General features: G+C 70.2%; 56 protein-coding genes and 2 pseudogenes (1 of these 58 running past the window's edge). 33 read left to right on the plus strand and 25 right to left on the minus strand.

Annotation, left to right across the window (positions count from 1 at the left end; all coding sequences use genetic code 11):
- The 3 genes and pseudogenes from ACFPZ3_RS15955 to ACFPZ3_RS15965 all read left to right on the plus strand — a co-directional run.
- Positions 1-313: pseudogene (locus tag ACFPZ3_RS15955) on the plus strand (hypothetical protein); the annotation flags it as partial.
- Positions 313-1,041 (plus strand): hypothetical protein, encoded by a 729-nt coding sequence (locus ACFPZ3_RS15960; protein WP_379514879.1) that lies wholly within the window; start codon positions 313-315, stop codon positions 1,039-1,041. The pseudogene ACFPZ3_RS15955 and the gene ACFPZ3_RS15960, both read left to right, overlap by 1 nt.
- Positions 1,042-1,195: 154 nt before the next feature.
- Positions 1,196-2,584, plus strand: a complete 1,389-nt coding sequence (locus ACFPZ3_RS15965) for a glycoside hydrolase family 16 protein (RefSeq protein ID WP_379514880.1) — start codon at positions 1,196-1,198, stop codon at positions 2,582-2,584.
- A 25-nt stretch (positions 2,585-2,609) separates the two neighbouring features.
- Here ACFPZ3_RS15965 and ACFPZ3_RS15970 read toward each other — a convergent pair whose 3' ends face one another.
- Positions 2,610-3,788 carry a hypothetical protein gene (locus ACFPZ3_RS15970; RefSeq protein ID WP_379514881.1) on the minus strand — a complete coding sequence of 393 codons (1,179 nt, stop codon included), beginning with the start codon at positions 3,786-3,788 and terminating at the stop codon, positions 2,610-2,612.
- A gap of 92 nt (positions 3,789-3,880) precedes the next feature.
- Here ACFPZ3_RS15970 and ACFPZ3_RS15975 point away from each other — a divergent pair, with 92 nt between their 5' ends.
- Complete coding sequence (locus tag ACFPZ3_RS15975) at positions 3,881-4,822, plus strand: isopenicillin N synthase family dioxygenase (protein WP_379514882.1); 942 nt, start codon at positions 3,881-3,883, stop codon at positions 4,820-4,822.
- Between the two features lie 7 nt (positions 4,823-4,829).
- On the opposite strand, the gene ACFPZ3_RS15980 is transcribed toward ACFPZ3_RS15975, so the two are convergent.
- Positions 4,830-7,352 (minus strand): GH1 family beta-glucosidase, encoded by a 2,523-nt coding sequence (locus ACFPZ3_RS15980; RefSeq protein ID WP_379514883.1) that lies wholly within the window; start codon positions 7,350-7,352, stop codon positions 4,830-4,832.
- Between ACFPZ3_RS15980 and ACFPZ3_RS15985 the strand changes: the two genes are divergently transcribed.
- The 3 genes from ACFPZ3_RS15985 (at position 7,272) to rocD (ending at position 9,901) form a co-directional block, all read left to right on the plus strand.
- Positions 7,272-7,757, plus strand: a complete 486-nt coding sequence (locus tag ACFPZ3_RS15985) for an Lrp/AsnC family transcriptional regulator (RefSeq protein ID WP_379514884.1) — start codon at positions 7,272-7,274, stop codon at positions 7,755-7,757. The genes ACFPZ3_RS15980 and ACFPZ3_RS15985 overlap by 81 nt on opposite strands.
- 126 nt (positions 7,758-7,883) lie before the next feature.
- Positions 7,884-8,687, plus strand: a complete 804-nt coding sequence (gene ddaH / locus ACFPZ3_RS15990) for a dimethylargininase (protein WP_379514885.1) — start codon at positions 7,884-7,886, stop codon at positions 8,685-8,687.
- Positions 8,684-9,901, plus strand: a complete 1,218-nt coding sequence (gene rocD, locus ACFPZ3_RS15995; RefSeq protein ID WP_379514886.1) for an ornithine--oxo-acid transaminase — start codon at positions 8,684-8,686, stop codon at positions 9,899-9,901. The genes ddaH (ACFPZ3_RS15990) and rocD overlap by 4 nt, the downstream gene beginning before the upstream one ends.
- Positions 9,902-10,191: 290 nt before the next feature.
- Here the strand turns inward: rocD and ACFPZ3_RS16000 are convergent, their stop codons facing one another.
- Entirely contained in the window at positions 10,192-11,739 is a 1,548-nt protein-coding gene (locus tag ACFPZ3_RS16000; RefSeq protein WP_465263555.1) for an alkaline phosphatase D family protein, read from the minus strand.
- 215 nt (positions 11,740-11,954) lie between these two features.
- Between ACFPZ3_RS16000 and ACFPZ3_RS16005 the strand changes: the two genes are divergently transcribed.
- Positions 11,955-13,232 carry a Glu/Leu/Phe/Val family dehydrogenase gene (locus ACFPZ3_RS16005; RefSeq protein WP_379514888.1) on the plus strand — a complete coding sequence of 426 codons (1,278 nt, stop codon included), beginning with the start codon at positions 11,955-11,957 and terminating at the stop codon, positions 13,230-13,232.
- 73 nt (positions 13,233-13,305) lie between these two features.
- On the plus strand, positions 13,306-13,509 hold the full coding sequence (locus tag ACFPZ3_RS16010) for a hypothetical protein (RefSeq protein ID WP_379514889.1): 204 nt from the start codon (positions 13,306-13,308) through the stop codon (positions 13,507-13,509).
- A gap of 66 nt (positions 13,510-13,575) precedes the next feature.
- On the opposite strand, the gene ACFPZ3_RS16015 is transcribed toward ACFPZ3_RS16010, so the two are convergent.
- A complete protein-coding gene (locus ACFPZ3_RS16015) occupies positions 13,576-14,022 on the minus strand; it encodes a MarR family winged helix-turn-helix transcriptional regulator (protein ID WP_379514890.1) in 447 nt (148 codons plus the stop codon).
- Positions 14,023-14,070: 48 nt separating this feature from the next.
- Between ACFPZ3_RS16015 and ACFPZ3_RS16020 the strand changes: the two genes are divergently transcribed.
- The 4 genes from ACFPZ3_RS16020 to ACFPZ3_RS16035 are packed head-to-tail and all read left to right on the plus strand — an operon-like array spanning position 14,071 to position 18,456.
- Positions 14,071-15,150 (plus strand): substrate-binding domain-containing protein, encoded by a 1,080-nt coding sequence (locus ACFPZ3_RS16020; RefSeq protein WP_379514891.1) that lies wholly within the window; start codon positions 14,071-14,073, stop codon positions 15,148-15,150.
- 52 nt (positions 15,151-15,202) lie between these two features.
- Positions 15,203-16,570, plus strand: coding sequence for an APC family permease (locus tag ACFPZ3_RS16025; RefSeq protein WP_379514892.1), 1,368 nt, complete (start codon positions 15,203-15,205; stop codon positions 16,568-16,570).
- Complete coding sequence (locus ACFPZ3_RS16030; protein WP_379514893.1) at positions 16,567-17,571, plus strand: acetamidase/formamidase family protein; 1,005 nt, start codon at positions 16,567-16,569, stop codon at positions 17,569-17,571. Before ACFPZ3_RS16025 ends, ACFPZ3_RS16030 begins: the two co-directional genes overlap by 4 nt.
- 57 nt (positions 17,572-17,628) lie before the next feature.
- Complete coding sequence (locus ACFPZ3_RS16035; RefSeq protein ID WP_379514894.1) at positions 17,629-18,456, plus strand: trypsin-like serine peptidase; 828 nt, start codon at positions 17,629-17,631, stop codon at positions 18,454-18,456.
- A 128-nt stretch (positions 18,457-18,584) separates the two neighbouring features.
- Here the strand turns inward: ACFPZ3_RS16035 and ACFPZ3_RS16040 are convergent, their stop codons facing one another.
- The 3 genes from ACFPZ3_RS16040 to ACFPZ3_RS16050 are packed head-to-tail and all read right to left on the minus strand — an operon-like array spanning position 18,585 to position 20,736.
- Positions 18,585-19,472 carry a Gfo/Idh/MocA family protein gene (locus ACFPZ3_RS16040; RefSeq protein ID WP_379514895.1) on the minus strand — a complete coding sequence of 296 codons (888 nt, stop codon included), beginning with the start codon at positions 19,470-19,472 and terminating at the stop codon, positions 18,585-18,587.
- Entirely contained in the window at positions 19,469-20,380 is a 912-nt protein-coding gene (locus ACFPZ3_RS16045; protein WP_379514896.1) for an NAD-dependent epimerase/dehydratase family protein, read from the minus strand. The genes ACFPZ3_RS16040 and ACFPZ3_RS16045 overlap by 4 nt, the downstream gene beginning before the upstream one ends.
- A gap of 2 nt (positions 20,381-20,382) precedes the next feature.
- Positions 20,383-20,736: a YrdB family protein gene (locus tag ACFPZ3_RS16050; RefSeq protein ID WP_379514897.1), complete on the minus strand. Its 354-nt coding sequence runs from the start codon at positions 20,734-20,736 to the stop codon at positions 20,383-20,385.
- 114 nt (positions 20,737-20,850) lie between these two features.
- Between ACFPZ3_RS16050 and ACFPZ3_RS16055 the strand changes: the two genes are divergently transcribed.
- The 3 genes from ACFPZ3_RS16055 to ACFPZ3_RS16065 are packed head-to-tail and all read left to right on the plus strand — an operon-like array spanning position 20,851 to position 22,775.
- A complete protein-coding gene (locus ACFPZ3_RS16055; protein ID WP_379514898.1) occupies positions 20,851-21,543 on the plus strand; it encodes a TetR/AcrR family transcriptional regulator in 693 nt (230 codons plus the stop codon).
- Positions 21,544-21,567: 24 nt separating this feature from the next.
- The gene (locus ACFPZ3_RS16060; RefSeq protein WP_379514899.1) at positions 21,568-21,891 is read left to right on the plus strand and encodes a PadR family transcriptional regulator; all 324 of its coding nucleotides are present in this window, start codon (positions 21,568-21,570) and stop codon (positions 21,889-21,891) included.
- Complete coding sequence (locus tag ACFPZ3_RS16065; protein WP_379514900.1) at positions 21,876-22,775, plus strand: hypothetical protein; 900 nt, start codon at positions 21,876-21,878, stop codon at positions 22,773-22,775. Before ACFPZ3_RS16060 ends, ACFPZ3_RS16065 begins: the two co-directional genes overlap by 16 nt.
- A gap of 179 nt (positions 22,776-22,954) precedes the next feature.
- Here ACFPZ3_RS16065 and ACFPZ3_RS16070 read toward each other — a convergent pair whose 3' ends face one another.
- The 5 genes from ACFPZ3_RS16070 to ddaH (ACFPZ3_RS16090) form a co-directional block, all read right to left on the minus strand.
- Positions 22,955-23,545, minus strand: coding sequence for a TetR/AcrR family transcriptional regulator (locus ACFPZ3_RS16070; RefSeq protein WP_379514901.1), 591 nt, complete (start codon positions 23,543-23,545; stop codon positions 22,955-22,957).
- 10 nt (positions 23,546-23,555) lie between these two features.
- Positions 23,556-25,952: a PEP/pyruvate-binding domain-containing protein gene (locus ACFPZ3_RS16075; protein ID WP_379514902.1), complete on the minus strand. Its 2,397-nt coding sequence runs from the start codon at positions 25,950-25,952 to the stop codon at positions 23,556-23,558.
- Positions 25,949-27,325, minus strand: coding sequence for an MDR family MFS transporter (locus ACFPZ3_RS16080; protein WP_379514903.1), 1,377 nt, complete (start codon positions 27,323-27,325; stop codon positions 25,949-25,951). The genes ACFPZ3_RS16075 and ACFPZ3_RS16080 overlap by 4 nt, the downstream gene beginning before the upstream one ends.
- A 131-nt stretch (positions 27,326-27,456) precedes the next feature.
- Positions 27,457-29,163 carry a 2-isopropylmalate synthase gene (leuA, locus tag ACFPZ3_RS16085; RefSeq protein WP_379514904.1) on the minus strand — a complete coding sequence of 569 codons (1,707 nt, stop codon included), beginning with the start codon at positions 29,161-29,163 and terminating at the stop codon, positions 27,457-27,459.
- Positions 29,164-29,344: 181 nt separating this feature from the next.
- Positions 29,345-30,091 (minus strand): dimethylargininase, encoded by a 747-nt coding sequence (gene ddaH / locus ACFPZ3_RS16090; RefSeq protein WP_379514905.1) that lies wholly within the window; start codon positions 30,089-30,091, stop codon positions 29,345-29,347.
- 38 nt (positions 30,092-30,129) lie between these two features.
- Here ddaH (ACFPZ3_RS16090) and ACFPZ3_RS16095 point away from each other — a divergent pair, with 38 nt between their 5' ends.
- From ACFPZ3_RS16095 to ACFPZ3_RS16120, 6 genes are all read left to right on the plus strand, one after another.
- Entirely contained in the window at positions 30,130-30,375 is a 246-nt protein-coding gene (locus ACFPZ3_RS16095) for a DUF2630 family protein (RefSeq protein ID WP_379514906.1), read from the plus strand.
- Between the two features lie 45 nt (positions 30,376-30,420).
- Positions 30,421-31,392 (plus strand): GNAT family N-acetyltransferase, encoded by a 972-nt coding sequence (locus ACFPZ3_RS16100; protein ID WP_379514907.1) that lies wholly within the window; start codon positions 30,421-30,423, stop codon positions 31,390-31,392.
- Positions 31,393-31,426: 34 nt separating this feature from the next.
- Complete coding sequence (locus ACFPZ3_RS16105) at positions 31,427-33,568, plus strand: glycoside hydrolase family 6 protein (RefSeq protein WP_379514908.1); 2,142 nt, start codon at positions 31,427-31,429, stop codon at positions 33,566-33,568.
- A 122-nt stretch (positions 33,569-33,690) separates the two neighbouring features.
- Positions 33,691-35,004 (plus strand): MFS transporter, encoded by a 1,314-nt coding sequence (locus ACFPZ3_RS16110; RefSeq protein WP_379514909.1) that lies wholly within the window; start codon positions 33,691-33,693, stop codon positions 35,002-35,004.
- 9 nt (positions 35,005-35,013) lie between these two features.
- On the plus strand, positions 35,014-35,679 hold the full coding sequence (locus ACFPZ3_RS16115; protein WP_379514910.1) for a response regulator transcription factor: 666 nt from the start codon (positions 35,014-35,016) through the stop codon (positions 35,677-35,679).
- Positions 35,676-37,001 carry a sensor histidine kinase gene (locus ACFPZ3_RS16120; RefSeq protein WP_379514911.1) on the plus strand — a complete coding sequence of 442 codons (1,326 nt, stop codon included), beginning with the start codon at positions 35,676-35,678 and terminating at the stop codon, positions 36,999-37,001. The genes ACFPZ3_RS16115 and ACFPZ3_RS16120 overlap by 4 nt, the downstream gene beginning before the upstream one ends.
- Positions 37,002-37,013: 12 nt before the next feature.
- Here the strand turns inward: ACFPZ3_RS16120 and ACFPZ3_RS16125 are convergent, their stop codons facing one another.
- Positions 37,014-37,919, minus strand: coding sequence for a TAXI family TRAP transporter solute-binding subunit (locus ACFPZ3_RS16125; RefSeq protein WP_379514912.1), 906 nt, complete (start codon positions 37,917-37,919; stop codon positions 37,014-37,016).
- A 253-nt stretch (positions 37,920-38,172) separates the two neighbouring features.
- Between ACFPZ3_RS16125 and ACFPZ3_RS16130 the strand changes: the two genes are divergently transcribed.
- From ACFPZ3_RS16130 to ACFPZ3_RS16145, 4 genes are all read left to right on the plus strand, one after another.
- Complete coding sequence (locus ACFPZ3_RS16130; RefSeq protein WP_379514913.1) at positions 38,173-38,646, plus strand: hypothetical protein; 474 nt, start codon at positions 38,173-38,175, stop codon at positions 38,644-38,646.
- Positions 38,643-38,828, plus strand: a complete 186-nt coding sequence (locus ACFPZ3_RS16135) for a hypothetical protein (protein ID WP_379514914.1) — start codon at positions 38,643-38,645, stop codon at positions 38,826-38,828. Before ACFPZ3_RS16130 ends, ACFPZ3_RS16135 begins: the two co-directional genes overlap by 4 nt.
- A gap of 156 nt (positions 38,829-38,984) precedes the next feature.
- Positions 38,985-39,710 carry a Mut7-C RNAse domain-containing protein gene (locus ACFPZ3_RS16140; RefSeq protein ID WP_379514915.1) on the plus strand — a complete coding sequence of 242 codons (726 nt, stop codon included), beginning with the start codon at positions 38,985-38,987 and terminating at the stop codon, positions 39,708-39,710.
- A 374-nt stretch (positions 39,711-40,084) separates the two neighbouring features.
- On the plus strand, positions 40,085-40,552 hold the full coding sequence (locus ACFPZ3_RS16145; protein WP_379514916.1) for a hypothetical protein: 468 nt from the start codon (positions 40,085-40,087) through the stop codon (positions 40,550-40,552).
- Positions 40,553-40,674: 122 nt separating this feature from the next.
- Here the strand turns inward: ACFPZ3_RS16145 and urtE are convergent, their stop codons facing one another.
- From urtE to urtA, 5 genes are read right to left on the minus strand one after another with little or no spacing between them, the layout of a single operon-like run.
- On the minus strand, positions 40,675-41,364 hold the full coding sequence (urtE, locus tag ACFPZ3_RS16150; RefSeq protein WP_379514917.1) for an urea ABC transporter ATP-binding subunit UrtE: 690 nt from the start codon (positions 41,362-41,364) through the stop codon (positions 40,675-40,677).
- Positions 41,342-42,091, minus strand: a complete 750-nt coding sequence (urtD, locus tag ACFPZ3_RS16155; RefSeq protein WP_379514918.1) for an urea ABC transporter ATP-binding protein UrtD — start codon at positions 42,089-42,091, stop codon at positions 41,342-41,344. The genes urtE and urtD overlap by 23 nt, the downstream gene beginning before the upstream one ends.
- Positions 42,075-43,097, minus strand: a complete 1,023-nt coding sequence (gene urtC, locus ACFPZ3_RS16160; RefSeq protein ID WP_379514919.1) for an urea ABC transporter permease subunit UrtC — start codon at positions 43,095-43,097, stop codon at positions 42,075-42,077. The genes urtD and urtC overlap by 17 nt, the downstream gene beginning before the upstream one ends.
- A gap of 25 nt (positions 43,098-43,122) precedes the next feature.
- The gene (gene urtB, locus ACFPZ3_RS16165) at positions 43,123-43,971 is read right to left on the minus strand and encodes an urea ABC transporter permease subunit UrtB (RefSeq protein ID WP_379514920.1); all 849 of its coding nucleotides are present in this window, start codon (positions 43,969-43,971) and stop codon (positions 43,123-43,125) included.
- A complete protein-coding gene (gene urtA / locus ACFPZ3_RS16170; RefSeq protein WP_379514921.1) occupies positions 43,971-45,179 on the minus strand; it encodes an urea ABC transporter substrate-binding protein in 1,209 nt (402 codons plus the stop codon). Before urtA ends, urtB begins: the two co-directional genes overlap by 1 nt.
- 198 nt (positions 45,180-45,377) lie before the next feature.
- On the opposite strand from urtA, the gene ACFPZ3_RS16175 reads away from it, so the two are divergent.
- Genes ACFPZ3_RS16175 through ACFPZ3_RS16205 form a run of 7 tightly spaced genes read left to right on the plus strand, consistent with a single transcriptional unit; the run spans position 45,378 to position 50,370 of the window.
- Positions 45,378-45,680, plus strand: coding sequence for an urease subunit gamma (locus ACFPZ3_RS16175; protein WP_379514922.1), 303 nt, complete (start codon positions 45,378-45,380; stop codon positions 45,678-45,680).
- Positions 45,677-45,988, plus strand: coding sequence for an urease subunit beta (locus ACFPZ3_RS16180; RefSeq protein ID WP_379514923.1), 312 nt, complete (start codon positions 45,677-45,679; stop codon positions 45,986-45,988). Before ACFPZ3_RS16175 ends, ACFPZ3_RS16180 begins: the two co-directional genes overlap by 4 nt.
- Positions 45,981-47,687: an urease subunit alpha gene (locus tag ACFPZ3_RS16185; RefSeq protein WP_379514924.1), complete on the plus strand. Its 1,707-nt coding sequence runs from the start codon at positions 45,981-45,983 to the stop codon at positions 47,685-47,687. Before ACFPZ3_RS16180 ends, ACFPZ3_RS16185 begins: the two co-directional genes overlap by 8 nt.
- Positions 47,687-48,433 carry an urease accessory protein UreF gene (locus tag ACFPZ3_RS16190; protein WP_379514925.1) on the plus strand — a complete coding sequence of 249 codons (747 nt, stop codon included), beginning with the start codon at positions 47,687-47,689 and terminating at the stop codon, positions 48,431-48,433. Before ACFPZ3_RS16185 ends, ACFPZ3_RS16190 begins: the two co-directional genes overlap by 1 nt.
- Positions 48,434-48,450: 17 nt before the next feature.
- Entirely contained in the window at positions 48,451-49,125 is a 675-nt protein-coding gene (ureG, locus tag ACFPZ3_RS16195; protein WP_379514926.1) for an urease accessory protein UreG, read from the plus strand.
- The gene (locus tag ACFPZ3_RS16200) at positions 49,125-49,880 is read left to right on the plus strand and encodes an urease accessory protein UreD (protein WP_379514927.1); all 756 of its coding nucleotides are present in this window, start codon (positions 49,125-49,127) and stop codon (positions 49,878-49,880) included. The genes ureG and ACFPZ3_RS16200 overlap by 1 nt, the downstream gene beginning before the upstream one ends.
- Before the next feature lie 4 nt (positions 49,881-49,884).
- Entirely contained in the window at positions 49,885-50,370 is a 486-nt protein-coding gene (locus tag ACFPZ3_RS16205) for a hypothetical protein (protein WP_379514928.1), read from the plus strand.
- On the opposite strand, the gene era is transcribed toward ACFPZ3_RS16205, so the two are convergent.
- The 7 genes and pseudogenes from era to ACFPZ3_RS16240 all read right to left on the minus strand — a co-directional run.
- Positions 50,361-51,269 carry a GTPase Era gene (gene era / locus ACFPZ3_RS16210; RefSeq protein WP_379514929.1) on the minus strand — a complete coding sequence of 303 codons (909 nt, stop codon included), beginning with the start codon at positions 51,267-51,269 and terminating at the stop codon, positions 50,361-50,363. The genes ACFPZ3_RS16205 and era overlap by 10 nt on opposite strands.
- Positions 51,270-51,287: 18 nt before the next feature.
- The gene (locus tag ACFPZ3_RS16215) at positions 51,288-51,770 is read right to left on the minus strand and encodes an NUDIX domain-containing protein (RefSeq protein ID WP_379514930.1); all 483 of its coding nucleotides are present in this window, start codon (positions 51,768-51,770) and stop codon (positions 51,288-51,290) included.
- 1 nt (position 51,771) lies between these two features.
- The gene (locus tag ACFPZ3_RS16220; protein ID WP_379514931.1) at positions 51,772-52,092 is read right to left on the minus strand and encodes a cytidine deaminase; all 321 of its coding nucleotides are present in this window, start codon (positions 52,090-52,092) and stop codon (positions 51,772-51,774) included.
- Positions 52,093-52,102: 10 nt separating this feature from the next.
- Complete coding sequence (locus ACFPZ3_RS16225; RefSeq protein WP_379514932.1) at positions 52,103-52,735, minus strand: hypothetical protein; 633 nt, start codon at positions 52,733-52,735, stop codon at positions 52,103-52,105.
- A 452-nt stretch (positions 52,736-53,187) separates the two neighbouring features.
- A complete protein-coding gene (locus ACFPZ3_RS16230) occupies positions 53,188-54,483 on the minus strand; it encodes a hemolysin family protein (RefSeq protein ID WP_379514933.1) in 1,296 nt (431 codons plus the stop codon).
- Positions 54,480-54,956 (minus strand): rRNA maturation RNase YbeY, encoded by a 477-nt coding sequence (gene ybeY / locus ACFPZ3_RS16235; RefSeq protein ID WP_379514934.1) that lies wholly within the window; start codon positions 54,954-54,956, stop codon positions 54,480-54,482. Before ybeY ends, ACFPZ3_RS16230 begins: the two co-directional genes overlap by 4 nt.
- Positions 54,953-55,232 (minus strand): annotated as a pseudogene (locus ACFPZ3_RS16240) (PhoH family protein) (its annotated part continues 56 nt past the right edge of the window); the annotation flags it as partial. The gene ybeY and the pseudogene ACFPZ3_RS16240, both read right to left, overlap by 4 nt.

The raw sequence follows: 55,232 nt of genomic DNA on the forward strand, positions 1-55,232 counted from the left end.
CACCGTCACGATGATCGAGGGCGCCGGCCACTACCCGCACACCAGCTATGACCGCAACCCGTCGCCCCACCCGCACACCCACTCCCACCCCGACCCCAACCCCAACTCCGACCCGGCATTCGACCCCGACCCGCACACCAGCTATGACCGCAACCCGTCGCCCCACCCGCGCCCCGGTTCCGGCCCCGACCCGGACCCCAGCTCCGACCGCAACCCGGCGCCTGACCCAGACCCCGGGTCCGGTTCCGGTCCCGGTCCCGGTCGGCGTGTCTGGGGTGGCACGCGGCGGAATGGACCTGAGGGTGGGGTCTGATGGGGTGGTCGCGGTCGGCGCGCCCCCAGGTCGCGGTGCTGGCGGCGCTGGGGATGATCGCGGCGGGTGCGTTATCGGCGTGCGGGACCGAGGCCAGGGCCGTGTGCGGCGTGATCGTGGACTCCACCAGCTACGCCGCCCCCGCCACCTCCAGGAACGACGTCACCTCCAAGCTCCCGCCCTTCGCCCAGGGCTGCGACTGGCTCGGCTTCGCGGCGGTCACGGGAAGCTCGGAGAGCAGCACCTGCCGCCAGGACCCGGTCCCCCTCGCCGCCACCCAGGCCGAGAACCCCAACGACAACCCGGTCGTCGAGGACCGCGTCAGGGAGCACCGCATCGCGGAGGTGCTGCCGAGGGCGCTCAAGCTGTTCGACTGCCCGGAGGAGGGCCAGGGCTCGGACGTGCTGGGCGCCCTGCGCTACCTGGTCAAGCAGCTCGGCGCGCAGCGGCAGCCGGACAAGGCGCACCAGATCATCGTGTTCAGCGACCTGATCAACAACCGGGGCGACCTCAACATCAACCAACTGGACCTGAGCGAGGGCGCGCGCCGGCAGAAGATCCAGGAGTTGCGGGACGCGCGGCTGCTGCCGGACCTGACCGGGTACGCGGTGGTCGTGCACGGCTTCCTGCGGGAGAAGACGTCGAGCCCGGACCGGTTCCCCCTGCTGGAGGGTTTCTGGCGGGAGGCGTTCGAGGCGGCGGGCACGGCCTCGGTGGATCTGCTGTAAGCCGGTTCGAGAGCGCTCTCTCAATCGGACCAGCGGCGATTTCACCACTCTCTCCACCGCGCCGTGCGCAATATTGACAGCGGGTAAGACGCTGTGTTCACATCTCTGAGAGAGCGCTCTCTCTCGCGTCTCCGCACCCCCCCATGGAGCGATGATGACAACAGCAAACAGGCGCAGACGCCGCTTGGCGGCCGTGGCCGTGGCACTCGCGGCCCTCAGCGGCCTGCTCGTGCAGGTGGCCGTCGGCGCCTCGGCCTCCGTGCCGGCCACCCCGACGGGCTGGTCGCTGGTCTGGTCGGACGACTTCAACGGATCGGCCAACACCCTGCCCTCATCGAACAACTGGATCATCGACACCGGGCACGCGTACCCGGGAGGACCGGGCAACTGGGGCACCGGCGAGATCCAGAACTACACCTCCAGCACCTCCAACCTCAGCCTCGACGGCTCCGGCAACCTGCGCATCACGCCCCTGCGCAGTTCCTCGGGCGAGTGGACCTCGGCGCGCGTCGAGACCAGGCGGGCCGACTTCAAGCCGGCCGACGGGCGCATCCTGCGCATCGAGAGCCGCATCCAGATGCCGAACGTGACCGGCAACGCCGCCCTCGGCTACTGGCCGGCGTTCTGGGCGCTCGGAGCGCCGTACCGGGGGAACTACTGGAACTGGCCTGGCATCGGCGAGTTCGACATCATGGAGAACGTCAACGGGATCAACTCCGTCTGGGGCGTGCTGCACTGCGGCGTCAACCCGGGCGGGCCGTGCAACGAGACCACCGGCCTCGCCGCCAACCGGGCGTGCCCGGGATCGACGTGCCAGGCGGCCTACCACACCTACCGGTTCGAGTGGGACCGCAGCGTGAGCCCGAACCAGTTGCGCTGGTCCGTGGACGGCCAGCAGTTCCACAGCGTGAACCAGTCGCAGTTCGACGCCACGACCTGGAGCAACATGACGGGGCACGCGGGCTACTTCCTGCTGCTCAACGTGGCCATGGGCGGGGCGTTCCCCGACGCGCTGGCCGGCCAGACGCCGACCGCGGCCACCGTGCCAGGGCGGCCGATGATGGTCGACTACGTGGCGGTGTGGCAGAGCGGTGGCGGCGGCACCGACCCGACCAACCCGCCCGGCGGCGTGGACGCCCGCTCGACCATCCAGGCCGAGCGCTACCAGGCCCAGTCGGGCACCATCGTCGAGACCACCACGGACTCAGGCGGCGGGCAGAACGTCGGGGCCATCACCAACGGCGACTGGCTGCGCTACGACGGGGTCGACTTCGGCACGACGGCCGCGACGCAGTTCAGGGCACGGGTGGCATCGGGAGCGGGGGCGGCGGTGAGCGGGCTGATCCAGGTCAGGCTGGACAGCCCCACGGCCACGCCCATCGGTGACTTCGCGCTGGGCAACACGGGCGGCTGGCAGAGCTGGCGTACGGTGCCGGCGAACGTCTCCGGGGTGACGGGCACGCACACGGTGTACCTGACCTTCTCCTCCGGCCAGCCCGCCGACTTCGTCAACGTCAACTGGATCACCTTCTCCACCACGTAAAGGGGCCTGGCCGTGCCACCCGCCGTCACGAGCGGGTGGCACGGCGGCGGAGCACGATGCGTTCGGCCCAGCTCGCCGCCTCCGGGTCCCGCAGCCCCTCCACCACTCCCCCGAGGTAGGCCGTCGCCAGGCTGTCGAACCCGCTGTCGAGCTGCCGCAGCCGGCTGGCCCGACGCCGCTCCACCCCCTGGAGGTACTGCGCGATGCTCTCCGCGTAGGCCGCGTCGTGCTGGTAGGCCGCCTGGGCGTCCGCGCACACCCGGGCCTCGGCGTCGCGTTTGGCGCGCAGCTCCCACAGGCGGCGGTCGTTCGGGTTGTGCATGCGGCGGCCCAGGTCGGCGGCGATGAGGGCAGTGGCCACCAGGAGGGCCAGCAGCAGGATCATGGTGGGGAGTTGACCGACCCCTTCCGAGGTGGGGCCGATCTCCTCGCCGTCCACGATCAGGGGCTTGACCAGGGCGTCCCGGCGCAGCACGGCCACGGCGACGATGAGGCCGAGCCACACGGTCGCCGCGCCGATCAGCAACCAGCGGCCCTTGGCCGAGCTGCCGTGCTCCTGCCAGGAACGGAACGCCCGCCCGTACATGTGCGGCGCCACCAGCATGATCAGAGCCGCGCCCGCGGCCAGGAGCGCGGTCATCGCGACGCTGTCGCCCCAGCTCAGGATGACCTGATAGAGGATCGGGACCTCGACGATCAGCAGGAGCAGCAGCAGGAGAGCGGCGGGGAGCCAGCGCCGGATGACCGGCCAGTGGCTGCCCGAGATGGCGATGGAGCTGGGACGGCCGTCGCCGGGCCGCCTGCTCGGCTGCTCCAGCTCGCTCACCCGGCGCTGGCTGTCCTCCAGGGCCTTCCTGGTCTGCCCGAACGTGCGCTGCGACTCCGCCAGGCTGATCTTCTGGCCCTCGAACTCGGCCCGCGCCCGCTGGATCTCCTGCTCCGTACGCTCCTCGATCTTGGCCAGTTCCTCCAGCCGCTCGTCCTCCAGCTCATGGAAGCGGGGCACGCTGCCGGTCTGGAGGGTGAGCGTGTCGAGCTGGCCTTCGGCGGCGTGGGCGCGGCCGAGCTCGCGTTCCTCGCCGCGGCGCCGCGGCCAGTCGGGCAGGCGGTAGAGATCCCCGTCGTACGCCACCACGGGCGTGATCCGGGCGACCTGGTCACCGGGATCGGCGGGCGCTGCCTTCACGGGACGTTTGAAGCGCATGAAGCCTCCCCAGCGGGGTTCTGCCTTCGATGCTAAATCCCGGAGGCGGGATGGCCATGGTGGTGTGCGCGAATTGGGGAACAATGGTGCGGGTGAGCGAATTGCCGGTGATCGATGTGTCGCCACTCCTCACCGATACCTCTGCGAAGCGGGCGGTGGCCGAGGCGATCGGGGCGGCCTGCCGGGACAGCGGCTTCTTCTACGTCTCCGGCCACGGCGTGCCACCCGCGCTCGTCGAACGGCTCGACTCGGCGAGCAGGCGGTTCTTCGCGCTGCCCGAGCAGGTCAAGGGCGAGATCTCGATGGAGCGGGGCGGGCGGGCCTGGCGCGGCTTCTTCCCCGTCGGGGACGAGCTCACCTCCGGGCGGCCGGATCTGAAGGAGGGCGTCTACTTCGGCGCCGAGGAACCACCCGGCCCGCTGCCGCTGCACGGCCCGAACCTGTTCCCCGCCGAGGTGCCCGAGCTGCGCGGGGCCGTGCTGGAATATCTGGACAGGATGACCGGCGTCGGGCAGGCGGTCATGAGCGGGATCGCGCTGAGCCTGGGTCTCGACGAGGACTACTTCCGGGCCGGATACACGGCCGACCCCACCATCCTTTTCCGGATATTTCACTATCCGCCCGGTCCGGCCGACGACCCCGACGCCTGGGGAGTCGGAGAGCACACCGACTACGGCCTGCTCACCCTGCTCCTCCAGGACGCCAACGGCGGGTTGCAGGTGCGGACGAGCGGAGGGTGGATCGAGGCGCCCCCGGTGGAGGGCACGTTCGTGTGCAACATCGGCGACATGCTCGACAAGCTCACCGGCGGCCGCTACCGCTCCACGCCGCACCGCGTACGCAACCGCAGCGGCAACGAGCGCCTGAGCTTCCCGTTCTTCTTCGACCCCGGCTGGAGCAGCGAGGTCCCGCCCCTCCCCTACGCCCCTGGCCGCCGCTGGGACGGCCAGGTGGACTTCACCGGCACCTACGGCGACTACCTGCTGGCCAAGGTCTCCAAGGTCTTCCCCGGTCTCTTCAGGAATCAGTTGTAGGCCGCTCCTAGGACGACTCGCGGATGACGAGGCGGGCCGGGAGGACGACGGAGGTGGTGTGGCCGCCCTCCAGGCGGGACAGGAGCAGCCGGGCCAGGGCCAGGGCCTGGTCGGCGACCGGGACGCGGACGGTGGTCAGGGCGGGAGTGGTGGCCGAGGCGGCGTCCACGTCGTCGAAGCCCACCACGGCCAGGTCGGAGGGCACCCGCTTACCGAGTTCGCGCGCCGCCTGGAGCACCCCGATGGCGAGTTGGTCGGTGGCGGCGAAGACGGCGTCCGGCGACGGGTCGTCGGCCAGGAGCCGCCGGGCGGCCGAAGCACCGGAGGCGCGGCTCAGGTCGTCGGCCAGGGCCAGGTGGGGGCGCAGGCCGGCGCGCTGGAGTGCCGCCCGGTGGCCGGCCAGCCGATCCTGCACGGTGACCAGGTCCGTGGGCCCGCAGACCATGCCGATCCGGCGGCGCCCACGGGAGAGCAGGTGCTCGGTGGCGGCCGAAGCGCCCCCGGCGTTGTCCACGTCCACGTACGGCACCAGCGACGCGATCGCCGGCTTGCCCAGCAGCACGACGGGCGCCCCGGTGCGCGAGAGCCGTTCTGCCAGGGTGTCGGCCCGGTCGGGCGGCAGCAGCACGACCCCGTCCACCAGCCGGGCCTCCACGTGCGCGACGATGCGCCGGTGGCTCTCGGCGGTGTCGGCCAGCATGAGCGTGATCTGCTTGCCCGCCCCCTCCAGCAGGCTGGTGACGTACTGGACCACGGCGGCCGTCAGCGTGTCCCCGCCCTGCCGGGGCACGGACAGGACCAGGGCGATCGCGTTCGTCCGCCGGGTGACGAGGCTGCGCGCGGCCAGGTTGGGCACGTAGCCGAGCTCGTTGACCGCCCGCATCACCGCGGCCCTGACCTCGGGGCTGACCGACGACTCGCCGTTGACGACGCGCGAGACCGTGGCCCTGGACACCCCGGTGCGGGCGGCCACGGTCTCCAGGGTGGGCCGCTTGGGGCGGGTCTCGGTCAGGCCGTTGCGGCGGATGACGTCGCGATACCAGAACGCGCTGTCCTTCGGCCGCCGCCGCTGGGTCGCGAAATCGACGTGCACGAGGCCGAACTTGCGCTGGTAGCCATCGGCCCATTCGAGATTGTCCAGCAGGGTCCAGACGAGATATCCGCGCACCCGGGCGCCGTTCTCGATGGCCGTCCGCAGGGCGCGTAGATGCTCCTCGACGAAGGAGATGCGATCGACGTCGTGAATGCCGTCGCCGGTCACCACGTCCACGAAGTCGGCGCCATTCTCGGTGACCATCAGATCGAGGTCGGGATATTCCCGGGAAATGCGGCCGAGGAGCAGGGAGAGGCAGTTGGGAACGATCGGCCAGCCCATGGCGGTGACGGCGGTGGGAATGGTGCAGAACAGGATCCCCTCGCTGCCGGGCCAGGTGAGGTCGGCGGGCTCGCTGGGCTGGGCCTGCACGACCAGCGGGGTGTAGTAATTGACGCCGAGCAGGTCGAGGGGCTGGGCGATGACGTCCAGGTCGCCGTCCTGTATGTGGTCGAGACCGCCGTGGCGCTCGATGAGAGGAAGCAGTTCGGCGGGGTAGGCGCCGCGCAACATCGGCTCCAGGAACTGCCGGTTGGCCAGCGCGTCGATCCTGGCCACGGCCTCGGCGTCCTCTTCGGACAGCGGCCGGTCGAAGTCGCTGACCTGGGCGGGCGTCATGACGGGCGAGATGTTGAGCACCGCGCCGACCTTGGCGGCCCCGGCCGAGCGCAGCGCCTGGACGGACAGGCCATGGGCGAGCAGCATGTGGTGGGCGCTGCGGAAGGCGTCGCCGGCCGACTTCCTGCCGGGCGCGTGAACGCCTGAGCCGTAGCCGAGGAACGCCGCCACCCACGGCTCGTTCAGCGTGAACCACGTGTCCACCCGGTCCCCGAGCCGGTCGTGCACGGCGGCGGCGTAATCGGCGAAATGGTGGGCCGTGTCGCGGGAGGGCCAGCCGCCGCGATCCTCGAGCGCCTGCGGCAGGTCCCAGTGGTAAAGGGTGGCGTAGGGGGTGATGCCCGCGCCGGCCAATTCGTCGAGCAGTCGGTCGTAGAAGTCGAGCCCGGCCGCGTTCGGTTTGCCGTGCCCGTCGGGGAAAACGCGCGCCCAGCTCACCGAGAACCGGTAGGCGGCCATTCCCAGGTCTTTCATCAGCCGCACGTCTTCGGGATATCGGTGGTAATGGTCGCACGCCTCCGCCCGATCGGCGGAGAATCCATCCCAAATGGACGGCCCACGGCCGTCCGAGGACGTGGCCCCCTCGATCTGGAAAGCCGACGTCGACACTCCCCACACGAAACCCTCGGGGAAACTGGCGGTACTCATTTTGCGTATACCCTCCGATATTGGCACCGCGCCCAGTCTCCCGCGTGCCCCTCGTCGCGCGCCAGCCTGGCCAGGCGGTATACAGAGCGCGTGGAACTGGACCGGCTCGATCGTGACATCATCGCGGCACTCGTCGACGACGCCCGCCAGACCTACGCCGTGATCGGCCATCGGGTGGGGCTGAGCGCGTCGGCGGTCAAGCGGCGGGTGGATCGGTTGCGCGAGACGGGCGCCATCACCGGATTCAGCGCGCGGGTGGCGCCCCGGGCGCTCGGCTGGACGACCGAGGCGTACGTGGAGCTGTTCTGCCAGGGCAAGACCAAGCCGTCGGACATCGCGCTGGCCGTCTCAAGGTTCCCCGAGGTGGTGGCGGCGGCCACGATCACCGGCGAGGCGGACGCGCTGCTGCACATCAGGGCCACGGACGTGCGCCATGTGGAGCGGGTGATCGAGCGCATCGCGGCGCAGTCGTTCGTGGTGCGGACCAAGAGCTCCATCGTGCTGTCGAGGCTGGTGGACACACCTCCGGGCGCCGCCGTCCCGGAAGCGCGCAACGGATCGCCTGCCCCGTCCTGAGAGACGCAACAGATTCGCGTGAACACGCAATGTCAACCCCTTGGCTTGCACAATCGCTGATTCCTAGGCTGGCCTCATCTCCCTCAAGGGGGATTTCCCCAGCTCAAGTACAGGATGGAGCGCTGCATGCCCAAACACTTCCTCATGTGCCGCCCGGACTACTTCGCGGTCGAGTACGCGATCAATCCGTGGATGCATCCCGAGATCGGGGCGAGCCGGGACATCGCGGTCCGGCAGTGGGAGACCCTGAAGGCGGCGTACGAGGAGCTCGGGCACAAGGTGAGCCTGATCGATCCGATCGACGGGCTGCCCGACATGGTGTTCGCCGCGAACGGCGCGCTCCTCGCCGGCGGCCGGGTCTACGGCGCCCGGTTCGCCTACCCCGAGCGCGGGCCCGAGGGGCCCGCCTACCTGCGCTGGTTCGCCGAGCGCGGCTACGAGACGCTCGAACCCGCCCACGTCAACGAGGGCGAGGGGGACTTCCTCACGCTCGACCGGGTCATCCTGGCCGGAACGGGCTTCCGCACGGACGTGGCCGCCCACCAGGAGGCGCAGGAATACCTGGGCCGTCCAGTGGTCTCGCTGACGCTGGTGGACCCGCGTTTCTACCACCTCGACACGGCGATGTTCCCGCTCGACGGGAGCAACATCGCCTACTACCCCGGCGCGTTCTCACCCGGCAGCCTCGCGGTGCTGCGCCGCATGTTCCCCGACGCGGTGCTCGCCACCGCCGAGGACGCCGAAGTGCTCGGGCTCAACGCGGTCAGCGACGGCACGAACGTGGTCATCAACGCCGAGGCGTCCAACCTTCAACTGGAGCTCAAGCGTCGGCGGTATGAAGTGATCCCGATCGACCTGTCGGAGCTGCGTAAAGCAGGTGGGGGCCCCAAGTGCTGCACACTGGAGATCAGGGGGGAGAACTCATCATGATCACCAGCGCTGAGCTGATCGAAGTGAGCGAGCGCCGAGGCGCGCACAACTACCATCCACTGCCCGTGGTGATCCACGAGGCGCACGGGGCCTGGGTCACCGACGTCGAGGGCAAGCGGTATCTGGACTTCCTGTCCGGCTACTCCTCGCTCAACTTCGGTCACGGCCATCCGAAGATCATCGAGGCCGCGAGGGAGCAGCTCGAACGGCTGACCCTGACCAGCCGCGCCTTCTACCACGACCAGTTCGCGCAGTTCTGCACCGGACTCGGCGACCTCACGGGCAAGGACCTGGTCCTGCCCATGAACACCGGCGCCGAGGCCGTCGAGACCGCCATCAAGGTGGCGCGCAAGTGGGGTTACGAGGTCAAGGGCGTCGAGCCGGAGCAGGCCAACATCATCGTGATGGAGGGCAACTTCCACGGCCGCACCACCACGATCGTCAGCTTCTCCACCGACCCGGAGGCGCGCGACAACTTCGGCCCGTACACACCCGGCTTCCGGATCGTCCCGTACGGCTCCACCGACGCGATCAGGGCGGCCGTCGACGCGAACACCGTCGCCGTGCTGGTCGAGCCGATCCAGGGCGAGGCGGGGGTCCTGGTGCCGCCGGACGGCTACCTGGGCGAGGTGCGGCAGCTCTGCACGGCCGAGGGCATCCTGATGATCGCCGACGAGGTGCAGTCGGGCCTGGGGCGCACGGGGCAGACGTTCGCGTGCGACTACGAGGGCATCGTGCCGGACATCTATGTGCTGGGCAAGGCGCTCGGGGGCGGCGTCGTGCCGGTCTCGGCGATCGCCGCGAACCGGGACGTGCTCGGGATCATCCACCCGGGGCAGCACGGGTCCACGTTCGGGGGCAACCCGCTGGCGTGCGCGGTGGCCAACGCGGTCATCGACCTGCTGAACACGGGCGAGATCCAGGCCAGGGCCACCAAGCTGGGCGAGGTGCTGCACGCGCGGCTGCGCGACATGGTCGGCAAGGGCGGCGTGGTCCAGGTGCGCGGGCGCGGACTCTGGGCGGGCGTCGACATCCATCCCGACCTGGGGACGGGGCGCGAGTTCTCGAAGGCGCTGCTGAAGCGGGGTGTCCTCGCCAAGGACACGCACGGCTCCACGCTTCGTCTCGCCCCGCCGATCGTGATCTCCGAGGAGGATCTCCTCTGGGCGATCGACCAACTCGCCGACGCCATCTACGAGCTACAGAACCGATAACGTACGGCTCCGCGCGGGAGGGCCCAGCCGCCTTAGACGGCTGGGCCCTGTCCAGGGAGACGCTCCTCGGGTTCACGGCCCCGGCCGCCGACACGGCGCACGGTCACCCTCTGAGTGGTCCCGGGGCAGGACGGTCACGCGGCGCAGCACCTCCGGGTCGGTGGCCAGGCGGGAGACCAGCACGGAGCGCATGCCGAGCGAAGGCTCGACGGCTCGACGGCTCGACGGCGTAGATCTCGGCGGGCGTCTCACGGGCGATCACCTCGGTGCTCAGGCCGGTGCCCGTGCCGTCAGCGTAGGCGGGCGGTCTCGATCGGTTTGACGACCTCGCCGGTGGAGCCGTGCCAGGTGACCTGGTCGGGCAGGGTGAGCGTGGCCAGGGCGTTCTGGAACCAGGGGCCCTTGGTGACCCGCCATCGGAACGGCGGGCGCGGGATGCCCGCCAGCCGCGCCAGCAGCCCGCCCACCAGCGTGGCGACCGAGAACTGGGTGAAGACGTTGGCCCAGCGCAGCAGACGGCTGAGCGGGTTGCGGATCGGCGAGCAGACGATCTGGAAGACGGGACCCCGGTCGGCCTTGGCCAGGTAGGAGTAGTGCACGTCGCCCGAGAGGATCAGCACCGGCTTGCCCAGCCCGATCAGCAGCCGCGCCAGGTCGTCGAACGAACTCCGGAACGCGGCCCAGTGCTCCAGGTCGATGGCCTGCCGGAACGCCTCCGACCACCGACGCACCAGCGGGCCCCACTTGCCGTCGCACAGGGCCTCGTTCCAGTTCTGCACGCCGTGGACACCCTCGGGCAGCATGAACGGGATCGACGAGCCGATGATCAGTTGCTCGGCGGGCTGCTGGACCTGCTCCTCCAGCCAGGCCCACTCCCCCGGGTCGAGCATGCGCCGGTCGCCGGGCGTGAGCTGCCTGGCGCACCGGGTGTCCACCATGATCAGGCGCGCGGGGCCGAGGTCGCGGGCGTAGCTCCAGCGGTTGCTGCTCGGCTCGGCGTCGGCCTTCTCGGCGAACGTGTCGAGCGCCGCCCCGCCGTCACCGGCCATCAGCTTGGCCAGCACCGGGTCGTCGGCGCGTTCGGCCGGCGAGAGGTTGCCCAGGTGCTGGTAGATCCAGTACGCCCCCAGCCCCGCCACGACCCGGCGCGGCCACCATGGCGTCTCGGCCATCTGCTCCCGCCAGGGCTGCGAGGTGTTCCAGTCGTCACGCAGGTCGTGGTCGTCGAAGATCATCGCGGTCGGCACGGTGGACAGCAGCCACCGGATCTCCGTCTCGGTCCACGCCTGCCGGTAGAGCTCGGCGTACTCCTCGAAGTCGGCGATCTCCCCGTGCGGCTCGGTGTCCCTGCGGGAGCGGATGTAGTCGAGCATGGCGGGCGAGGGGTTGTCGGCGTAGACCTGGTCGCCGAGGAGCAACAGCAGGTCGGGCCACTCCTCCTCGCCCTCTCGCGCCAGGTGCTCGCCGTAGGCGCGCAGGACGTCGTCGCCGTAGGTGCGTACGTGCGCGGCGTCGTGCGGCACACTCGTCCGGCACGAGCCGAACGCTAACCGCCGCGCCCCTTCCGCGGGCAGCAGCCTGATCCGGCTCGGCGGGCGACCCGCCAGAGGCCATACCTGCTCCCCGTCGAGCTTCACCGAATACGACGCGATATCCTGGGACAACTCAACGAGATCCACGATCGCGTAGTGGTGACCGTGCACGGTGAAGGTGGGCGACCGGTAAGTCCCGCCGTCCGCCTCGATGGTGACCGTGCAGGGTTCGGCGGTCTCCACCCAGATCGAGGCGCTGACGGTGTCGACATAGCGCAACATAGGCCCCACCACCAGTGCGGGCATTCCACTCCTCTGTTCGACGTTCCGGCACACTCTCGCCCGTAAGCCTGCCAGAGTGGCACGGTCCACAGCACTCGATCATCGGCTTGGATTTCTACCAACAACTAGGCAAGGTCAAACGCCCCGCTCTAGGATGATCGCGACAACAACGCCCAAAAGGGGAAGGCAATGGCGCTTTCTCCGCAAATAGGGCGTACATACCAGGAGGATTTCCTTCCATGAGCATCATGGTGCCGTCAACGACGCCGGCCCTGATCAACCCGGGCCGTCAGGCCCTAGACTCCGCACTCCACCAACTCGACCAGGCCGCCGGGCACCTCGGGCTCGACGACGGGCTCCGCAGGATGCTGGCCACGCCCCGCCGTTCCCTGACCGTATCGGTTCCGGTGCGGCGCGAGGACGGCCGCCTGGACGTCGTCCAGGGTTTCCGCGTCCAGCACAACGTCTCGCGCGGCCCGGCGAAGGGCGGACTCCGGTTTCATCCCGCCACCGACATCCACGAGGTCACCGCGCTCGCGATGTGGATGACGTGGAAGTGCGCGCTGGTCGGCATCCCGTACGGCGGCGCCAAGGGCGGCGTGGCCGTTGATCCGACCACGCTCACCACCCGCGAACTGGAGCGGATGACCCGCCGCTACGTCAACGAGATCCTGCCGCTGATCGGCCCGGAGAAGGACATCCCGGCTCCCGACGTCGGCACCGACGAGCAGACCATGGCCTGGATCATGGACACCTACAGCGTCAACACCGGCTACTCGGTGCCCGGCGTCGTCACCGGCAAGCCGATGACGCTGGGCGGCTCGCTCGGGCGCTCGGGCGCGACCTCGCGGGGGGTGCAGATCGCGGCGCTGGCCGCGCTCGGCCGCTCGCCCGAGGGCGTGACCGTGGCCGTGCAGGGCTTCGGCAAGGTGGGGGCGCCGGCCGCCCAATACCTGGCCGACTCCGGGTGCACGGTGGTCGCGGTCTCCGACCTCAGCGGCGGCGTCTACTCCGCCAGGGGTCTCGACATCGCCCGCCTGCGCACGTGGGCGGCCGAGACCGGGGGCGTGCGCGGCTTCTGCGAGGCCGACGCGCTGTCCCACGACGACCTGTTCGAGCTGGACGTGGACGTGCTGATCCCGGCCGCGCTCGAAGGCGTGATCACCGAGGCCAACGCGCCCAGGATCCGCGCCCGCCTGATCGTCGAGGGCGCCAACGGGCCCACCACGCCCGAGGCCGACGAGATCCTCGCCGCGGGCGGCACGACGGTGGTGCCCGACATCCTGGCCAACGCGGGCGGGGTGATCGTGTCCTACCTGGAGTGGGTGCAGAACATGCAGGCCTACTCCTGGAGCTCGGGCGACGTCGAACTCAAGTTGCGCGAACTCATGCTGGGCGCCTACTCCGAGGTGACGTCGCTGGCCGCCGACCGCGGCCTGACACTCAGGCAGGCGGCGCACGTCATCGGCGTGGGCCGCGTGGCCGAGGCGCACCAGATGCGCGGCCTCTACCCGTGATCTCGACTTAAGTACCAAAGGGCCCGCCCAAGGTTCGATGCCTGGGCGGGCCCTGCGTTGCGATCGTGGAGGCATGAGAAGCATCATCAACTTCGCGGCCGTGATCCTCCTTCTCCAGGGCCTGATCGGGTTCGTCGGCCGGGTGGCGTTCGACAGCGAGTGGGGATTTCTGCACCGGTTGGTGGACCTGCCCACGCCTGCCTACCTGGGCGTGGCGGCGGCCGGGGCGGTGGCGCTGATCTGGGCGGACATCGCGAGCAAACGCGACCAGAGCTGATCCTCGCGGAGGCGCTCCGACCTGACGGTCACGCCCTGAACGCCCTGAACGCCCTGAGACCGGCGGTCATGCCCGGAGCTCCTCGTATTCAAGCGCCTCCACCAGACTCTCCAGATCACGCATGAGCTGCCCGGTCCGCTCGGGGCCGAACGCCAGCTCGATCTCCCCCTGCTGCTCGGCCACGGCCCCATCCACCCGGGCGAGCAGCTCGGCCCCCCGCTCCGAGACGAACACCGCCACCCGCCGCCGATCCCCCTTCGACGGCCCGCGATAGACCAGCGCCCGGTCGATGAGCCGGTCCACGGCCTTGGTGAGCGTCGGGTGCGGCATCAGCACGGCCTCGGCGAGCTCGCCCATCGACTCGCCCCGGCCGTCGGCCAGCGCCCGCATGATGCGCCACTGCTCGACCGTGACGTCCTCGCCGGCGAGCACCGCCGCCAGCCCTCTGTTGACGCTGCGCTCCGCACGGCTGAGCAGGTAGGCGAGTGAGGACCCGAGCCCGGAAATGGTCATCGAAGAGGTCCTTTCGTCGGGGAGCTAGAAGGGAGGATACTCGTCGGCGTGGCGGCGACCGTCGATCCGCTCGAAGCGCGGCTCCTCCCCTCCGATTCGGTCAGGATCGGCCTGATCGTCCCCGTGTCCGGAGTGCTCGGCCTGATGGGACCCTGCGCGATCAACTGCGCCGTGCTGGCCGCCGAGGAGATCAACGACCGGGGCGGGATGCTGGGGCGGCGGGTGGAGCTGGTCCTCATCGACGGCGGGCGGCCCGCGCGGGTGGTGGCGGCCGAGGTGGGCGCGCTGGTCAGGTCGGGGACCGTGGCGGCCGTGGCCGGCGCCCATGCGAGCGACGTGCGGGTGGAGGCGGTGGCGGCGATCGCGGGGCGGGTGCCGTTCGTGTACGCGCCGCCGTACGAGGGAGGGGGTCGCGCGCCGGGTGTCTACTTCCTCGGCGAGACTCCCGGGCGGCAGCTCGCGCCGGGCATCGAGTGGCTGGTGGGCACGCGGCGGGCACGCCGGTGGTATCTGCTGGGCAACGACTACATCTGGCCCCGCCTGGTGCACGCCAGCGCCCGCGAACGGCTGCGCGCGGCGGGCGTCACGGTGGTGGGCGAGAGCTTCGTACGGCACGGCGAGGCGGTGCGCCACCTGGACCGGGTGGCCGGCGCCCGGCCTGACGCCGTCCTGCTGACGCTGATCGGCAGCGACCTGATGGCCTTCAACCGGGCGTACGCGGCCGCCGGGCTGGGCGCGGCCCGGCTGTGCGGGGCGCTGGAGGAGCACGGCCTGCTGGGCATCGGCGGCGACACCACCGGCGAGCTGTACGCGTCCATGGGCTACTTCCGCGACCTGGCGACCGAGGCCGGTCTCGACTTCGCCGGACGCTACGCGGCCAGGTTCGGCGACGACGCCCCCATGCTCAACGCCCACGGCCACGGCTGCTACGAGGCCGTGGCGATGCTGGCCGCCCTGTGCGCGCGGGCCGGCTCGCTGGCGGTGCCCGCGCTGGACGCGGTGGCCGACGGCGCCACGATCACGAGCGCGCGCGGAACGCTCACTTTGCTCGATCGGCAGGTGCGCCATCCCGTCCACCTCGCCAGGGCCGATGGCCTGGAATTCTTTCTAGAGAAACCTTTTCAGTAGAAAGCTTTGGCTCTAGGGTGCGAATCGCCCCCCAAGCAGCTAGGAGCCGTACATGAGCACAATCGAGCAGTTCGGCTACCGCCAGGAACTCCAGCGGTCCCTGGGCTTCGCCGATCTGATGATCTATGGCCTGATCTTCATGGTGCCGATCGCGCCCTTCGGCATCTTCGGCTTCGTCTTCTCCACCTCGCACGGGATGGTGGCGCTGGCGTACGTGATCGGGCTGGTGGCGATGGCGTTCACGGCGCTGTCGTACGCGCAGATGGCCCGGGCCTTCCCGATGGCCGGCTCGGTCTACACCTACGCCGGGCGCGGCATCGCGGCCCCGGTCGGGTTCATGGCCGGCTGGGCGATCCTGCTCGACTACGTGCTCGTGCCCTCGCTGCTCTACCTGATAGCGAGCACGGCCATGAACTCGTTCGTGCCGGCGATTCCCATCTGGGCGTGGCTGGTGGCATTCGTGCTGCTCAACACGGTCGTCAACTATCTGGGCATCCAGATGACGGCCAGGATCACCCGGATCATGCTGGTCGCCGAGCTGGCGGTGCTGGCGATCTTCCTCGTGGTCGCCGGCGTCGCGCTGGCCCAGGGCAAGGCGCAGACCGGCGCGTTCACCCCGATCTTCGAGTCCTCCTCCTTCACCTGGAGCGTGACGTTCGCGGCGGCGTCGGTGGCCGTGCTGTCGTTCCTCGGCTTCGACGGCATCTCCACGCTGGCGGAGGAGAACCGCGAGGACGCGCGCCGCCTCGGCCGCTCCATGGTGGCCGCGCTGGCGGTGGCGGCGGTGCTGTTCGTGGTGCAGACGTGGGTGGCGGCGCTGCTCACCCCGAACCGGGGCAAGCTGATCGCGGAGGGCGACCTCACCGGCAACGCCTTCTACGACACCGCCGCGTTCGCCGGCGGGCAGTGGCTCTCGGTGCTCACCGCCGTGGCCACCGCCGTCGCCTGGGGCTTCGCCAACTCGCTGGTCGCGCAGGCGGCCACCTCGCGTCTGCTGTTCGCGATGGCCCGCGACCGGCAACTGCCCGCCTTCCTGGCCAAGGTGGACCCCAAGCGCAAGGTGCCGGTCAACGCGACGCTGGTGGTGGCCGCGATATCGCTGGTCGTGGGCATCTTCATGAGCACGAGGGAGATGGGCACCACCGAGCTGACCTCACTGGTCAACTTCGGCGCCATGACCGCCTTCCTGCTGCTGCACGTCGCCGTGGTCATCCACTACGCGATCAGGCAGGGCAGCCGCAACTACTGGGCGCACCTGGTCGCGCCCGTGCTCGGCTTCGCCGTCCTGGTGGGCGTGGTGATCAACCAGAACGTCGCCGCGCAGTGGGTCGGCGGCATCTGGCTGGCCCTCGGCCTGGTCGTCCTCGGCGCCTCGTATCTACTGGGCCGTAAGCCCGCGCTTCCCTCGGAGGTCAAGTGAACGTCGTCTCCTACCATCCCTCGCCCGAGGAGCTGAGCTACACCTTCGGGGGCCGCTCACCCGTCGGCAAGGTACGGCCGGGCACGATCCTGGAGCTGTACACCGAGGACTGCTTCGGCGGCCTGGTCCAGAGCGTGGACGACCTGCCGTCGCAGGTGTGCGAGTTCCCCTATCTCAACCCCGTGACCGGCCCCTTCCACGTCGAGGGCGCCGAGCCCGGCGACACGCTGGCCCTGCACTTCGTCTCGATCACCCCGGCCAGGGACTGGGCGGTGTCCACGACGTTCCCCCACTTCGGCGCGCTGACCGGCACGCACACCACGGCCATGCTCCAGCCGCCGCTGGAGGAGCGCGTCTGGCGCTACGACATCGACCTGAAGCGGAACGTGGCCGTCTACCACGCCCGCAACAGCGACTTCAGCGTGGCGCTGCCGCTCGACCCGATGCACGGCACGGTCGGCGTGGCCCCCGCCGCGAACGAGGCCCGCATGACGATCACCCCCGACGCGCACGGTGGCAACATGGACACCCCGGAACTGCGCGCGGGCGTCACCGTCTACCTGGGCGTCAACGTCGAGGGCGGGCAGTTCGCGATCGGCGACGGCCACGGGCGCCAGGGGCACGGCGAGGTGTGCGGGACGGCGGTGGAGTCGGCCATGAACACCGTGGTCGCGGTCGAGCTGATCAAGGGGGTGGCCACGCCTTGGCCCAGGCTGGAGGACGACCTGCACCTGATGTCCACGGGGTCGGCCAGGCCGCTGGAGGACGCGTACCGGATCAGCCAGCACGACCTGGTCACCTGGACCTCCGAGCTGACCGGGCTGGACACGCTGGACGCCTACCAGCTCGTCAGCCAGATCGGGCAGGCGCCGGTCGGGAACGTGTGCGACACCAACTACACGATGGTCGCCAAGCTGCCCAAGGCGTATCTCGGCGAGACCTCCGTCTACGGTGCGGCGCACGCCCGGCTGCGGGCGCTGGGTTCCGCGTACACAAGTTAGGGTAAACATTGATGTCGCAGGTCAGAGCACTGATCATCTTCGTCCTAGAGTGGGAAGGTGCTCAGGTTGGTGCTGTCTCTGGTCCTGCTCGATCCAGCCGCCGTCACCGAGGTGTCTCAACGCAACGTGCCCATTCCCTCCGTGCTGACCCCTGACGGAGACCGCCTGGGCTACGCGCCGGTCCCGCGCCCCTACACGGGGGCGCGGCGGCTGACCGGGGTGCTGCTCGGCCGCGACCCTGTCGCGAAGACGGACGTGTTGTGCGGAGGCACGGTGATCGGCTCGCGCAGCCGCAGCCTGGTGCTGACGGCCGCGCACTGCCTCTATCACGACGGGCGGCTGCTCAAGCACCTGGCCTTCCTGCCGGGGTACGACCGGGGGCGGCCGCCGTTGGGGGTCTGGCCGGCCGTGCGCGCGTGGGTGCCGTCCAGGTGGCGCGACAGGCCGTACTCGCCACAGTTGTTGCCGTACGACGTTGGCCTGGTCGGCGTCGTGCGCCGCAAGCGCCCGCTGGAGGCCGTGACCGGCCGGGGCCTGCCGCCGATGGCCACCTCCAGGGGTACCGAGCTGCGTGGGCTGGAGCTGCTCGGCTACCCGGCGGGCAAGGGCTACCCGGCGGGCACGACGATGTACCGGTGCCTGGGCGACACGGTCGAGGGCGTCTCGGAGGGGCCGGGGCTGATGGTCACCCGCAACTGCCACGCCGCCGCAGGGGGCAGCGGCGGCCCCGCGTTGTACGGCGGCTCCGTGGCGGGCGTCGTGTCGTCCTCCAGCCCGCTGAGCGACACCAAGGGCTACACCGTGCTGACCCGGCTGGGGGGCAGGCCGTTCGAGCGGATGTTCGCCAAGGCCGACCGGGCGATGCGGCTCAAGCCATCGGGCTGACGCTGCTTCGCCTCGGGCCGTCCGGCTGACGCCGCCCCACCTCAGGCCGTCCGGCTGACGCCGCCCCACCTCAGGCCGTCCGGCTGACGCCGCCCCACCTCAGGCCGTCCGGCTGACGCCGCCCCACCTCAGGCCGTCCGGCTGACGATCTCCTCGCACAGGGCGTGGGTGGCCAGGGCGTCCTCGGCGTCGATGCGGCGGCCCTCGCGTACGGCGGTCAGGAACTCCTGGCAGATCTGCTCGATGCCGCGCTGCCTGACCACCGGCACCCAGTCGGGCCGCCGGACGAGGTATTCGCCGCCCTGGTAGTCGATGACGTCACCGAGGTTGACCACCCGCCGCTTGGCGCCGTCGCCCATGGCCTCGCAGGTCTCCTCACTGGCGCCGCTCATCCGGTTCATGACGCCGATGGCGGTGAAGCCGTCGCCCGACAACTCCAGGACGATGTGCTCGATGAGATCGTCACGGACGCGGGTCCTGATCGTGGTGCCGGTGACCTGGCCGGGCACGAGGAACCTCAGGGTGTCGGCCACGTGGATGAAGTCCTCGAGGATCGCCCGCCGGGGCACGTCCGGGAGGTTGTGGCGGTTCTTCTGCATGACGATCAGGTGGCGGGGGTGGGCGGCCAGTTCGGCGTAGCCGGGGGCGTAGCGGCGGTTGAAGCCCACCATGAGGGACCTGCCCTCGGCCCTGGCCAGACGCACGAGGTGCTCGGACTCGGCCAGGGTGAAGGCGATCGGCTTGTCGACGTAGACGTGGATCCCGGCGCTGAGCAGCGGCTCGACCAGCTCCGGGTGGGCGTCGGTGGCGGCGTGCACGAACGCCGCGTCGACCCCGGCCTTGATCACCTCATCCACACTCGTGGACCGGGCGGAGATCCGGTAGGTGTCGCCGAGCCGGTCCAGCCGAGCCACGTTACGCGTGCAGAGATGCAGGTCAAGGGCGGGCTGGGCGGCCAGCACGGGAAGGTAGGCCTTCTCCGCGATGTCGCCCAGGCCGATCACGGCTATCTTCATGCGTCGAGCGTAGCCTTGAGCGCCTGGTCCATCGGGGTAGGCGCGAGGCCGAAGGTGCGCTGGAAGGCCGAGGAGTCGAGCACGAACGGCGAGGTGAACTGGTAGCGGACGTGCCGCAGCTCGCCGATCATGGGCGTGAACAGCCCGGCCACCCTGAGCAGCGGCCACGGCAGCTGCGTCATCCTGGGCGCGGGCCGGTCGAGCAGCGCGGCCAGGCGCGCGCCCATCTGGCGGAAGCTCTGCGGCTCGGTGGTGGGCACGTGCCAGGCCCGGCCCCAGGCCCGCTCGTCGCTCCCCGCCATGATCATCGCGTCGGCCACGTCGGGCAGGTACGTCCAGCTGTGCGGCATGTCGGCCGGCCAGATGAGCTGGATGGTCTTCCCGGCCCTGAGCGGGACGAGGAAACGGTCGCCCATGTAGGACTGGTCGGTGGCGCCGGGGCCGAAGTAGTCGGAGCCGCGCACTTCGGTGACCCTGATCCGGCCGGCCTCGTGGGCGGCCAGCGCGTCGGCCCACATCTGGGCGCGCACCTGGAACTTGGGGTTGGGGGAGGCGAGCGGGAGGTCCTCGGTCATGGGGACCGAGACGGGACCGTAGGGGTAGAGGTTGCCGAGCATCGCGTAGACCGCGCCGGTCGCCTCGGCGGCGGCCAGGAACGACGCGGCCATCGGCGGCCAGTCGGTGAGCCAGCGGTGGTACTTCGGGTTGACGCAGTTGTACAGGACGTCGGCCCCCTTGGTGATCTCGATCAGCCGGTCCCGGTCCGCGACGTCGGCGGCCACCTTGACCGCCCCTTCAGGACCGCTGCCCGACCGGGTCACGACGACGACCTCGTGTCCCCGGGTGATGAGCGCGGCGGCCAGGTGTGCGCCGACCTGGCCAGAACCTACGACGACGTGCTTACTCATGATCAGACCTCGTTCCAGACGATGCGGAGGACCGCGTTGAGGATGAAGAGCGCGTAGAAGGTGACGGCGGAGGTCAGCAGCCCCGAGGCGTAGAGCGCCAGGGCGCCGCCGCCGAACCAGATGATCTCAAGGGCGGCGCGGGCGAGGCCGGTCAGGGGGTAGGTGGCGTTGGTGCCGCCACCCGCCCCGAACAGCGCCCACGCGGCCACGAAGAGCGCCGGGCCGCCCAGCCCGGCCAGCAACTTGATGCCCCAGTGGGGGCTGACCGTGAAGCCCCAGTATCCCACGGCTGCGAGCACACCCAGCTCCAGGAGGAACATCAGCAGCGCGTTGGCATTCTTGGTGAGATCAAGCATCGGACTCTCCGGGCGATCGGCGTTCCCTTACGAGAGCAATGCTCTCTCAAGAGAGCGGCGTTCGTCAAGAGCAGTGCTCTCGTTTATTGGCACCGCTCTGGTAATCTGCTCCACATGACAGCCAGCCGTACCGCCAGAGAGCGGGTCAGAGCCGAGCTCACCAGGGAGATCACCGACATAGCGCGACGCCAGCTCGCCACCGAGGGGGCCGGCGGCCTGTCGCTGCGCGCCGTCGCGCGGGAGATGGGCATGGTCTCCTCGGCCATCTACCGATATTTCCCGAGCCGCGATGACCTGCTCACCACACTGATCATCGACGGCTACAACGCACTCGGCGAGGCCGTCGAGCGCGCCGAGGCGGCGTGCCCGCGCGAGGACTTCCAGCGGCGCTGGCTGGCGGCCTGCCACGCGGTGCGCGACTGGGCGGTGGCGCATCCGCACGAATACGCGCTCATCTACGGCTCCCCCGTGCCCGGCTACCAGGCGCCCGAGGACACGATCGCGGCCCGCCTGCGCGACGTCACCGTACTGAGCCGCATCACCTCCGACGCCTGGCGCGCGGGCGCGATGCGGGCCCCCGAGGCCGAGGCGCCGCGAGAGCTGGAGGCGGACGCGGCCGTGTTCCGCGAGCTCATGGCCGGGGTGCCCGACAATGTGATCTGGCTCTCTGTCGCGGCGTGGACGACGCTGTACGGGTGGGTCAACTTCGAGGTGTTCGGCCAGTTCAACAACACGATCGAGAATCGGCGCGCGGCGTTCGAGCATTCCATGCGACTGACGGCGGGCACCATGGGGCTTGCTCAGTGAGACTTACTAAGTTTTACTGAATACATGGTTCGTAGGACACAGGAGCTCGGCCGCTTCACGGATGTGGCGCTGCTGGTGCTCGTCAGCCTCGCGGAGGGGCAGAAACACGGCTACAAGATGATCGGCGACATCGAGGAGTTCTCGGGGACCGCGCTGGAGCCGGGCACCCTCTACGGGGCGCTGATGCGGCTGGAGGAGCGCGGCTGGATCGAGCCGGTGGAGTCGGCGGAGCGGCGCAAGCCGTACCGGATCACGGAGAGTGGGCGTGACGCGCTGCGGGAGCAGCTCGCCACGCTGCGCAGGGTGGAGCAGACGGGGGTCAGGCGCGTGGCTTGGGGGCAGGCATGATGCGGGCGGCGGCGAAGGCGGTGCTGGGCCTCTATCCGAAGGCGTGGCGTGAGCGGTACGGCGCGGAGGTCGGTGACCTGGTCGCGTCGCGGCCGGTTCGCCTGCGAACGGTGTTCGACCTGGCCGGGGGCGCGGCCGACGCGTGGTTCCACCACCGGCGCATCCCCGGGGCCGGGCCCGTGCCCCTGCGGATCCCGCTCGCGCTGCTGCTGCCCATCGCCGGCTACGCGCTGCTCTCGTTGTGGAACCCCGGGGTGCGTGACGTGCCCAGCCTCAACGGCGTGTGGGCCCAGGCGGCCGGCCTCGGCTCGATCGCGGAGAGCCTGGCGCGCAACGCGACGTGGATGTTCATCGCGGCGGGTGCGACGGGGGTGCTCGCGGTGGTGCCGCTGCTGCTCACCGCGTTCAGCACCATGTGGCGCAGCGCGGCCGGAAGCCGCACGCGGCGCGTGGGGCGAGGGGTGGTCATGACCGCGCCGATCCTCGCCGTGCCGGTGTGGATGTTCTGTGCCCTGTTCTACCAGCTCACCTTCAACGACGTGGGATTCCCGGTCGGGCCCCTGGGCCTGGCCATGTTCGGCGGCTTCGTGGTCCCGATCGTGTTGTCGCTGGTGCTGCCGCTGCCCTCGATCGCGGCCAAGGTGTCCGCTCTCACGCCCGACGTGCGGGCGTGCGGCAACCTGCTCGCGGTGGCGGCCATCATGAACGGGCTCGGCTGGCTGGCCGTCTCGGCGCTGGTGGTGATGGGGCTGCCGAAGGCGTCTCCGGGGTTCCTGGTGGCGATGGCGGCCAGCGTGCTGGTCAGCATGGGGATGGCGACGGCGGTCGCGAGGAGCGCGCTCAGACAGAGCCGCCCCGCGTTGAGCGAGCTCAGCCTCGCCTGAAAGTCGCCCGCGACCGGCTCAGCCTCATACGAAGTCGCCCGCGACCGGCTCGGCCTCGTGTGAAGTCCGCCCGCGACCGGGTCGGCCTCGTGTGAAGTCCGCCCGCGACCGGGTCGGCCTCGTGTGAAGTCCGCCCGCGACCGGGTCGGCCTCGTGTGAAGTCCGCTCGGCGGCCCTGCTCAGCCTGGCTTGAGCAGGGGCACGAGGACCTCGTCCACGATCTCGACCACGAGGTGGTCGGGGATGGGCGGCCCCTCGAAGAGGAAGTGGTGGCGCAGCAGCGCGTGACCGGCGTCGAGGCGGCGCGGGGTGACGTCCTCCTGCGCCACCTCGCCGCGCTCGACCGCGCGGCGGACGATCTCCTCCATCAGCTTCCTGGCCATCCCCTGCGAGTTGCGCCGCAGGGCGCCCAGCGGCGACTCGCCCCTCAGCGCCTCGCCGAGCAGCCCGCGCATCGCCTCGCCGGCCGGCCCTGACAGGGCCTGCGCCGTACGGGTGAGCATGGCCACCAGGTCGTCGCGCAGGTTGCCGGTGTCGAGTGAGCTCTCCGGGGTGGGCAACGACCGGTAGACCGCCTCCATCACCAGCTCGATCCGGGTGGGCCAGCGCCGGTAGAGCGAGGCCTTGCTGGCCTTGGCCCGCTCGGCGACCCGCTCCATGGTCAGCCCGGCGTAGCCGACCTCGGCCAGCTCGTCGAGCGTGGCCTGGTGGATGGCGGCGCTGAGGGCCTCGCCCCGGCGTCGTGGCTGCTTGCGGTGGTCGGTGACCATGACGGTCATTTTAGGGAGCGCCGGTGACTGTGCCGGCGTCTCCGTTGACCGTGACCATCTGACCGTCCTTCAGCACCGAGGTCGCGCGCCCGGTGCCCATGACGGCGGGGATGCCATACTCCCTGGCCACGATCGCCGCGTGCGAGGCCGTGCCGCCGGTGTCCACGACCACGGCCGCCGCCTGCTGGAACAGCGGCGTCCACGACGGGTTCGTGTACGGGCAGACGAGCACGTCGCCCGCCTCCAGCCGGTCGAACCCGGCGGGTTCCATGATCACCTTCACCGGCCCGCTCGCCACTCCCCCTCCGGCGGCCGCTCCCGTGACCAGCGCGTCACCGGTCTCGGCCGGCGGGAAGATCGCGGCGGGATCGATGAGCCGTACGCCGGACAGCTCCTCCCGCTTGGCCGCCCGCGCCCCGACGAGCTCCCGCAGCGGCCCGCTCTCCACGGTGGCCGGGTCCGCGATCCGCTCCAGCTCCTCCAGCCGCAGGTGGAAGACGTCGTCGTCCCTGTCGAGCACGCCTGATTCGCGCAGGCGGCGGCCCATCTCCAGCAACGACCTGCGCACGATCGGCTGCGGCATCATGAAGTAGAAGTGGCTGTCCTCGCGGAAGGCCACGCCCGCGCGGGCCGCCTTCACCCAGCGCGTGATCCGGGCGCGGCGGCGCGGGTTCGAGAGGGCGAGCAGGCGTTCCAGGGCGTCGCCGGGCTCCTTCCGCTCGGGCGGCCCCGCGGCCAGCGCCCTGACCAAGCCGAGGACGATCTCAGGAGCGTCCGCCCAGGTGGGCGGGGTGACGAGGATGGGGCTCACGGTCTCGCGGTGACCGTACTCCTTCAGGAACGCGGCCAGCTCCTGCCTGAACTCGGCTTCCTGAATCCCCGTGCGCCGCGCCACCTCGGCCAGATGCTCCAGCGCGCGGTTGGTGTCGGAGGTACGCGTACGGGCCCCGTGCAGCAGGTCGCCGAACAACGCGCGCCGCCCGAGCAGCCGGAGCGCCACCAGCAGCCGCAGCAGCGCAAGCCCGGTGCCCGGCAGGTAGTCCACCCGCAGGTCGGCCACGGGTTCCACCAGGGCGAGCGCCTGCCTGGGGACGCGCAGCAGCTCGGCCCACGGCATCGCCCTCAGGTCGCGGGCGCCCAGTTCCTCGACCGCCGCCAGGTAGTCGAGGAAACGCCGGTCCCGCGTCCAATGGGCGGGGTCGTACCTTCTGGCCTTGGCCAGCAGCCGGAACGGCGTGGCGAGCACCTTCACGGTCGGGCGCGGCGACGGCGGCAGGAGCCGGTAGACGACGCCGTCCTCCTCCTGGAGGAACCCGTCGAAGGCGCGCCGTATCCCGAAGGTGCCCATGACCTTGCCCATGAGGCCCGCCGGGCCGTACGGGAGCCAGGTGGACATGTCGATCGGGTAGGGCCGCTCGGGGAGGTACTCCATCAGGACCGTGGTCAGGCGGCGCTGGAACGGGTTGAGCCGGCCCACCGGGGGCGGCGGGAGGGCGGTCATCGGGCGGGCCTGCAGCAGGTGGACGCGGCCTTCCGCGTACGCCCACTCGATGTCCTGCGGCCGCCCGAAGTGCCGCGCCACCTCCCGCCCCAGCCTGACCAGCTCGACCAGCGCCTCCTCCGGCAACCGCTCGACCCCGCTCCCGGCCTCCTGCACGACTGCGCCGCCGGCCGCCTGGCCTTCGTGCACGACCCCACCGCCGGCCGCCTGGCCTTCGTGCACGACCCCACCGCCGGCCGCCTGGCCTTCGTGCACGACCCCGCCGCCGGTCGCGGCGCGGATGACCACCTCGCGGCGGCCGGGTGTGAAGTCGGTCTTCCCTGACGGAAGCACCACATAGTGATCCGGCGTCACCAGCCCGGAGACCACCGCCTCCCCCAGGCCGCTGCTGGCGTCGATCACGAGGCGCTCCCGGTCACCGCTGACCGGATCGGCGGTGAACATCACGCCCGCCATCTCGGCCTCGACCATGCTCTGCACGACCACCGCGATCCGCACCCCGGCGTCGTCGATGCCCAGCTTGGCGCGGTAGGCGACCGCGCGCTCGGTGTAGAGGGAGTCCCAGCAGCGGCGTACGGCGTCGAGCAGCGCGTCCTCGCCGACGACGTTGAGGTAGGTGTCCTGCTGCCCGGCGAACGCGGCTCCCGGCAGGTCCTCGGCGGTCGCGCTCGACCGCACGGCCACGGGCCCGCCGCCGAGCGTGGCATAGGCGCCGGTGATGGCCTCCCGGAGATCACCGGGCAAGGCCCGCGTCTCCCTGCCCCGTTCGTACGCGTACGTGGTGACAACGAAGCCACGAGGAACCGGAAAGCCGTTCCGGACGAGCTCCCCCAGGTTGGCGCCCTTGCCCCCCGCCGTGGGCAGGTCGCCGCGACCGAAGGCGTTCAGGGGTGCGACGAGTTTCAAGATCTCTCCTCGGCATAGGCGGTGGTACGCAGGGGGCGCGCCGGCAGCACCAGCGCGAGGACGAAAGCAATGGCAAGCAGCGGCGCCATGGCCGCGAAGACCGGGGGCACGGCCTCGGCGAACGCCGTACGGGCGCTTTCCCGCAGGTCGGACGGCGCGGTGCCGGAGATGCCCGACCTCGCGGTGATCAGGGCGCCCACCAGCGCGACCCCGGCCGAGGCACCGATCTGGCGCAGGAACGTCACCGACGAGGTGGCGGCGCCCAGGTCCTCGTACGCCACGGCGTTCTGCGCGGCCAGCACCATGACCTGCATGACGAGCCCGACCCCGAGCCCGGTCAGCAACATGGCCAGCGCGATCCCGGCCGGCGACGCTCCGGCGAGTGCGATCAGCCCCAGCCCCGCCGCCGCCAGGGCGGTGCCCACGACGGGGTAGGGCTTGTACACCCCGGTCCGGGTGATGAGCCTGCCGGACACGACGGTGGTGGTCAGCACGCCCCCCATGAGCGCGGTGACCAGCAGGCCGGCCTGTGTGGCGCTGGTGTGGAAGGCGATCTGCAGGTACGCCGGCATGTACGAGATCGTCCCGAACAACGCGAACCCGATGAGCAGGCTGATCACCATGGGCACCGCGAACGCCCGATCCCTGAACAACCGCAGCGGCAGGATCGGGTCCTTGGCGTACCGCGCGCTGACCAGCCACGCCACCACCCCCGCCCCCGCCAGCACCAGGTACGCGACATTCCTGGTCTGCCCTGCCATCACCACGCCCACCACGGCGACGGCCAGCGTGAGGGCCCCGGCGACGTCGAGCGGTTCCCGGGACCGCGGCCGCGGCAACTTGAGCGCGACGGTGAGCACGACCAGCGCCAGCAGCCCCAGCGGCGGATAGATGGCGAAGATCCACCGCCAGCCGAGCCGGTCGATGAAGAACCCCCCGATCAACGGCCCGCCCACGGCCGCCACCACGTACGCCGCCCCGATGAGCCCCAGGTAACGGCCCCGCTCCCGCGGGCTCACGACCTCCCCGATGATCGCCTGTGCCCCGATCATCAGCCCGCCCCCGCCTATGCCCTGCACGGCGCGGAAGGCGATGAACTGCGGCATCGACGTGGCCACGGCGCACAGGACGGCCCCGGTCACGAAGACGAGGATGGCGACCTGCATGGTGGGCTTGCGTCCGTACCGGTCGCCGAGCTTGCCGTAGATCGGCATGACGACGGTGGCGGCGACGAGGTAGGCGCTGACGACGGCGGGCATCTGGTCGAGCCCGCCCAGACTGCCCGCGACGGCGGGGAGGGCCGGCGCCATGATCGTCTGATCCAGGGCGCCCAGCAACATCGCCAGCATCACACCCGCCAACACGAGACCCATGGCACCGCCCCTTAGAGAACGAACCGTTCTCTAATGAGCATATGATTCAACTCTTAGAAACGCAACGTTCACTAATCTGGTCATACGAAAAGGGGCACGGCCCGGCCGTGCCCCTTTCGCGGTTCTGTGGGTCAGTGGGAGGCGCGGTTGACCGCGGAGATGATGGCCTTGAGGGAGGCGGTCGTGGTGTTGGCGTCGACGCCGACGCCCCACAGCACGTGCCCGTCGACCTCGCACTCCAGGTAGGAGGCCGCCTTGGCGTCGGAGCCCGCGCTCATGGCGTGCTCCACGTAGTCGAGGACGCGCGCCTGGATGCCGACCCGCGAGATGGCGTCGATGAAGGCCGAGATCGGGCCGTTGCCGGTGCCCTCGATCTCGCGGATCTCCCCGTCGAGGCGTACGTCGGCGTTGATCCGGTCCTTGTCGTCCACCGTGGACTCGTGGCGGTGGGCCATGAGGCTGAGGCGGCCCCAGCGGTTGGCCGGGTTGGGCAGGTATTCGTCGCGGAAGATCTCGAACATCGCAGCGGGGCTGATCTCGCCGCCCTCGCTGTCGGTGCGGGCCTGCACGACCTTGGAGAACTCGATCTGCAGCCGTCGCGGCAGGTCGAGCTGATGGTCGGCCTTCATGATGTAGGAGACGCCGCCCTTGCCCGACTGGCTGTTGACCCGGATGACCGCCTCGTAGCTGCGGCCGATGTCCTTCGGGTCGATGGGCAGGTAGGGCACCGCCCAGGTGAACTCGTCGACCGGCACGCCGGCCTCGGCCGCGTCGCGCTCGAGGTGCTCGAAGCCCTTCTTGATGGCGTCCTGGTGGGAGCCGGAGAAGGCCGTGTAGACCAGCTCGCCGCCCCACGGGTGGCGCGGGTGCACGGGCAGCTGGTTGCAGTATTCGGTGATGCGGCGGATCTCGTCGATGTCGCTGAAGTCGATCTCGGGGTCGACGCCCTGGGAGAACAGGTTCATGCCCAGGGTGACCAGACAGACGTTGCCGGTGCGCTCGCCGTTGCCGAACAGGCAGCCCTCGATGCGGTCGGCGCCGGCCATGTAGCCCAGCTCGGCGGCGGCCACGGCGCTGCCGCGGTCGTTGTGCGGGTGCAGCGACAGGACGATCGAGTCGCGGTGCCTGAGGTGGCGGTGCATCCACTCGATCTGGTCGGCGTAGATGTTGGGGGTGGCCATCTCGACCGTGGCGGGCAGGTTGACGATGACCTTGCGGTCGGGGGTGGGCTGCCACACCTCGTTGACCGCGTCGCACACCTCGACCGCGTAGTCCAGCTCGGTGCCGGTGAACGACTCGGGCGAGTATTGGAAGTAGACGTCCACGTCGCTGGCGTCGGCCAGCTTCTTGACCAGCTTGGCGCCCTCGACCGCGATGGCGGTGATGCCGTCCTTGTCCTGGCCGAAGACGACGCGGCGCTGGAGGGTGGAGGTCGAGTTGTACAGGTGCACGATGGCCTGCTTGGCGCCCTGGATCGACTCGAAGGTGCGCTCGATCAGCTCCGGCCTGGCCTGGGTCAGCACCTGGATGACCACGTCGTCGGGGACTCGGCCCTCTTCGATGATCTGCCGGACGAAGTCGAAGTCGGTCTGCGAGGCGGCCGGGAAGCCCACCTCGATCTCCTTGTAGCCCATGCGTACCAGCAGCTCGAACATCTGGAGCTTGCGGTGGGCGTCCATCGGGTCGATCAGGGCCTGGTTGCCGTCACGCAGGTCCACCGCGCACCATCGGGGCGCCTTGGCGATGATCTGGTCGGGCCAGGTGCGATCGGTCAGCCGAACCGGCTGATATGCCTGGTAGCGCTGGATCGGCATGGGGCTGGGCTGCTGAGCGGTCATGTCAGGTGCTCCTCGGTCGGTTTCAGAAAGAAAGCGGCCGACGCGCACGACTCGCTCCGCGGCGAGGGAGCCGGCCTTAGAGGCCCCCGCCGCGGCAGCTAAGAAGGAGTCCGCGCAGCATGCCATCGACGGTACCAGACGTCTCGCCGTGGACCGTCCGGCATCTCAGATCCTGAGAAGGTCAGTCGGCGACGAGAACGCTGAGGCAGGTCACACACCCTTCCAACTTCTCATACTCCGAAATATCCACCTTTATCACGATAAATCCGCGTCTTTCGAGCATTGTGGCGGTCTGCGGGGCCGAGGTGGACAGCAGGACGCGGTCACCGCCCAGCAGCACCACATGCGCCCCCGCCTCCTCCTCCGGCACGACCATCCCCGGCAGGTCCACACAACGCGGATCCCCGATGAACTTCCCGTCGGGCAACACGGTCACCGCCGACTTCAGATGCAACACGCCGCTCATGTCCACGGGCACGATCCGGCGCTCCGGCAGGAGGGCGCTGAGCTGCGTGATGCCCAGGGGATTCGTACGCGCGGACCTGCCGACGTACACGGTGGAGCCCACCTGCAGCACGTCGCCCCCGTCCAGCGTGCCCGGCGGCGCGATCCTGACCGAGTTCATGCCCAGCCCGCGCACGACCGTCGCCACCGACTCCACCTCCGGCCGCCGCTCAGGCGCCCCTGGCCTGGTCAGCACGGCGAGCCGCCCCGACACCACCACCGTGTCCTCGACGAACGGCGCGTCGGGCAGGTCGTCGGCGGGTGGCACGTACACGGGACGCCACCCGGCCCCGGCCAGCGCCGCCACATAGGCGTCATGTTGCGCGGCGGCCCGTTCGTGATCCACCGGCTCCCGTTGTAGATGCGTGACGATGCCCTCAGCGATCCTGGGGCCAGGCTTTCTTACCAGCGCCATACCAGACATAGGGCGTGTTCTATCACGCAGTGATTAGAGTCTTGGGCATGCGGGACGACGAGATTCTCACCAGGATCAGCGCTCTGGTCACCGAGGAGCACGAGCTGCGCGGCAAGCTTTACTCGGGCGAAGTGACCACCGACGAGGAGCACGCTCGCGTCAAGGAGCTGGAAACGGCCCTCGACCAGTGCTGGGACCTGCTCAGGCAGCGCCGGGCCAGGCGCAGCGCGGGCGACGACCCGGACAACGCGGCCGCCCGTCCCCCGGGCGAGGTGGAGAACTACCGCCAGTAAAAATCCGTTCGCCCCTGCCGGTACGCATGGGGTTGTCTTGACCCCATGCGGATCCAACCGATCGACCTCGACGCGGACGAGCTGATCAGCGGCCTGCACTCCGCCTACGTGGCCGCCACCACCGACGACCCGGGCCCCCGGATCTCCCTCGCCCGCTTCCGCCGCGTCTGCTGCACACCGACTCCGGGAGAGCGCCCCGAAGCGTGGTCGATCGTGGAGGAGGGCGAGGTCGTCGGCGGCTACGCGCTGTCGCTTTCCACGTTCGACAACCTCCACAAGGCGTCGGTCTTCCCTCTTACCGTGCGTCCCGAGCACCAGGGTCGCGGCCTCGGCTCCGCGCTGCTCGACCACGCGCGTGACCGGATGCGCACCCTCGGCAGGAGCCTGCTCCTCACCGAGACCCCGGCCCTCGGCGGAGGCGCCCGCTTCGCCCGCGCGCACGGCATGACGGTGGCGCTCACGGAGGCGCGCCGCACGCTCGACCTGCGCAAGACGGACTGGCCCGCCCTGGAGCGCCTGCTCCCCGAGGTCGAGGGCTACAGCCTCGAACGCTGGATCGGCCCGGCCCCAGAAGAGCTCCTGCCCGACCTCGCCGCGCTCATGAACGGCATGAACGACGCCCCGCGCGACAACGGCCTGCGTGACGTGACCTTCACCCCCGACGTGCTCCGCGCCCGCGACGAACTCGTTCCCGTGAGCGGCCAGACCTGCTACTCCGTGATCGCCCGCCGCGACTCCGACGGCGCCCCCGCCGGATACACGCGGGTCTACCTCGACGCCGGCCGCTCCGATCCCTGGGGCGAGCAGTCGGACACGACGGTGCTGAAGGAGCATCGCGGCCACCGCCTGGGGCTGCTGCTCAAGCTCACCAACCTGTTCTGGCTGCGCGACCGCGAGCCGCACCTGGAGCGCGTCATCACCTGGAACGCCACCTCCAACGCCCACATGCTGGCCATCAACGAGGCCATGGGGTTCGAACTCCTCGACGAATGGACCCAGTGGCGGCTGCCGCTGTAGTGGGCCGTCGCCGCGCGGGCTAACCTGACGCTCTATGACCTTGGAGGCGCTGAGAGACGGAGATCCGCGACAGGTGGGGCCGTACACGCTCCTCGGCCGGCTGGGCGAGGGCGGCATGGGGGTCGTCTACCTGGGGCAGGGCTTTGACGGGGCGCAGGTGGCCGTCAAACTGCTGCACGCCAGGATGGGCGCGAACGCCGACTTCAGGCGCCGCTTCGCCCGCGAGGTCGCCGCCGCCCAGCGGGTAGCCAGGTTCTGCACCGCGCCGGTGCTGGACGCCGACGTACGCGGCGACGTGGCGTACCTGGTCACGGAATACGTCGAGGGTCCCAGCCTCCTGGACGCCGTCCGCACGTCGGGGCCCCTGAAGGGCTCGGCCCTGGACGGTCTGGCCGCCTCCATGGCGATGGCCCTGCACGCCATCCACGGCGCCGGGGTGGTGCACCGGGACCTCAAGCCGTCGAACGTGCTGCTCTCGCAGGTGGGCCCCAAGGTGATCGACTTCGGGATCGCGCAGTTCGCGGACGCCGAGGTGAGCAGCCTGGTGCTGGGGACGCCCGCGTACATGTCGCCTGAGCAGGTGTCGGACGGCGACATCGGACCGGCCTCGGACATCTTCTCCTGGGGCTGTACGGTCGCCTTCGCCGCCGGCGGCCTGCCGCCGTTCGGCTCGGGCTCGGTCCCCACGGTCCTGATGCGCATCATCAACAACCCGCCGGACCTGCGCGGGCTTTCCGGCCCGCTGCACGACCTGGTGATGGAGGCCCTGGCCAAGAACCCCGCGGAACGGCCGACGGCGCGGGACCTGATGGATCGCCTGAGCGCCGGTGACACGAGCGGCATCCCCGCACCGCGGCCCAGCGCGGCAGAGTCCAGCGCGGCAGAGTCCGGTGCGGCAGGGATCGGTGCAACGGGGTCGGGCGCGGCGGGGTTCGGCGAAACGCCGACGCCCACGCCCGCCCCAACGCCCGCCCCCACGCCGTCGCCGACGGCCGGTGGCGAGGCCCGTGGCGCGGGGGCCGGTCGGCGCAAGCTCCTGGTGGCGGGCGCCGCCGTACTCGTGGCCGTCGGCGGCGCCTCAGCGGCCGTGGCCCTGAGCGGTGAGCACGCCACCACCCCCACCAATGCCACATCGGCGAAGGCCGAGACCAGCAGCGTCCCTCCCCAGAACCCCTTGCGAGAGGAGGCCGTCACGTTCTACGCCCCCTTGGAGCCGGGCGCGAGCCGCCAGGCGGCGCTGTGGGCAACGGATCGGCCGGTGGACGCCGCGCTCATGCGCAGGCTGGCGGCGGTTCCGCACGCCATCCGACTCAACCAGCCGGAGGTCAGGGCGAAGGTGGACGGCACGGTGACGGCGGCCACGCGGGCGGGCAAGGTGCCGGTGTTCGTGATCAACTATCTGCCGGACAGCGACTGCGTCCCCATGGGCGCCTCCGACATGACCGCGTACCAGGAGTGGATCAAGGGCATCGCCCGCCAGATCGGCCAGGCCGAGGCGGCGGTGATCCTGGAGCCGTCGAGCCTGGTCAAGATCCCGGGCACCAAGAACTGCGACCTGGCAGGCACCCCGGACCAGCGCTACCGTGACATCCGCCAGGCCGTACAGACCCTCAAGGCCAACCCGCGCACGGCCGTCTACCTCGACGGCAGCCAGGACTACTGGCCGGGCACCGAGATCATGGCCGAGCGGCTGATCGGCGCCGGGGTGGACAAGGCGGACGGCTTCTTCGTCAACACCGTGGGCTACCAGGCCACGGACAAGGCGGTCGAGTACGGCAAGGCCCTGTCCGCGTGCGTCGGCGTGCGGTTGAGCACAGGCGCGAAGGACTGCCGCAAGGACGCCGACGTGGACCCGGCGCTCATGCCGCACTTCGTCGTGGACACCGCCAGGAACGGCCAGGGCGCCTGGACCCCGAAGAAGCACTACAAGGACCCGCAGACGTGGTGCAACCCGCCGGGCAGGGGCGCCGGCGAGCGGCCCACGACCGAGACGGGTGAGGAGCTGGTCGACGCCTATCTCTGGGTGGCCAGGGCGGGCACGTCCAGCGGCCGGTGCAGGCGCGGGACGACCGGTGAGAAGGACCCCGAGCGCGCCGTCATGTCCCCGAAGGCCGGCCTGTGGTGGCCGCTGCTGGCACTCGAACGGGCGAAGAATGCCAACCCCCCGTTGCGCTGAGGTTAAGCGCGCGTAAGAAGCGCATGTTAAGCGGACGTTAGATCTGACGCCTACTCCCTTGTCCGAACATCCTTCTGGCGTAAGGCTCTGGCCAGCGACAAGAGCCCCCCAGGAGGTCCCTCGTGAACAAGGCACGCGTGCCGTGGAAGGCCGTGGTCGGCGGTTCCGTCGGCAATCTGGTCGAGTGGTACGACTGGTTTGTCTACAGCAGTTTCGCCGTCTATTTCGCCGCTTCCTTCTTCCCTGAAGGAAACGACACGGCGAAACTGCTCAACACCGCCGCCATCTTCGCCGTCGGCTTCTTCATGCGCCCGCTCGGCGGCTGGCTGCTGGGCCGCTACGCCGACAGGAAGGGCCGCAAGGCGGCGCTCACGCTGACCGTCACGCTGATGTCGGCCAGCGCCCTGCTGATCGCGATCGCCCCGACGTACGAGTCGGTCGGCTACTTCGGCGTCCTGGTGCTGGTGGTGGCGCGCCTGTTGCAGGGCCTGTCGGTCGGCGGCGAGTACGCGGCCAGCGCCACCTACCTCACCGAGGCCACCCCGCGCGGCCGCCGCGGCTTCGCCTCCAGCTTCCAGTACGTCTCCATGACCGCGGGCCAGCTCGTCGGCCTCGGCCTGCAGATCATCCTGCAGAACACGATGACCAAGGAGGCCCTGAACTCCTACGGCTGGCGCATCCCGTTCGTGGTCGGCGCCCTGGCCGCCGCGGTCGTGTTCTACCTGCGCCGCAGCCTGCTGGAGACGGAGGCGTTCGACGAGGAGGAGCGCGAGGTCAAGGCGGCCGACCGCGGCACGATCGCGCAGCTCCTGGCCCACAAGAAGGAGGCGCTGCTGGTCATCGCGCTGACGATGGGCGGCACGGTCGCGTACTACACCTACACGACCTACCTCACCAAATACCTGTCGAACTCGGCCGGCCTGCCCAAGGAGACGGCCACGCTGGTGAGCTTCTTCGCGCTGCTCATCTTCATGTGTCTGCAGCCGCTGGCGGGCGCGCTGTCGGACCGGATCGGGCGCCGGCCGCTGCTGGTCACGTTCGGGATCGGGTCGATGATCGGGACGGTGCCGCTCATGACCGCGCTCGGCGGCGTCACCGGCTTCACCGGCGGGCTGGTGCTCTCGCTCGTCGGCCTGATCATCGTCACCGGCTACACCTCGATCAACTCCGTGGTGAAGGCCGAGCTCTTCCCGACGCACGTGCGCGCCCTCGGCGTGGCGCTCCCGTACGCGATCTCGAACGCCCTGTTCGGCGGCACCGCCGAGTATGTGGCGCTGTGGTTCAAGGACAGCGGCATCGAGTCCGGCTTCTTCTGGTACGTCTCCGGCTGCGCCGCCGTCTCCCTCATCGTCTACCTCACCATGCGGGAGACCAGGGACGTCGCGCTCTCGCGTACCGAGCAGGCCGCGGGAGATTCGGTCCCCACGCGCGTCTAACCTGGCGACATGCGGGTTCTCCTGGTCGAGGACGACGATCGGCTCGCCTCCGCGCTCACCACGGCCCTCGCCCGGCACGGCCATCAGGTCACCCGGGCGGGGCTGGCCGTCGACGCCCTCCGCCTGGCGGGGGGCGCCGACTTCGTCCTGCTGGACCTGGGCCTGCCCGACATGGACGGCCTCGACGTGCTGCGCCGCCTGCGCCGGGTGTCGGCGGTGCCGCTGATCGTGGTGACGGCCCGTACCGAGGAGCGCGAGGTGCTGCGCGGGCTGCGGTCGGGGGCCGATGACTACCTGGTCAAGCCGTTCCGCGCGGTCGAGTTGATGGCGCGCATGGAGGCGGTGGTGCGGCGCGGCACGCGTCCGCGGCCACAGCGCGACGACGTGGTGAGCGTCGGCGACGTGCGCATCGACCTGGAGTGCCGGCAGGTCACGGTGGCCGGGGAGGCGGTGACGCTGACGCGGCGGGAGTTCGACCTGCTGGCGCTGCTGGCGCGCGAGCCCGGCGTGGTGCGCGGCAGGGAGGAGATCCTCGACGAGGTCTGGGGCGACCCGTTGTTGTCGGCGTCCAGGTCGCTGGATGTGCACGTGGCGAACCTGCGCTCGAAGACCGGCCGCCCCGGGCTGGTGGAGACGTTGCGCGGAACCGGCTACCGGCTGGGCTCGACCGCGTGAACTCCCGGCTGGTGGTGACGTTCACGACGTTGATCGTGTTCCTGGTGGCGGCGCTGGCGGTGCCGCTGGGCCTGGCCTACGCCTCGCACCGGACGAACCGGCTGCTGCTCGACCGCCGCGCCGACGCCACCCGCTTCGCGGAGCTGGCCGACCAGGCGGCGCGGGACGACGACCACACGGGGCTGATCTCCGAGATCAACCGCTACGCCGACCTGTACGGCGCCGCCGTCCGCGTACGCGACCGCGACGGCTCCACCCTCTTCACCGCCGGCCGGTTCGAGGCCGACGACCGTGACGCGATGCGCCTGGCCCTGGCCGGCCGCACGACCGAGGACCTGCCCACGATCAGCCCGTTCGGCCCGGCCACGGTGCTGCTGGCCGAGCCGGCGGGCCGGGACGCGCAGCTGACCGGCGTGGTGCTGCTGCAGGCCCCCGCCGACCGGGCGCGGCTGGACGTGACGCTGGTGTGGGCCGCGCTGGCGCTCGGCGCGCTGGTGGTGCTGGCCTACTCGGTGCTGGCGGCCAGGCGGCTGGCCCGCTGGATCCTGCGGCCGGTCACCGAGCTCGACCGCACCACGCAGGCGATCGCGCAGGGCCGGCTGGACGCCCGGGCGCATCCCGGCGTGGGCCCCTCGGAGCTGCGGCGGCTGGAGGAGCGCTTCAACCTGATGGCCGACGCGGTCTCCAGCGCGATGGAGCGGCAGCGGGCGTTCGTGGCCGACGCCTCGCACGAGCTGCGTACCCCGCTCACGGCGCTCGTGCTGCGGCTGGAGAACCTGGAGCCGCATCTGCGGCGTGAGGGGACGGCCGAGTTCGGGGAGGCGATGGCGGAGCTGGATCGGCTGTCGCTGCTGGTGGAGGACCTGCTGGTGCTGGCGAAGGTGGAGGCGGGCGCGGGGGTCGAGGGCAAGGAGGTCGGGCTGGGGGCGCGGCTGGCGGCCTGGCGGGAGGTGTACGGGGCGAAGGGGGTGCGCCTGGTAGGCGACATTTCCGAAATTTCCGTCGTTCCCGAAGCTGCAGCCCGAATCGCCGACATAGCCCTCGACAACGCCCAGAAGTTCGTGCCCTCGGGCGGCACGGTGACCGTCACCCTGGCCGACGGCGTGCTGCGGGTGGCCGACGACGGGCCCGGCCTGAGCGAGGAGGAGCGGACGGAGGCGCTGAGCCGGTTCTGGCGCTCGGGAGCCCACGCGAACGTGCCGGGCAGCGGCCTGGGCCTGGCCATCGCCGCCGAACTGGCCAGGGCGTGCGGGGCCACGTTGCGGCTGCTGCCCGCCGTACCGCACGGGCTGGTGGTGGAGCTGCGCCTGCCTCAGCCGTAGGCTGCGCTCGCCTCAGCCGTAGGCGGAGCGGTAGTAACGGGCGGCGCCCGCGTGCAGCGGCACGACGCCGGTGCCGATGGCGTAGCGCTCGTCCAGCCGCCCGCCGGGCGCCGAAGGGGCCTGGAGGCGGTCGCGGGCGCGGAAGAGCGTCTCGGTGATCGTGTACGCCAGGTCGGCCGAGAGCGAGGTCCTGCACACCAGGTAGCTGGGCGTGCCCACGGTCGGGACGGGTTTCGCGCTCCCGTACGCGCGGGCGGGCACGGACGCGTGCTCGTACACGGGCCCGAACCCGCGCCGCAACAACGGCACCATCGACTCCAGCGGCAACAGCCGGATGTCGCCGGCCTCGGCCAGCGCGGGCGTGGGCACGCCGCCCGACCAGAAGAACGCCTCGATCCGCCCGCCGCGCAGCGCCTCGACGCAGACGTCCAGATCCAGCCTGGAGAGCTCGGGCGGCCGCGCCAGCTCGGCGGCGGCCAGCACACGGGTGGCGGTCACCGCCGTGCCCGACCCCTCCGCGCCGATCGACACGGCCCGCCCCGCCAGCTCCTTGACCGCGGTGATCTCGGAGTCCTTCGAGACGACGAGGTGCACGTAGTTCATGTACATGCGGGCCAGGGCGGAGACGGGCTGGTGGCGTACGCGTACCGCGTCGTCGGCGCTGTCGGCCAGCGCGAACCCCACGTCGGCCCGCCCGTCGCTCATCATGGTGAGGTTCTGCACGCTCGCGGCGGTCGGCAACACCCGCACCCGCAGCCCGTCGCGCCGCAACTCCCGCGCCAGCCGGTCGCCGAGCTGCCCGTAAGGCCCGCCGGCCAGCCCGGTCGCCAGCCTCAGCTCCGGCTGCCCGTCCCCGGCCCCCGAACACCCGGCCGCCAATGCGGCGAGCCCCAGGAGTGAGCGACGGGATATCAGCATTTGTCGTCAGGGGCACGGCGCTCATGCGAGCCCGTCTCCCCGTCTCCTTTCAATCCGTATCAGGGCCGGTGCGCCTGCGGCACCGACATCTGCCACTGCCGGGTGCGGAGCGGCAACGCCACCTTATTCGGCTGGCCGGCCTGCCCACCGGATCGGACGGCGGCGATCGCGATCACCCACCTTGCCGAGCCGCGCCCTGACCGTCATCGACTACCTAGTTCAGGACATCCGAGCTACTGTGGATGTCCTGACGATGTCCTATGAGGACGTGCCCTTCAGCGAGCTGCTCCACCACCCCGCAGCCACCGCCCGGCGCCTTGACGCGGTCCGCGCCCTGCGCCTGCGCCGACGCGACGCGGGCGACCTGGCGCTCATCCGCGCCGACCAACTGGAGCAGGATTCCACCGTTGTCGACTTCACCGCCCGCCTGCTCGCCGGGCTGATCCGCACCGAGAACATCGCCGCACTGGGCCAGGCACTGCTTGATGCTCTACCCTGGTCGGTCTTCCTTCCCGAAGACGACGTCGAGGCGATGCTCGGCGAGCTGGTGGACACGGCCCGCGGGGCTGCCGCGCTGGAGAACTTGGCTCCCATCGCGCTGCTGCTGGCCCAGTGGCGGCACAGCGCCGAGATCTACGCCGACCCAGCCCTGCACGCCCTCCTCACCCGCGAGCCCGAGGGAGACCTCGGCGCTGTGCCCGTGCCCGAAGGCGAGACGGCCGAGTGAGCCCCAAGCGCCACCACCGTCTCAAGGGCAGACTCGGCTCCACGGTTTGGAAGGGGCAGATGCTGGAGCGCTGGCAGTATGAGGTCACCGGCGGCGGCCGCATCTGGTATCTCGTCGATGACACCAACCGCACCGCCTGGATCACCTACGCAGGCACTGGGCACCCCAGAACCACCGACTGATCGAGCTCCTGTCCACCCTGCGGCGCGCACTTTGCCAGCACGGGTGTTGGGAGATCTTCGGTCGGTGGCCTGCGCGGGTTGGGGCCGGGTGCGGGCAGGAGTTGATGTTGCTGACTAAAGCGCAAGCACGTTAGCTGCTGGAACAGAATGGACGTTGTGACGACCGCACGCCTGCGCATTTCCCCAGAGTTGAGGATGTTCCTGCCCGCAAGCCGCCGCCACGAGTGGCACGAGGTGACTCCTGACAACACCTCCACGCTCGGCCATTACGTCGAGTCCGTTGGCGTGCCGCTGACAGAGGTGGGGCCCATGCTGGTGGACGGACGGGGCGTGTTGCCTTCGTACCAGCTCGTGCCGGGCGACGTAGTGGACGTGCATCCGGTCCCCCGCCCCCAGCAACTCCCCGAGGAGCCGCGGTTCCTGCTCGACGTGCACCTGGGCACGCTGGCGCGGCGGCTGCGCCTGCTGGGCATCGACGCCGCCTACCACAACGACATGGACGACCCCGCGCTGGTGGTGCAGGCCAACGAGGAGCGCAGGGTGCTGCTCACCCAGGACCGCGGCCTGCTGCGCCGCCGCGCGTTGTGGCTGGGCGCCTACGTCCGCGGCTCCGCCCCCGCCGACCAGCTCCGCGACCTGCTCGAACGCTTCTCCCCGCCGCTGCTCCCGTGGACCCGCTGCACGGCGTGCAACGGCGAGCTGGTGCCGGTGACGAAGGACGAGATCGAGCCCCTGCTGGAGGCGGGCACCCGCCGCAGCTACGACGCCTACGGCCGCTGCGCGAACTGCGGCCAGGTCTACTGGCACGGCGCGCACAGCGGCCACCTGGAACAAATCGTGCAGTCGGCACGAACATGGGCTAATAGCGCCGTTTATCGCTAACATCAGCAAGAAGCGCATATCCCTCCTTTACTGGGACTCTCGAAACAAATTCATGTTTATCGCGAAAGAGCCTCTCACCTGCACCGTTACCGGTGAATCAGCTAATCGCTCATGATATTCTCCGGCACCCTCTTGCAGGTGTATGCTTCCGCATGGGAGCGTCGGTCGCGAATCAATCTCAGAAGAATGTCGCGATTCACCGTGCTCCGCATTCTTTGCCGCGCAATAGGCGCGATTCGGGATTCCCTCTCAGCTAGGAGGACATACCGTCGATGCTTGAGCAACCAACAAGACCCGACGACGATGTCGGGCCGGCCCCCGCGAAAGCGAGGCATAGATGGCGACTGCCCACCCCCGTCAAGGCAGTCATCGGGGTGATCACCTTGACAGCCGCCGTGCTGACCATCACCGCGTACGTCACCGGCGATGATCCGCCCCAGCTCACCTTGACTGCCCCACCGACCGGACCGGGCGCCTCCGCGCCGCCCTGCACCGTGGTCCGTGGCACCGCGACGCTAGCGGAGGGAATGGCGCTGTTCGTGGCGGTGCGCAGGAAACCAGGGTTGTCGCGCCCGAAAACGATTCGGTTTTACCGCGTCGACGCGACCCGCGCTTCCACGACCTGGGACGTGCCCATCTCCCTGGACGCCGCCAATCCCGAAATGAGCGGGGAGTGGTACTCCATCTGGGCTCTATCCGTTTCAGCGGAATGGGCGGATTTCCTGGAGAAAGTGGACGGCACCACGGACGGTCCTTTGGTGATCGCGTCCGCGATGCCGCCCCATGAAGGCGAAGCACCTTCCATCAATGTCCAGCGAGGCGCCGGCCAGGGCTCCTGCTGAATCGGCGCTGTTTGCCTGGCCACTGACCATACTCGTCATCCGGGCAAACAGACGCTCGGGGGGTAATAATAATCCCCCACCAGATATAACACTTCTTCTATGCCAGTTGTTACGCGGCTGGCTTAGACGGCCAGCAGGCGGCGGACGTCCTCGCGGTGTAGTTCCTCGGCTGTCCCCGTGCGTACGACGTGCCCGCCGTCGAGGATGACAAACGTGTCGGCCAGGCGCAGCGCGATGTCCAGGTACTGCTCCACGAGCAGCACGGCCAGGCCCGCCGTGTGCAGGCGTTCGATGGCCGCCTCGATCTCCAGGATGATCGACGGCTGGATGCCCTCGGTCGGCTCGTCGAGGATGAGCATTCTGGGCTTGGTCACCAGGGCGCGGGCCATGGCGAGTTGTTGTTGCTGGCCGCCCGACAGGTGCCCGGCGCTGCGTTTGAGGAGCGGTTTGAGTGCCGGGAAGACGTCCAGGGCCTCGTCGATGACTGATTTGGGCTGTTTGGCGGCCTCGACGGTGACGAGGAGGTTGCCCTGGACGGAGAGCTGGGGGAAACACTGGTGGCCCTGGGGGACGTAGCCCATGCCGAGGCGTACCCGTTCGTGCGGTTTGAGGCGGGTGACGTCGCGGCCGTCGAACGTCACGGTGCCCGCCGTGGCGGGCAGCACTCCCATGACGGTGTTGAGCAGTGTGGTCTTGCCGACGCCGTTGCGGCCCATGACGCAGACGAGCTGCCCGGGCCCGACCTCCAGCGAGACCCCGAACAGGACCCGCGCCCTCCCGTACCCCGACTCAAGGCCGGTTACCGACAGCATCGCTGGCTCTCCTCCCCAGGTAGACCTCCTGCACCCGAGGGTCGGCGCTGACCTGTTCCACCGACCCCTCCACGAGCACCTTGCCCTCGTGCAGCACGGTCACCGTCGAGGCGTGCCGCCGCAGGAACTCCATGTCGTGCTCCACCACGATCACCGTGTGATCGTCGGCGATCTGCGTGAGCAGTTCGCCCGTGCGCTCGCGTTCGTCCTTGGACATTCCGGCCACCGGCTCGTCCAGGAGCAGCAGCTTGGGCCGCTGCGCCAGCAGCATGCCGATCTCGAGCCACTGGCGCTGGCCGTGCGAGAGAACGCCCGCTGAACGCTCGGCGAGCTCTTCGAGCCCCGTCCTGGTCAGGGACTCCTCGACGGCCTCCGAGACGCCCTTGCGCCGCCTGGCCAGCGACCACAGTGGCTGACGGAAGCTGGCGGCCAGGTCGAGGTTCTCGATCACGGTGAGCTCCTCGAACACCACCGACGTCTGGAACGTGCGGCCGACGCCCAGTCGGACGATCTGGTGTTCCTTCCTGCCGACCAGGTCGTCGCCGCCGAACCGTACGCTGCCCGCCGCCGGCCTGGTCAGCCCAGTGATCACGTCGATGAGCGTGGTCTTGCCGGCCCCGTTGGGCCCGATGAGGAAGCGCAGCTCGCCTTCGGGCACGGTCAGGTCCACGCCGTCGAGCGCGCGGAAGCCGTCGAACACCACTTGCACGTCACGCAGTTCGAGCACGGCGCAACCTCCCGACGATGCCGACGATCCCCTTCGGGGCGAGCGTCATGACCAGGATGAACAGGGCCCCCTGCAGGTAGAGCCAGCCGTCGGCGAACTGCTCGCTGAAGGCCGTCTTGGCGTACCCCATGACGACCGCCCCCAGCACGGCCCCGGCCAGCGCGTGCCGCCCGCCCACGGCCACCGCGACGACCAGCTCCAGCGAGGGCACGACGCCGAGCAGGGCGGGTGAGATGATGCCGACCACCGGCACGAACAGGGCGCCGGCGAGCCCGGCCATGCCCGCCGAGAGGGCGAAGGTGACGGTTTTGACCAGGGCGGGGTCGTAGCCGAGGAAACGCACCCGGTCCTCGCCGTCGCGTACGGCGACGAGCAGGCGGCCGTACCGGCTGTTGACGAGTTGCCGGGTGCCCAGGTAGAGCACGCCGAGCACGCCCGCCACGACCAGGTAGAGCCCGCGCTGCGTGGAGTCGTCGGCCAGGTCCTGCCCGAACAGCTCGAAGAAGTTCGTCATGCCGTTCGTGCCGCCGGTCAGTCCCTGCTGGCCGACGAGCAGGATGACCATGGCGGCGGCCAGCGCCTGGGTGAGGATCGCGAAGTACGCGCCCCGCACCCGCTGGCGGAAGACCAGCGTGCCGAGGATCACCGCGAGCGCCACGGGCCCGAGCACCGCCATCCCCACCGCGAACACCGGGTTGGCGAACGGCTCCCACAGGGCGGGCAGGCTCTCCACCCCGCTCCACACCATGAAGTCGGGCAGCCCCTCCGCCCCGGCCTCGTTGAGCTTGAGGTACATGGCCATGGAGTAGCCGCCGAGCCCGAAGAACACGCCCTGCCCGAGCGTGAGCATGCCGCCCTTCCCCCAGGCCAGCCCGATCCCGAGCGCGACGATCGCGTAGCACAGGTACTTGGCCAGCAGCCCCAGCCGGAAGGGCTCCAGCAGCAGCGGCGCGGCCACCAGCGCGATCACGGCCACGGTCGCGAAGGGCAGATGTCGCTTGATCACGTGAGCCCCCTCAGTCGTCGCTTGATCATGTGAGCACCCTCGACCTGAGCACGAACATGCCCTGCGGCCTGATCTGCAGGAAGGCGATGATGACGGCGAGCACGATCACCTTGGCCAGCGAGGCGTCCGACCAGAACTCGGCATAGGAGTTCAGCAGACCGAGCGCGACGGCCGCGAGCACCGCCCCGCGCAGCTGCCCGAGCCCGCCGGCCACGACGACTAGGAAGGCGTCCACGATGTAGTACGTCCCGAGCGCCGGTCCCACGGGCCCGATGAGCGTCAGCGCCACCCCGGCCACGCCCGCCAGCCCCGACCCGATGAAGAACGTCAGCATGTCCACCCGGCCGGTGTCGATCCCGCTGGTGGCGGCGAGCTGCCGGTTCTGCACCACGGCCTGCGTCCTGCGCCCCAGCCCGGTACGCGTGAGGTACAGCCACACCGCCACCACGCCGGCCACCGCGAGCCCCAGGATGAACAGCCGGTTGTACGGCAGGATGCCCACCGATCCCGACAACCACGACGGGGCGGGCACCTGCACGTTGGGAGCGCCGAACAGGTCGCGGGCGAGCTGCTGCAACACCAGGCTGACTCCCCAGGTGAGCAGCAGCGTGTCCAGCGGCCGGCCGTAGAAGTGCCTGATCGCGGCCCGCTCCAGGATGAGCCCCATGACCCCGGCCACCACGAACGCGACGGGCAGCGCCAGCACCAGGTCCTGCAGCAGGAACGCGGTGTAGGCCCCGGCCATGATGAACTCGCCGTGCGCCATGTTGATCACGCCCATCTGCCCGAACGTGAACGTCAGGCCGAGCGCGATGAGCAGCAGCACCGCCCCGATCGACAGCCCGATGGGAAGCTGGTTGACGAAGGCCGACATCACTGCCCCGCAGCCAGGCCGGCCGCCCACGGATAACCCTTGAGATAGGGGTCCGGCTTGATCGGCTTACCCGAGTCCCACACCTGCTTGATGAGGCCGTCGGGCTGGATGATGCCGATGCGGGCGGTCTTGTACATGTGCTGGTTCTCGCCGTCGATGGTGACCAGGCCCTCGGGACGTTCGAGCGCGATGCCGGGCGCGGCCTTCTTGACCGCCTCGACCTCGGTCGAGTTCGCCTTCTTGACCGCCTCGGCCCACAGGTAGACGGCGTTGTAGCCGGCCTCCATGGGGTCGGAGGTGACCTTGTTCTGCCCGTACTTGGCCTTGTACGCCTTGACGAACGCCTCGTTGGCCGGCGTCTCGGTGGTCTGGTAGTAGTTCCAGGCGACCGGGTGGCCGGCGATGTTGTCCACGCCGATGCCGGTGACCTCTTCCTCGGCGACGCTCACCGACAACACCGGCATGGTCTCGGCCGTGGTCCCGGTGCTCTTGAGCTGCTTGAAGAAGGCGACGTTGCTGTCGCCGTTCAGCGTGTTGAAGACCGCGTCCGGCTTGGCCTGGGTGACCTTGTTGACCAGCGTCGAGTACTCGGTGTGGCCCAGCGGCGTGTACTCCTCGCCGAGGATCTCCATCCCGTTCGCGGCGGCGTACGCCTTGATGATCTTGTTCGCGGTACGCGGGAAGACGTAGTCGCTGCCCACCAGGAAGATCTTCTTCTTGCCCTGCTCCTTCAGGTAGTCCAGGCCGGGGATGATCTGCTGGTTGGTGGTGGCGCCGGTGTAGAAGATGTACGGCGAGCTCTCCAGCCCCTCGTACTGCACCGGGTACCACAACAGACCCTTGTACCGTTCGAAGACGGGAAGCATCGCCTTCCTGCTGGCCGAGGTCCAGCCGCCGAAGACGGTGGCGACCTTGTCCTGCCTGATGAGCTTGGTGGCCTTCTCGGCGAACGTGGGCCAGTCGGAGGCGCCGTCCTCCACGACGGGGACGAGCTTCTTGCCCAGCACGCCGCCGGCCTGGTTGATCTCCTCGATGGCGAGCAGTTCCGCGTCGCGCACGGTGACCTCGCTGATCGCCATCGTGCCGCTGAGCGAGTGCAGGAGACCGACCTTGATCTCTTTGGACTGGGCGGCGGGTTCGGCGTCGGATCCGCAGGCCGCGAGCGTTAAAAGGAGTACCGCGGAGACAAACGGGCGGTAGATGCGCACAGCCGTTCCTTCCTGCCGACCGGTTCTGGGAGAAAGGTGACTCCGCGACATTTCGCCAGAAGATCCCGACTGTTAATTGGCGATTGCCAAACATTCACAAATGCACAAAACCCGACATGTGGCTACTCCTCGCGGGGCGAAACCGACACGACATCCCCCGGCAACAGCGAGGAAACCGCCGGTTCCTATGGTCCGGCCATGCGGCTTACCTCACACGAACAGGAACGGCTGCTCATCCATGTCGCGGCGGGGGTGGCACGCGAGCGCAAGTCCAGGGGCCTGCGCCTCAACCACCCCGAAGCTACCGCCATCATCGCCTCGTTCCTCATGGAAGGCGCCAGGGACGGGCGCACCGTGGCGGACCTGATGGAGGCCGGGCGCTCGGTGCTCGGCCGGGCCGACGTCATGGAGGGCGTACCGGAGATGCTGGAGAGCGTGCAGATCGAGGCCACGTTCCCCGACGGCACGAAGCTGGTCACCGTACACAGGCCGATCCCGTGATCCCGGGCGAATACGTGCACCCCGAGGGCATGATCGCGCTCAACCCCGGGCGCGAGCGGGTGACGGTGCGGGTGGTCAACACGGCCGACCGGCCGGTGCAGGTAGGCTCGCACTATCACTTCGCGGCTGCCAACCCGGGCCTGGAGTTCGACAGGAAGGCAGCGTGGGGGATGCGGCTCGATGTGCCCGCGGGCACGGCGATCAGGTTCGAGCCCGGCGTCGAACGCGACGTGACCCTGGTGCCGCTGGCCGGGAACCGGGTCGTGCCCGGCCTCCGGTCCGAGTGGGCGGGGCCGCTTGATGGCTGACATCACGCGCGCCCGCTACGCGGCCCTCTACGGCCCCACCACCGGCGACCAGATCCGCCTGGCCGACACCGACCTGTTCGTGGAGGTCACCGAGGACCTGTCCATGGGCCCGGCGGGGCCCGGCGACGAGGCCGTCTTCGGCGGCGGCAAGGTCATCCGCGAGTCCATGGGCCAGGCCAGGACCACCCGCGCGGAAGGCGCGGCCGACCTGGTGATCACCGGCGCGGTGATCCTCGACCACTGGGGTGTGATCAAGGCCGACGTCGGCATCCGCGACGGCCGCATTTTCGCCATCGGCAAAGCCGGCAACCCCGACACGATGGACGGCGTCGACCTCGTCATCGGGCCGTCCACGGAGGTGCTCGCCGGCAACGGCAAGATCCTCACCGCCGGGGCCGTCGACTCGCACGTCCACCTGATCTGCCCGCAACTCCTCGACGAGGCCATCGGGGCCGGCGTCACCACGATCGTCGGAGGCGGCACGGGACCCGTCGAAGGCACCAAGGCCACGACCGTCACCGGCACCTGGTACCTGAGCCGCATGCTGGAGTCGCTCGACGCCTACCCCATCAACTTCGCCCTGCTCGGCAAGGGCAACACCGTCAACTCCGAGGCCCTGCTCGAACAACTCGCGGCCGGAGCCTCCGGCTTCAAGCTGCACGAGGACTGGGGCACCACCCCGGCCGCCATCGACGCCTGCCTGAGCGTGGCCGACGCCTCCGGCGTGCAGGTCACCATCCACACCGACACGCTGAACGAGGCCGGCTTCGTCGAGTCGACGCTCAAGGCCATCGGCGACCGGATGATCCACGCCTACCACACCGAAGGAGCGGGCGGCGGGCACGCGCCCGACATCATCCGCGTCGCGTCCTACCCCAACGTGCTGCCGTCCTCCACCAACCCCACCAGGCCGCACACGGTCAACACGCTCGACGAGCACCTCGACATGCTGATGGTCTGCCACCACCTCAACCCGTCCATCCCCGAGGATCTGGCCTTCGCCGAGTCGCGCATCAGGCCCACGACGATGGCCGCCGAGGACGTGCTGCACGATCTCGGGGCGATCTCCATGATCGGGTCGGACTCGCAGGCCATGGGGCGGATCGGGGAGACGATCATCAGGACGTGGCAGACGGCGCACGTCATGAAGGCCCGCCGCGGCTCCCTGGGCGGCCCGGCTGACAACCTGCGCGCCCGCCGCTACATCGCGAAATACACGATCTGCCCCGCCATCGCCCACGGCCTCGACTCCGAGGTCGGCTCCGTCGAACGCGGCAAGCTCGCCGACCTCGTCCTGTGGGACCCGGCCTTCTTCGGGGTCAAGCCCGACCTCGTGCTCAAGGGCGGCGTGGTGGCCTGGGCGCAGATGGGCGACGCCAACGCCTCGATCCCGACGCCGCAGCCGGTGCTGCCCCGCCCCATGTTCGGCGCCTCGCCGGTCACCGCCGCGGCCACCTCGCTGCACTTCGTCTCGCCCCTTGCCCTGGAGTCGGGCCTCGCCGACCGGCTGGCGGTGCGACGCCGGCTGGCTCCCGTGGCCGACGTGAGAAGCCGGGGGAAGTCGTCGATGCCGCTCAACGACGCGCTGCCGCGGATCGACGTCGCCCCCGACACCTTCCAGGTGCGCATCGACGGCGACCTCATCGAGCCCGCCCCCGCCACCAGCCTGCCCATGGCCCAACGGTATTTCCTCTTCTGATGGTCCCCGCCCTGCTCCTCCTCACCGACTCCCGCCTCCCCGCCGGCGGCCACGCCCACTCGGGCGGCACGGAACGCGCCATCGCGTCGGGCGCGGTCCACGACGTGCCGTCCCTGGCGTCGTTCCTGCGCGGCCGGCTGCACACGGCCGGCGCGGTCACGGCCGGCCTGACGGCCGCGGCCTGCGCCCACGCCGCCTCACCGCCTCGCCGTACTCCGGCGCAGGTCGAGGCAGGAGGTGCCCGGCCCACCGAGCGGACGACGCCGGATCCGTGGGCGGTGCTGGATGCCGAGGTGGACGCCAGGACCGCCTCGCCCGCGCAGCGGGACGCCTCCAGGACGCAGGGCCGGCTGCTGCTCAGGGTCGCCCGCCGGGTGTGGCCGTCGCCGGTGCTGGAGGAGCTGGCGCGGGCCGTATCGAGTCCTCATCATCCGATCGCGCTCGGCGCGGCGGCGCACGCGGCCGGGGTCACGCCCGAGGAGGCCGCGCTGGCGGCGGCGTACCACGCGGTCAGCGGGCCCGCCACGGCGGCGGTGCGGCTCCTGGGGCTGGACCCGGTGGCCGTGCACGCCCTGCTCGCCGAGCTCACCCCCAACCTCGCCGCCGTGGCCGCGCGGTCCTGCCTGGCCATGACCACCCCCGACGCAAGCCCCCGCTGGGAGACGCTGCCCGCGTACTCAGCCCCCGCCCTGGACCTCCTGGCCGAGCAGCACACTCAGGCCGAGGTCAGGCTCTTCGTCTCTTGAGGAAGGAACCTCTCAACATGGGCGCCAATCACGACGACCATCACCACGCTCCCGACGGCCGCGGCCGGGCCCTGCGCCTCGGCGTGGGCGGCCCGGTGGGCAGCGGCAAGACGGCCCTGGTGGCCGCGCTGTGCCGGACACTGGGCCCGACGCTGTCCCTGGGCGTGGTGACGAACGACATCTACACCACCGAGGACGCCGACTTCCTGCGCCGCGCGGGCGTCCTGGACGAGGAGCGCATCCTGGCCGTCGAGACCGGCTGCTGCCCCCACACCGCCATCCGCGACGACATCGCCGCCAACCTCGACGCCGTCGAGACCCTGGAGTACCGCTTCGGCCCGCTGGACCTGGTGATCGTGGAGAGCGGCGGTGACAACCTGACGGCCACGTTCAGCCGGGGGCTGGCGGACCGGCAGATCTTCGTGCTGGACGTGTCGGGTGGTGACAAGGTGCCGCGCAAGGGCGGCCCCGGTGTCACGACGGCGGACCTGCTGGTGATCAACAAGACCGACCTGGCCTCGATGGTGGGCGCGGACCTGGAGGTGATGGCGCGAGACTCCGCGGCGGTACGCGGTGAGCGGCCCGTCCTGTTCACCTCGATCCGCCAGGACCCGAGCGCGGACACGGTCTCCTCCTGGGTCTCCGAGCAGGTGCACGCCTGGTCCCACAGCCACGCGGCTCCCGTCTCGTAATGATGCGGGCCAGCGCCGCCGTGGCGACCTCGATGAGCGACGACGGCCGTACCGTGGTGAGCCGCCTGGCCTCCGCGCCCCCGCTGACGCTGCGCCAGACGGGGGCGTGCACCGTGCACCTCATCTCCACCGCGGCGGGCCCGCTCGGCGGCGACCGGCTCAGTCTCGACGTGTACGTCGCCCCGCGCACGACCCTGGAGCTGGCCTCGGTGGCCGCCACCCTGGTCCTGCCCGGCGACGGCGAGTCCGAGCTGCTCGTCACCGCCCGCGTGGGCGCCGGCGCCACGCTCCGCTTCGCCCCTGAGCCGACCGTGCTCGCCGCCGGCAGCGACCACCGCCTCCTGGTACGCCTCGCGCTGGAGGCCGACGCCGACGTGCTCTGGCGCGAGGAGATCGTCTTCGGCCGCCACGGCGAGGCGTCGGGCCGCTGCCACGCCCGTTTCGACGTCACCCGCGACGGCCTGCCGCTGCTCAGGCAGGAGTTCACGGTCGGCGACCCGGACCTCGACGCCTCCCCCGCGGTCTACGGCTCGGCGCGCTGCGTCGGCACCACGTTCCTGACCGCGCCGGTCAAGGAGCCGGCCGTGGCCGAGGGCGTGGCGGTGCTGCCGCTGGCCGCTCCCGGCACGCTGGTCTCCGCCCTGGCGCCCGACGCGGTGCGGTTGCGCTCCCGCCTGGAGTGGGGGGAGCAGAAGTGTCTTGGTGACGACTCCGTTGCGTACGGTGGTGAGCGGCGCTCCCCCGGCTTACAGTGATCGTGTGGCCGACGACCTCATGCCCACGCCCGCCCGACCGCGAACCAGCCGTGGTTACGCGCTGGGGGTGGTGGCCGCGGGAGCCCTCCTGGTGTTCTGCGCGGTCCTGCCATGGGCCGCCCTGCAGGCCACGAGCGGCCTCATCGGCGGCGGGCTGGCCAGCGACGTGCGGGGCATCGACGACACCTTCGGCGTCTACACGCTGATCGCCGGGCTGGTGGCGGTGGGCTGCGGCCTGGCCGGCATGTTCTCCCACCCCAGGCTCGCCGCCCTGGCCGTCGTGCCCGGCGGTGTGGCCGTGCTGGTGCTGGTGATGTTCGTGACCGACGGCAGCGGGCTGCAGGACCGGGTCTCCATCGACCTCGGCGAGCTGCTGTCGATCGAGCCGGTGATCAGGTTCGGCTGGTTCGCCGCGCTGGGCTGCGCGGTGGCGCTCGTCTTCCTGTCGATCCTGGCGTTGCTGCGCCCGCCCGTGACCGCTCAGTCGTAGAAGCCCAGGCGGCGAAGCTGCTTGGGGTCGCGCTGCCAGTCCTTGGCCACGCTGATGCGCAGGTCGAGGTAGACGCGCGTGCCCAGCAGCGCCTCGATCTGCTTGCGGGCCTTGGTGCCCACGTCGCGCAGGCGCTCCCCCTTGTGCCCGATGACGATCGCCTTCTGCGAGGGCCGCTCCACGAACATGTGCGCGTAGATGTCCAGCAGGTCGTCGCGCCCCTCGCGGGGCAGCATCTCATCCACCACCACGGCGATCGAGTGGGGCAGCTCGTCGCGCACGCCCTCCAGGGCCGCCTCCCTGATCAGCTCCCCCACCAGCACCTGCTCGGGCTCGTCGGTGAGCCGGCCGTCCTCGTACAGCGGGGGCGACTCCGGGAGGTGCTCGATCAGCACGCCCGTCAGCACGTCGAGCTGCTCGCCCGCCTGCGCGGAGACCGGCACGATCGCGGCGAACTCCGCCACCTGCGACACCGCCAGCAGTTGCGCGGCGATCTGCTCCTTGCTCGCCAGGTCGCACTTGGTCACCACGGCGATGACCGGCGTCTTCTTCACGGCCGACAGTTTGTCGGCGATGAACCGGTCACCCTTGCCGATGGGCTCGTTGGCGGGCACGCAGAAGCCGATCGCGTCCACCTCGGTCAGCGTGGACAACACCAGGCTGTCGAGCCGCTCGCCGAGCAGCGTGCGCGGCCGGTGCAGCCCAGGCGTGTCGACGATGATGAGCTGGGCCTCGGGACGGTGCACGATGCCCCTGATGACGCGCCTGGTCGTCTGCGGTTTGGACGAGGTGATCGCCACCTTCGTGCCGACCAGGGCGTTCATCAACGTGGACTTGCCGACGTTCGGCCTCCCCACGAAGCAGGCGAATCCGGCGCGATGGTTGTCTGGCGAAGTCACATACTGCATTCTGTCCCATCAACGAGCGTGTTCACGCCACCACGCGAACGCCTGGGGGGCCACGCCGGGCATCCACGCGCTCATCTCGTACGCGGACAGCTCCTTCTCCGGCACCCACCGGAAGTCGTTGATCTCCACCCCGTCGGGCTCGGGGACGGGCGAGCCAGGGGCGAGCACGCAACCGTAGCCCGCGATGACGTAGGCGACCTGATGACCGTTGGGGTAGCGGGTGCGGAACTCGGGGCCGCCGTAGACGCCGATCAGGCCGCGCACCTCGATGTCGACGCCGAGCTCCTCGCGCAGCTCCCTGACCACGGCGTCCTCCGGCCGCTCGTCCGGGTCCACGCCGCCGCCGGGCGCCGCCCAGAGCCCCACGTCACCATGCCTGGCCAGCAACATCCGGCCCGCCTCGTCGAACACGAAGCCCGTCACGGAAGGCAGCACGAGCAGGTCGGAGCCGATCTTCTCCCGCAGGCTCGCCAGGAACGGCGACATCGGCATCTCAGCCTCGCAGGGTGCCGTCGGGACCGGCCACGAGCACCTTCGCCACGCCCAGCTCGGCCGCCGCGGCCTCGTCGGCGGGGCTCGGCGCGCCCTCGCCGACCAGCGCGACCGCCTCCAGGGACTTCGCGCCGCTGGAGATGGCCATGGCCACCGCCACCTGCACGGCCGACAGGGTCAGCGCGTCGAGTGCCACGTTCGTCGCCGAGTAGGTGCGGCCGGTCTCATCACGCACGGCCGCCCCCTCGGCGGAGCCGTTGCGCGCCCTGGCGGCCCGGGCCAGGGTAATGATCTTGCTGTCTTCAGGATCGAGAGTCGTCACGCGCACCAGGTTAGGCGCTGACCATGGAAACGGCCGCCTCGACCACCTTGCGGGTACGGCCGGAGTCGACGTCGTTCATGCCCGTGTGCACCACGGACACCAGCGTGTCGCCGACGCGCGACAGGACGATGTCCAGCGCGTACGGGTAGCCGTTCAGCCGTCCGCGCAACCGGGCGCCCACGGCCTCGTCCCCCGCCTCCTCGAGCGGGAGCTCGCGCAGCCGCAGGTCGGTGCCGCCGGATGCCCGCACGGCGTGGCACTCCGTCATCGCCTCGGCCAGGTCGCCGAGGTGCGTCGCAGCTTCGCCGTCGGCGTACCTGGCCAGCCCCACCCCGGCCTGCTCCCCCAGCCCGTCGCCCTGGTAGCTGACGGCCGCCTGCGCGGTCAGCGCCTGGCTGGGCGCCTGCCCCCCGGCCGGCTCCAGCACGGCCCTGCAGTTCCCGTCCGCCTGCCCGAACGGCATCCGCCACGCCTGCTCCGGCTTGACCGTGAAGCCGTCGGGCAGCCGCGGCTCCTTGCTGAGCACCTCGCGCAACTGCGCCATGGCCTGGGCGTCGAGGACGCTCTCTGTTCCCCCGCCGCCACATCCCGCCAGGACGCCGGCCAGCAATACGCAGGCGATGATCCCCGGTTCGCGTTTCATGATCCCCCCTGGTCCGCAATCTCCCCAACCGACGAATGCGGCAATCCACCAGAGTGTCCACCAATACGCAAAAAGGGTGCTCCCATCCGGTTTCCGGACGAGAACACCCTTTGCGCCGACCAGCGCCGCGACCGCCTAGCAGTCGAGACGCCGTCGTCCCCCCAGGAAGATCCTCCGACCGCGAACCCCACCCGGCTTCGGATACTTCCTCTTGTGACACCCACCGCACTGGATGTCGTGATTAAGAGAGTGCCGGAACGGGGTTGCAGATGACTTGTAGAACACTTGCCACATCTGTCGTCAAAGCGGCGAACCTGCGGCTTCGTCGCGTTCGGCGGCGGCCGAGACCACCTTTAGTCGCGTTCGGCGGCGGCCGGGGCCACCTCCCCATCGCGTTCGGCAGCTGCCGGAGCCACCGCTTTGTCGCGTTCGGCGGCGGCCGGGACCACCTCTTAGTCGCGTTCGGCGGCGGCCGAGACCACCTCGTCCTCCGGAGGAGTCACCCGCCGCGCCACCACGGTGCTGATGCGGTTGCGACGCCCCGCCAGGCTCTCCGCCGTGAGCGACAACCCGGCCACCTCCGCGTGCGACCCGGCGATCGGCACCCGGCCGAGCGCGTGGGCCAGCAACCCGCCCACCGTCTCGACGTCGTCCACCTCGATCTCCGTGTCGAACAGCTCACCCAGCTCGTCCACCGGCATCCGGGCCGTCACCCGCATCCCGCCGTCCGGCATGGGCTCCACACGAGGCGCCTCCTGGTCGTACTCGTCGGTGATCTCCCCGACGATCTCCTCCAGGACGTCCTCGATCGTCACCAGCCCCGCGGTACCGCCGTACTCGTCGATGACGATGGCGATGTGGATCTGCCGCGCCTGCATCTCCCGCATGAGCTGGTCGATGGGCTTGCTCTCGGGCACGTACGCGGCCGAACGCATGATCGACTCGACCGTCTCCTTGCCCCCGCCCTCACCCGACTCATGGATCTTGCGAGCGATGTCCTTGAGATAGGCGATGCCGACGACGTCGTCCTCGTTCTCACCCACCACCGGAATCCGGGAGAAACCACTGCGCAGCGCCAGCGACAGAGCCTGACTGATCGACTTGCCACGCTCGATGTAGACCATGTCCGTACGCGGCACCATGACCTCGCGCACCAGCGTGTCACCCAGCTCGAAGACCGAGTGGATCATCTCGCGCTCGTCGGGCTCGATCACCCGCCGCTCCTCGGCCAGGTCCACCAGGTCACGCAGCTCGGCCTCCGAGGTGAACGGGCCGTCACGGAAACCCTTGCCGGGCGTCAGCGCGTTGCCGAGGAGGATGAGCAGCTTGGGCAGCGGGCCGAAGATGCGCGTCAGGCCGTACACGATGGGCGCGCTCGCCAGCGCGACCGGCTCCGCGTGCTGGCGGCCCAGCGTACGCGGCATGACACCCACCACCACGTAACTGATCAGGATCATCACGACCGCGGCCCAGACGTACGCCCAGCCCTGGTCATGCATCAGATCGATGAACAGCAACGTCGCGATGACCGTCGCGACCAGCTCACAACTCAGCCGCAGCAGCAGGAGCAGGTTCAGATAGCGCGGCGGGTCGGTCACGATCGCCTGCAACCGCGCCGCCCCACGCCGCGACTCGCGCACGTATTCCTCGGCACGCACCCTGGAGATGCGCGTCAGTGCCGTTTCCGCACTGGCGATCAGGCCACCGATGATCACGAGGGCGATGGCCGACAACAACCAGGCGTTCACCGCGGGTTGCGCACCTCCTGCCACGACTCGAGGAGCCGGGACTGCAGTCCGAACATCTCCTTGTGCTCCTCCGGCTCGGCGTGGTCGTAGCCGAGTAGATGCAGGATGCCGTGCGTGCACAACAGCTCAAGCTCGTCGGCCGTGCTGTGCCCGGCCTCCTCCGCCTGCCTGGCCGCCACATGCGGGCAGAGCACGACATCACCCAGCAACGCCGGGTCGGCGGGTCCGTCGGCGTCGCCGCGCGCACCGCCACCGGGCCGCAACTCGTCCATCGGGAACGCCAGCACGTCGGTCGGACCCGGCTCGCCCATCCACTTCTCGTGCAACTCGGCCATGGCGTCCTCATCGACCACCACGATGGACAACTCGGCGAGCGGGTTGATGCCCATCTCGCCGAGCACGTGAGCGGCCAGGGCGCCGATGCTCTCCTCGTCGACCCCTACACCGGACTCGTTGTTGATCTCAATGCTCACGGCCGCCGCTTCCCCCGCTGCTGTATCGCCTTCGGCTCCTGAGCTGCCTGCACGGCATCGTAGCGCCCGTAGGCGTCCACGATGTCGCTGACGAGCTTGTGGCGTACGACGTCGGAACTGGTGAGCCGGGAGAAGTGGATGTCGGGGATGCCGTCCAGGATGTCCTGCACCACCCGCAACCCACTGACCGTGCCCGAGGGCAGGTCGACCTGCGTCACGTCACCGGTCACCACGATCTTCGAGTTGAACCCGAGCCTCGTCAGGAACATCTTCATC

Source organism: Nonomuraea insulae (genome assembly GCF_042656245.1).

Excerpts from the sequence above, each read along its gene's own strand:
- ACFPZ3_RS15960 (WP_379514879.1), top strand. The coding sequence starts at position 313 with ATGGGGTGGTCGCGGTCGGCGCGCCCCCAGGTCGCGGTGCTGGCGGCG.
- ACFPZ3_RS15965 (WP_379514880.1), top strand. The coding sequence starts at position 1,196 with ATGACAACAGCAAACAGGCGCAGACGCCGCTTGGCGGCCGTGGCCGTG.
- ACFPZ3_RS15970 (WP_379514881.1), bottom strand. The coding sequence starts at position 3,788 with ATGCGCTTCAAACGTCCCGTGAAGGCAGCGCCCGCCGATCCCGGTGAC.
- ACFPZ3_RS15980 (WP_379514883.1), bottom strand. The coding sequence starts at position 7,352 with ATGGCCGATCACGGCGTAGGTCTGGCGGGCGTCGTCGACGAGTGCCGC.
- ddaH (WP_379514885.1), top strand. The coding sequence starts at position 7,884 with ATGCCCAAACACTTCCTCATGTGCCGCCCGGACTACTTCGCGGTCGAG.
- rocD (WP_379514886.1), top strand. The coding sequence starts at position 8,684 with ATGATCACCAGCGCTGAGCTGATCGAAGTGAGCGAGCGCCGAGGCGCG.
- ACFPZ3_RS16000 (WP_465263555.1), bottom strand. The coding sequence starts at position 11,739 with ATGCCCGCACTGGTGGTGGGGCCTATGTTGCGCTATGTCGACACCGTC.
- ACFPZ3_RS16005 (WP_379514888.1), top strand. The coding sequence starts at position 11,955 with ATGAGCATCATGGTGCCGTCAACGACGCCGGCCCTGATCAACCCGGGC.
- ACFPZ3_RS16010 (WP_379514889.1), top strand. The coding sequence starts at position 13,306 with ATGAGAAGCATCATCAACTTCGCGGCCGTGATCCTCCTTCTCCAGGGC.
- ACFPZ3_RS16015 (WP_379514890.1), bottom strand. The coding sequence starts at position 14,022 with ATGACCATTTCCGGGCTCGGGTCCTCACTCGCCTACCTGCTCAGCCGT.
- ACFPZ3_RS16025 (WP_379514892.1), top strand. The coding sequence starts at position 15,203 with ATGAGCACAATCGAGCAGTTCGGCTACCGCCAGGAACTCCAGCGGTCC.
- ACFPZ3_RS16040 (WP_379514895.1), bottom strand. The coding sequence starts at position 19,472 with ATGAAGATAGCCGTGATCGGCCTGGGCGACATCGCGGAGAAGGCCTAC.
- ACFPZ3_RS16045 (WP_379514896.1), bottom strand. The coding sequence starts at position 20,380 with ATGAGTAAGCACGTCGTCGTAGGTTCTGGCCAGGTCGGCGCACACCTG.
- ACFPZ3_RS16050 (WP_379514897.1), bottom strand. The coding sequence starts at position 20,736 with ATGCTTGATCTCACCAAGAATGCCAACGCGCTGCTGATGTTCCTCCTG.
- ACFPZ3_RS16055 (WP_379514898.1), top strand. The coding sequence starts at position 20,851 with ATGACAGCCAGCCGTACCGCCAGAGAGCGGGTCAGAGCCGAGCTCACC.
- ACFPZ3_RS16060 (WP_379514899.1), top strand. The coding sequence starts at position 21,568 with ATGGTTCGTAGGACACAGGAGCTCGGCCGCTTCACGGATGTGGCGCTG.
- ACFPZ3_RS16070 (WP_379514901.1), bottom strand. The coding sequence starts at position 23,545 with ATGGTCACCGACCACCGCAAGCAGCCACGACGCCGGGGCGAGGCCCTC.
- ACFPZ3_RS16080 (WP_379514903.1), bottom strand. The coding sequence starts at position 27,325 with ATGGGTCTCGTGTTGGCGGGTGTGATGCTGGCGATGTTGCTGGGCGCC.
- leuA (WP_379514904.1), bottom strand. The coding sequence starts at position 29,163 with ATGACCGCTCAGCAGCCCAGCCCCATGCCGATCCAGCGCTACCAGGCA.
- ddaH (WP_379514905.1), bottom strand. The coding sequence starts at position 30,091 with ATGTCTGGTATGGCGCTGGTAAGAAAGCCTGGCCCCAGGATCGCTGAG.
- ACFPZ3_RS16095 (WP_379514906.1), top strand. The coding sequence starts at position 30,130 with ATGCGGGACGACGAGATTCTCACCAGGATCAGCGCTCTGGTCACCGAG.
- ACFPZ3_RS16100 (WP_379514907.1), top strand. The coding sequence starts at position 30,421 with ATGCGGATCCAACCGATCGACCTCGACGCGGACGAGCTGATCAGCGGC.
- ACFPZ3_RS16105 (WP_379514908.1), top strand. The coding sequence starts at position 31,427 with ATGACCTTGGAGGCGCTGAGAGACGGAGATCCGCGACAGGTGGGGCCG.
- ACFPZ3_RS16115 (WP_379514910.1), top strand. The coding sequence starts at position 35,014 with ATGCGGGTTCTCCTGGTCGAGGACGACGATCGGCTCGCCTCCGCGCTC.
- ACFPZ3_RS16125 (WP_379514912.1), bottom strand. The coding sequence starts at position 37,919 with ATGCTGATATCCCGTCGCTCACTCCTGGGGCTCGCCGCATTGGCGGCC.
- ACFPZ3_RS16130 (WP_379514913.1), top strand. The coding sequence starts at position 38,173 with ATGTCCTATGAGGACGTGCCCTTCAGCGAGCTGCTCCACCACCCCGCA.
- urtE (WP_379514917.1), bottom strand. The coding sequence starts at position 41,364 with ATGCTGTCGGTAACCGGCCTTGAGTCGGGGTACGGGAGGGCGCGGGTC.
- urtB (WP_379514920.1), bottom strand. The coding sequence starts at position 43,971 with ATGTCGGCCTTCGTCAACCAGCTTCCCATCGGGCTGTCGATCGGGGCG.
- ACFPZ3_RS16175 (WP_379514922.1), top strand. The coding sequence starts at position 45,378 with ATGCGGCTTACCTCACACGAACAGGAACGGCTGCTCATCCATGTCGCG.
- ACFPZ3_RS16185 (WP_379514924.1), top strand. The coding sequence starts at position 45,981 with ATGGCTGACATCACGCGCGCCCGCTACGCGGCCCTCTACGGCCCCACC.
- ACFPZ3_RS16190 (WP_379514925.1), top strand. The coding sequence starts at position 47,687 with ATGGTCCCCGCCCTGCTCCTCCTCACCGACTCCCGCCTCCCCGCCGGC.
- ureG (WP_379514926.1), top strand. The coding sequence starts at position 48,451 with ATGGGCGCCAATCACGACGACCATCACCACGCTCCCGACGGCCGCGGC.
- ACFPZ3_RS16200 (WP_379514927.1), top strand. The coding sequence starts at position 49,125 with ATGATGCGGGCCAGCGCCGCCGTGGCGACCTCGATGAGCGACGACGGC.
- ACFPZ3_RS16215 (WP_379514930.1), bottom strand. The coding sequence starts at position 51,770 with ATGCCGATGTCGCCGTTCCTGGCGAGCCTGCGGGAGAAGATCGGCTCC.
- ACFPZ3_RS16225 (WP_379514932.1), bottom strand. The coding sequence starts at position 52,735 with ATGAAACGCGAACCGGGGATCATCGCCTGCGTATTGCTGGCCGGCGTC.